This window comes from Clostridium cuniculi, assembly GCF_004353185.1.
Classification (GTDB): Bacteria; Bacillota; Clostridia; order Clostridiales; family Clostridiaceae; genus Clostridium; species Clostridium cuniculi.
Window position 1 is genome coordinate 1 of sequence record NZ_SMUS01000020.1, and the last position, 57,671, is coordinate 57,671.

The following is a 57,671-nucleotide window of genomic DNA, read 5'->3' on the forward strand; positions in this document are numbered from 1 at the left end:
CTAGTGATAGAGAAAAATTAATGATATAACCGGAAGAAAGTATTATATAATAAGCTTTAGAATTTAATTATTATTATAATAAAATTAGCGTTAAGAAGCTGAGGTAAGCGATAGCGAACTTCGAAGCTTTAGCTGATTTTATGGAAATAATAATATAAATTCTTAGCGAAATTATATGACTTAATGGAGGTTATATCATTAATTTTCGGCATCACGGCATTAACGCTTTAGTGCGCAATATTATTCAAGTGTTATTTGGAGTTTAGTATTGATCTTGTTTTTATAATAAATTCTGCTTCGCTTCTAGCTTCAACAAATTCTCCATCAATCATGGCAACTATAGTTCCATCCATTCTTCCACCACATTCACCTATGCAGCCAAAAACTATTTTTTCATCTTTAAATTCCTTTTTCACTATATCACTGTCTATTCCTGAACATCCTGGGCACATTACTATCATATTTATCTCTCCTTTTAATCTCTTATGTACTTATTTATACAATTATTTATTTCATTATACAATATAAGCTACCTCTGAGGTTAATCCATTTATTGGATTAACCTCAGAGGTAGCCCGATTTATGTCTAAATTTCTGCTCCGTTTTTAAATTGACTATTATACAGATTTGCATAGAATCCTTCTTTAGCTAAAAGCTCATCATGTGTTCCACTTTCTATAATTTCTCCATCTTTTAAAGCTAAAATCTTATCTGCATTTCTAATAGTACTTAATCTATGAGCTATTACAAATGTGGTCTTTCCTTCCATAAGCTTAAGCATTGCATTTTGTATTAATACTTCCGTTCTTGTATCTATTGAAGAAGTTGCTTCATCTAATATTAAAATTGATGCATTTGATAAAATAGCTCTTGCAATAGCTAAAAGTTGTCTTTGACCTTGTGATAAATTACCACCATTATCTGATAAAACTGTATCATATCCTTGTGGAAGCTGCTTTATAAAATGATGAGCATCTGCCATTTTTGCTGCTTCTATAACTTCTTCATCACTGGCATTTAATCTTCCATATCTTATATTTTCACTAACAGTTTCCGAGAATAAATAAGTATCTTGAAGTACCATTGCTACTGTTTTTCTTAAGCTTTCTCTAGTTATTTCATCAATATTTTTTCCATCAATTAATATTTCTCCACTATCAATATCATAAAACTTAGTAAGCAAATTAACTATGGTAGTTTTTCCTGCGCCTGTCGGTCCAACTATTGCTATAACTTCACCTTTTTTAGCTTCTAATGAAACATTTTTTAATATTTCTTTTCCATTACTATAGGAGAATGTTACACCTCTTAACTCAACATGACCTTCTATATTATCAATGTTAACAGCATCATCCTTATCCTTTTCTTTCTCTTCATCAATTACTTCAAATACTCTTTCAGCTCCTGCAAGTGCACCTTGAATAGTATTAAAAAGATTCATTATTTCATTTATAGGTCTTGTAAAGTTTCTCATATATAATAAAAATGAAAATACAATACCAACTGTAATTCCTGAACCTTTTAAAATTAAATATCCTCCAACAACAGAAATTATTAAATATGAAATATTATTTATAAAATTATTTATTGGTCCCATAAAGGAAGATACACCTTGAGCAATTATTGCACTTTTAGTAAGTCTTTCATTTATTTCTGAAAATTCCTCTTTAACCTTTTCTTCTTCTGAAAATAATAATACAACTTTTTGTCCAGATACCATTTCTTCAATATATCCATTTAAGTTACCAAGCTCTCTTTGTTGTTTTACAAAAAAACTTTGAGTTTTCTTAGCTAAAGTCTTTGTTGCTATAAATGTTAAAGGTACTGTTATCATTCCAATTAAAGTCAATATAGGACTCAATAAAAGCATAGCAATTAACATTCCAACTACATTAATTATTCCTGAAAATAATTGAGTTACACTTTGAGATAAAGTGGTATTTATATTATCAACATCATTAGTAAGTCTACTCATTAAATCTCCACTTGAATTATTATCAAAATACTTAAGTGGTAATTTTTGAAGGGCAGTAAATAATTCTTTTCTTATTTTAGCCGAAACTCTTTGTGATATTTTAACCATTACAATATTTTGATAGTATGTTGAAAATATATTTACTAAATACATTAAAACTAATATTATACAGATAAAGGCTAGCCCCTTCATATCTCCAGTTTCAATAAATTTATCTATTGTATATCCATTTAATCTTGTCCCCAAAATACTAATTAAGGTTGTTACAAAACATAAAATAAATACTATAAAAATATTAAATTTCTTTTCAATTAAATATCCAAGTAATCTTTTTATAGTCCCTTTAATATCCTTAATTTTCTCTGCTTTTTTTCTATGCAATTGGTGCGGTCCTGCTCCTGGTCTCATTTGCATCGGTGCTTTACTAGACATTTAAAACTACCTCCTCTCCTAATTGTGATATAGCAATACTTCTATATATTTCACAATTTTTAATAAGCTCTTTATGAGTACCTATTGACGCAATTTCTCCGTTATCTAAAACTATTATTTTATCGCAATCCATTACCGCACTTATCCTTTGTGCTATAAGAAATACAGTGGCATCTTTCATTCTATTCTTAATTGAATTTTGTAGCTTTGATTCTGTTGCCATATCTAAAGCACTACTTGAATCATCTAAAATTAATATCTTAGGATTTTTTATTAGAGTTCTAGCAATAGAAATTCTTTGCTTTTGTCCTCCTGATAAATTCTTACCTCTTTGTCCAACTTCTCTATTGTATCCTTCATTACTTGAAGTTATAAATTCAAATGCCTGTGCATCTTTTGTTGCACTTTCCATCATTTCTTCATTAGCATCTTCCATACCAAATCTTAAATTGTCTGCAATACTTCCTGAAAAAAGAGTTGTATCTTGAAGAACAACACCAATAATCTTTCTTAAATCATTTATTTTTAAATTTCTAACATCTTTATTTCCAATCATTACAGAACCAGATGTTGTATCATATAATCTTGGAATAAGTGATATTAATGAACTCTTACCACTACCTGTAGGGCCTATAATACCTATCTTTTCACCTTCTAATGCCTTAAATGATATTCCCTTTAATACATATTCACCATCTCTATTATATTTAAAATAAACATCTTTAAATTCTACATCAAAATTATTTACTTCACCTGTATCTTCTCTATCTTTTATTGATGATTCCACATCTAAAACTTCATTAATTCTATCTGCAGATACCTTTGCTCTAGAAAAGTTAATGATACTCATTATCAACATATTTAAAGAACTCATTATTTGAACTAAGTAATTAATAAATGCCATTATCTTACCTATCTCTAATGAACCATTATTAACATAATTTCCACCAAACCAAAGTATAGCTACAACACTTAAGTTCATTATTAAAGTAACTAATGGCCATAAAAGTATAGTTACACTTTGAGCTTTAACACTGATATCCATTAATTCATCATTTGCATAACTAAATCTTTTTCTCATCTTATCTTCTATTGCAAATGCCTTAATAACTCTAACTCCAAGTAAATTTTCTCTCATAACTAGATTTACATTATCTATTTTTTTCTGCATTTCTGTAAAAAATGGAATAGATTTTGATGTAATTAAGATTACACTTAATACTATTAATGGTATTACTATTAAAAAAATTATTGATAACTTAATACTAATAGTAAGTGACATTATAATTCCACCTAAACAAATAAGAGGTGACCTTACCATTCCTCTAAGGGCCATCATTACCATATTTTGAACCTGTGTAACATCATTTGTTAGTCTTGTAATAAGTGATGATGTCTTAAACTTGTCTATTTCTGAAAATGATAAACTTTGTATTTTATCAAATAATCCTTGCCTCATATTTTTTCCCATAGTCATTGAAGCTAAAGTTGAAAATAATCCACAAAGCATTCCACCTAAAATACCAAGCATAGCTACTACTATCATTTTAAATCCAACGTTTAAAACATAACTAATATCGCCATTTGCAACACCTATATCTATAATATCAGACATAAGTTTAGGTTGATTTAGATCCATTATAACCTCGATAAACATCATTAAAGGTGCTAAAATTACATATATAATTGCACTACCTTTAATATATTTAAGTAATTTAGTCATTTCTATTTTTCATCTCCTTTTTTAATTCTCATATTTTTTACCCTCTCCCTTTTAATATAAATATACCTTATTTATATCATATTATATATTAGTTAGGTACCTAATCATTAATCTTATAAGTATTAGTATAGTTTTTTTCCTGTACATTCGTCAATACTTCTTACTTACTATTTTTTAAGTTCCGCATAAATTCTTTATACGAATAATTTATTTTTCTAAGGATAAAATAAGTTAAGATAAAAAGTAATATTGTTAAGTTAATATACTCTACACTCCTACAATTATATAACTTAACTTATTACTTAATATATAGAGGAGGATTAATTATGAGACATAATGAAAGCATCGGTTGTACTGTTACTGAATGCAAATTTCATTGCCAAGATGATAATTATTGTACATTAAATCACATTCAAATTGTTACTCACAATAGTTGTGCATATAGTAAAGAATGTACCGATTGTGGTAGCTTCGTAAAAAAATAATATTACTGATATAAACTTAAAGTATAATGGGTAGTCATAAGCTACCCTATTTTAATCTTTTTACTTGATAATAAATAAAATTTTAAATTTTTAAACATACTAAATATTATTAATATTTTAAGGAGTGAAACAAATGAAAAAAATTATAAGCTTTCTTCTAGCGATATTAACTTTACTATCTATGCTACTTTGTAATTTATCAGTATCTGCAACTTGCATAGAAAACCCTTACTCACAATTTATAGACGATCCATATTATGAGGTTACACATGATTATATTAATGGAATAGTATCTAAACTATCTAATCTTCCTGCTTCAGGTAGCGTTTGTATAGATTATTTAGCAGAAGAAATATTACTACATAGAGCTATATTATTTGCTACTCATAATATAGAAAGTTATTCAAGTAATCCTGAACTAACTGATATTAGTGATGATATAATTGATAACTATACTGGTGAATTAAAAGAAATGAGAATTGAATTATCTAGATTAATTGATACTTATGGTAAAAGCAAAGAGGAATTTAAAGAAGATACTGAATATATAAAACAATATAAAGTAATTATAGATAAGCTTCAAAAGGACTTAGCAACGGTTAAAGCTTCTGACAGTAATGAAATATCATATATAAACCAAGCAATTGCACTTTTACAAGCATCTCATGATATTTCAGCTCTAGATAATAAATGTGCTAAAAGTGAATTAGTTAAAGAAATCTCTAAGAATGAAACTACAAATACTCAAGCCTATATTTCTAGATTAAAAACACTTCAATCTGCATTGAAATAATTAAAAAGTTAAGAAGTTAAGTAAAAAAACTTAACTTCTTAACTAAAATATATTTAATCTTATTATTTTTATATTATTTCTTAAAATTTAAATTTTTTAAATATCATAGGATACACTCCTATTCCTATTAAACTTATTAATGTGTACCTTATAAATGAGAATATTGTTCCACTTGGTAATATTACTTTTAATCCAAGTTGTAATACTAATAATATTACTATTCCTAATAACACTCTTATTATCTTATTTCCTGTATTTCCTTCCGTTGAAAAATTAACATATCTCTTTTCAATGTATATTCCAATTATAAATCCTAAATAAGTTCCCATTCCTTTAATAAAATCTGCAGAATGTGCAAAAGTTAATGCTGGAATAAATATTGCAAATGTTACTACATATAATAACATTTTGTTTTCAACTCTATTGTATAACTTATAGCATATTAGAGATGTCAACACACCCAGTATTCCCCCTACTATAACGTCTTTTGGATAATGAACTCCTAAGTATAATCTAGAAAAACCAATTAAAATAATCATTACTGTTGCAATAATATACATTACTCTATTCTTTAAATAAATTGCCATAGATCCATAAAATGAAGATGCACTTTGAGTGTGTCCACTAGGAAATGAATATCCTGTTGCTGTTTGCTCTCTTAATGTTCTAATTCCTTCTTCTCCTATAGGTCTTTTCATTTTAAAAATATCCTTTATTGCATTATTTAAAAGTACACTAGTTAAAACAGAATATGCAATATATTCTCCAAATTTTTTGTCTAATGCCCAATAAATAATCGATATTATAGATATTAATACTATTTGCTCACCACATATAGTTATAAGTTGAAATAAAAAATCAAAAAATGGATTTGCTATACTTTGAATATGTCTTAAAATTTCTAACTCCATAATTTCCTCCATATATTACTAATCTAAAAGTTGCTTTCTTGACTCTTTACATATAGCTTCTAAAGCATATGCCACATACAATTGTGTACTTATCAATACAGCTCTCTCATCTATGTTAAATTTATCATTATGATTTGGATAATCTCTACCTATTTCTTCATTACCAGCTCCTACAAAAACGAAAACCCCAGGAATTCTTTTTTGATATATAGAAAAATCTTCTCCTAACATCATTCTTGGTATTTTTATAATATCTTTTTCATCAAATATTTTCTTGGCAGCATCTAACGCTGTTTTTACTGCTCCCGAGTCGTTAATTACAGCTGGATGATGTGTGACACCATACTCAACACTTGCTGTTGCTCCATAGGCTAAGGCTGTGCTATATGCAATTCTTTTGATTGATGTTTGAATATGCTTAGCTGTTGTTGCATTAAAAGTTCTTATTGTACCTTCTATTATAGCATCACCAGAAATAATATTATGTGTTTCTCCTGATTTAATATGACCTACTGTTACTACTGCAGAGTTAACTGGATCTATTTCTCTACTAATTATAGATTGTAGATTCATTACTATAGCTGCACAAACTAAAGTAGCATCAACACATTGATGCGGCTTTCCTGCATGACCTGATTTTCCTGTAATTTTTATTGTAAATTTATTTGATGCAGCCATTCTAGGTCCTTCTTCTATAGATATTTTTCCACATTCTATGTCTCCAAATACATGTAATCCAAAAATTTCATCTACTTCATCTAAATAACCATGTTCAGAAATCAACTTTGCTCCACATGAACTTTCTTCAGCTGGTTGAAATATAAGAAGAATCTTCCCTGGAATACTATCCTCATGTTTTTTTAATATCATAGCAGCTCCAAGTAACGACGCCATATGTGCATCATGTCCACATGCATGCATTATCCCTTTATTGGCCGAAGCATATCTAACATCTGTATTTTCTTGTATTCTTAATGCATCCATATCAGCTCTTAATGCTATTACTCTACCTTCCCCCTTACCAATAGTTGCAACTACCTCTGTTTTTATTCCATTTTCATATTTAACACCTATTTTATCTAATTCCTCTTTAATTCTTCTAGATGTTCTATGCTCTTCCATACTTAATTCAGGATACTTATGAAAATCCTTTCTTAATGAAATTATATAATTACCTATAAGTTTTGTCTCTTTTAAAATATCCATAATTAATCATCCCTCCTCTATAAATTATATAATTTTATGTAAATATTGTATATTATTTTAAATAAATCATTTAACTTTCTGTAAAAATATGGTAATATCTTTATATTAAGTAATTTATTAGAGGTGAGATTATGAAAAGAAAACTATTAACTTTAAGCTGTGCTATTGTTTTATGTTTCTCCTTAACTTCTTGCGGGTTGAAAAGTGCCATTACTGGAGATAAAACAGCTAGTACTGAGGATTCAAAGGCTACAGAAACTAATTCTGAAAATAAGGATAACATAACAAATACTGAGACTACTGAAGAAACTACCACTACTGCTTCTGATGAAGAAAGTTCTGATGATGCAGTTTTAACTAATAATAATTCATTTGTAGAAAGTAATTCTTCTAATGTTACTCCTGATAAATCTGCACTTTCATCAACTACTAATACAGTTAATAGAGATTGTAGAGTTTTTTACTTTAATAAAGTAGATCTTAAAACTTATTGTGTTGATACAAGTGTTAAAGTTACTGATAATGCCTTTGTCACTGCTTTGACAGAAAAATTATATTCAGCTCCTAACAATAATAATAACTTTGTTGTATTATCTAAGGATTATGGAGTAAACTCTGCAACATTAAATTATGATACTAATGTTTTAACTGTTGTATTTAATGAAAACTTCATTAAAGATATGGACCTTTCTACTGAAGTAGCTAATGGAGTTATAGGAGCAATAGTAAATACTTATGGATATAATTATGGTGTAGATAAAGTTGCCGTTTATTTTGGAAATGAATTATATACTGGTCTTGAAGGAACATCCTCTGCTGGATACTCCACAGTAAATTATAGTGATGCATTAAAACTTGATTAATAATAATTAAGCAGTAAATAGGTTACATAACTTTTAATCTATTTACTGCTTAAACTTTTAATGATTCTTCATAGTTGTAAAAAAGTTTCTTTTTATTAATAAAAACTCTTCCATATCATTTAAAAATTGAAGTAATTGAGCTCTACTTTCAAATTCTTCCCTAGTCTTTGGTAATTCCATTTTCTTGAATTCATTTCTTAAAATATCTAAGTCCATCAATAATGATTTACAATCATTCATTTCACGTATATTTTCTGCAACACATAAAGTAAAATCTGACATAACATTCATTTGATCAACAGGTATATTAAATCTCTGAAAATGTAATCTCATTCTTTTTATTGTATCAAATTGATTAATTCTCATATTTATATAATCTGTATAATATGATGAGCTTTTAAAAAAGTGATTATTCACTATCTTATAGGCAGTTTCCTTACTTTCATATAATCGCTTTTCTACTTCATTTATAAGCTTTTGTTCATCAATATCTACTGTATGAGTTATTAATGACTTTGACATTTTACTTATTATAATTCTATAATGCTCTTCAATCCATTCCTTATCATCTTTAAACTTATCTTCAAGGGAAGGCATGAAAATATTAGCAATTGCAGCCACACCAATTCCAATTATCATTAGTAATACTTCATTAAAAATTAATGCAATTGTTATATTATTTGCAACTAAAAAATGTGTTGATAAAACTACAGCTGGCACCATTCCTTCTTGCGCTTTTAATCTTGAAGTAAGTGGTATTAAAATTATTAAAAATAGTCCAAAGATTAATGCTCCATTTCCTAATAAACTATATAGAATTACTGATAATAAAATTCCCATGCTACAAGCAACTATTCTTTTATAACTTATAATTAATGCTTTTTTTCTAGTATCTTGTATACTTAATATAGCAATAACCGCTCCAACTGTTGCATACTGTAAGCCTAATGCATTTCCTATAAGCAAGGCTATAGTCGCTGATATTGCCATTTTAAATGCTAAATTATATACGTACTTCAAAGTCCTTCATCTCCCCTATTTATATACTCCATATTATATAATAAGAATTAAATATATAAAATATAATTTTATTAGTGGATTAAATAAACAAATTAAATTTATAATAGTAAAGGAGGAGCATATCAAAACTATGCTCCTCCTTTACTATTATTACGTATATAAGATAAATATTATTTTATAGTTCTCCTCTTCATCTAATAACTCTCATTAAAAATATATTCAACATATATTTTTAAATAAAGCAACATAAAATTATTAAAATTAAATAACAACTTATTAAAATAACTCTATATTTTTTATATTCAAATTCATAATAGTAATTATGCCTTCCAACATAGCATCTATTTTTCAAAGAAAGATTTATTTCTCTCCATCTAAAAATTAACGATTTAAAAACTAATCCACAAGCCCTTCCAAAATCTCTAGTAGCATTTTTATATCCAGCAAATCCCCCTCTTGATTTTATAGATTTAAAAGTAATAGAAAAATCTTCTTCTATTATTATAATAAACCTTTCCATTGATTTCATAATATCTCCAATATCCCTTGTCCACTTATTTTTACTTAATAGATAAACAATGTGGTTTACCGGCGTTGTCAATGCTAAAAAAGCAATAGTTACAGCTCCATTTATCCCTCTTAAAAGTATAGTAGAAATATAACTAAAGTTATACCCTTGCCACCATAAGGAAAATGATGTAAATAATCCGAAAAATAAAGCTATAAATATAAATTTATATATTATACTTTTAGGATTATTAGAAATAATATTTAAAACAATAAAAAATAATATATTAGTAATTAAAATATAGTTATTATGAATATAACTTGCTCCTATTAATGATATTATAACTAAAATTAATTTTTCTAAAGGATGAATCTCTGTCAACCTACTATTGATGCTGTACAGACTTATCTCTCTTACCATTACTCTTCTTTCCTACAAAATATCCAATAAAACCTGCTCCTATTGCTGCTTGTGCTGCAAAAAGAAAACTTTCTACTTCACCTGATGGTGGTTCCCATAAACTGTTAATCCATGGTTCATAATCACTATTTATTTCATTAATTATTCCTTCAGCTTGCGCATCTGCTCCTTCGTACGCTCCATTTGCATTTACTATAAATGGAATAATAATTAATATTGCTGCAATACAAAGCAAAACTATATTCTTCTTCATTATAATAATCCTCCTTCTAATTGCACTAATTCTTCTTTACAATGTTTTTTAATAAAATCATAAATAATAACTGAAATTATTCCTTCTACTATTGCTAATGGAATTTGAGTTATTGCAAATACACTCATGAACTTTGCCGTTGATGCTAGAACTCCACCTACACTTGAAGGATAAGCTAATGCTAATTGTATTGATGTAATTACATAAGTGGATAAATTCCCCAACGAACATCCTGCAAAAATTGCAACTGATAAATTTCTTTTCTTTAATAATTTATATATAAAATATGCTACAAAAGGACCTACAATTCCCATTGATAAAGTGTTTGCTCCTAAAGTAGTTAATCCCCCATGTGCTAATAATAATGCTTGGAATAATAAAACTATAACTGATATTATAACCATTATAATAGGACCAAAAACTATTGCTCCAAGCCCTGTCCCTGTTGGATGTGATGAACTTCCTGTTACTGATGGCAACTTTAACGCAGACATCATAAATACATATGCTGCCATTAGGGCTAATAGCATTTTTATATCATGATTTCTTTTTATAAGCTTTTTAAGTTCTTTTATACTTAAAAATATAAATGGCGCTGCAAGAACAAAATAAAATACGACCCAACTTAAAGGTAAATACCCTTCAGCTATATGCATGGCATATGCATTGTATGGTATTGAAAATGACAGTGCTAAAACAAATACTAAGTACATAAATTTTTTCATTACTGAACCCCTCCAAATCCTCAACTCTACATTAGTGAGAAATTTTTATTTTTAATAATTTTATAAATTATAATTAGAAATAATAAACTCCAGCATTTCTTTAATATCACTGAACTCTTTACCATAATTAAATTTTGGTCTTTTAATAACAATGACTTTTATATCATTTAATAATGAACTTTCTATTTTTTCTTTCATACCTCCCTCTTCACCACTATCTTTTGTAATCAATGCTTTTATCTTATATTCCTTAATTATTCCATTATTAATATCAATTCCAAATGGCCCTTTAATTGCTATAATATTATCAATTGAAACCCCGTTCTCCAAAAGTTTACCTATTACCTTAGGTGATGGTAATACCCTATGTATAATTCTATTTTTTATATTTAGCGACTCTATCTTTAATGCATTATTACTACCTGTGGTATTTAATACATTTCCTTCTATACTCTCTAATACTTTATCTAACTCTTCATATTTATCTATAAAAATTATATTTTCATTGTTGTTTAATTCTGTAAAATAACTTTTTCTTTCATATCTTATATAATCAATATTCATTTTTCCACAAACATTAATTACTGTTTTACTTACTTCACTAGCATAAGGATGAGATGCATCTACAAAAACTTTAATTCCAAATTCTTTAACTAACTCCTCAAACTGTTCTTCATTAAGAGGTTTATAATTAAAGTATTTTGCTTTAAAGTCCTTATAAATTTCATATCCATATTGCGTAGCTGTAGAAACAACAATTTCATCAGTATACTTATTTATATATGCTAAAATTTCTCTTCCTTCACCAGTTCCAAGAACAAAACCAATCATTAAATCACCACCAATATTATTCAGTGACAAGTGATAAGTTACGGTTGAAACTGCTATTGCAATTTCTTTAAATATATCTTTTTCTTAATTCAGCCTAAACTGAATTTATTCCCTAACTTGACACTTGTCCCTATCCTAACTCTTAACTAAACATCGTATCCTCTAGGTGTGATAAATTTTCCATTTTTAATAAAGCTTTGAGAGTTACCTACAATAACTATAGAAAACATATCAACAACCTCTTCATCAAAATTCTCCAATGTAAACATTCTAACCTCTTGTCCATCTCTTAATGCATGTCTAACAACAGCAACTGGAGTATCTAAGCTTCTATATTCCTTAATTATTTCTATAGCCTCTCTTAAATAGTGAGGTCTCCCCTTACTTCTTGGATTATATAAAGATATAATCATGTCTGCATCAGCGGCATTTCTTACTCTCTTTTTTATTAAATCATAAGGTGTCATTAAATCACTTAAACTTATATTACAATTATCATGCATAAGTGGCGCTCCAATAACTGAACCTGCTGCACTTGAAGCTGTTACACCTGGTATTACTTCAACAACTTCATCATTTTGCATTTGAAGAATAAGTCCAGCCATTCCATAAATTCCAGAATCTCCAGTACTAATTAAAGCTACTGTATTATCTTTAGATAACTCTAAAGCTTTTTTACATCTAGCTTCTTCTCCTCTCATGCCAGTAGAAAACAGCTCTTTATTTTCTACTAAAGGTTTTATCATATCAATATACTTGTTATATCCAACAACAATATTACATTCATCTATTGCTTCTTTTGCCCTTAGTGTCATATGATCTAATCCACCAGGTCCTATTCCTATTACATATAATTTTCCCACTTTATTTTACTCCTTTTTCAGTTCTCCAATACATAATGTCATTCCATCTTTCTTTATCTTACTTACAATAATTTCTCCTCCAGCTAATTCAACAACTGGTTCACTTACAGATGAAACTCCAATTGATTTCTTTACAAAATCACTACCTTGATATTTATGCTCAATTTTTGATATTTCTGCTGCTGAAAAAAATAAAAGATCACAATTTAAAGTTAATGCTAAATCTAAAATTGCTTTTTCATCACTTTTTATATTAATAGATGCAATTCTATCTATAGCTCTTATATCAATATTTTTTTCCCTTAAAGTTTCATTTATAAAATTAAATAATTTTATACTATCAGTATCTCTTTTACATCCAATACCTAAAACAATATCTTTTCTAATTAATTTAAGTACTGTTCTATCTTGATAATCATCTAAATAACTTACTACATTATTTTCTTCATTCTTTAATTTTCTTGAATCTTTATGTGTAATCCACAGAGTATTACCCTGTATCTCCTCTGTCTCTATGTATCCCTTAGGACATTTAATTATTTTTTTATCGTCCTTAAAATAAACACTTTCTCCATTAACAAGTCTTCCTGCAATAATCTTAGCTATTTTTAAATCATCTATAATAAGATCATTATTCATCGCAATTACATCTGGAGCTAAAATATCCATATTGTCTGTTGCTGTAGTTATTACAGGGGTATTACCTAGCACTTGCGAAACCTTTAAAGTTAAGTTATTTGCCCCTCCTAAATGTCCTGAAACTAAGCTTATAGAAAATTTATTACAAACATCTACCACTACAACTGCTGGATCCGTAGCCTTACTTATTAAATATTTAGATATTGCCCTAACTGCAATTCCTGTTGAACTTATAAATATTATAGAATCATATTTTTCAAAGCATATATTCATTATATTGTTTAACTTAAAGTCGTTAATTTCAGATTTTAAATATAAATCTCCACCAAGTTCCTTTTCTATCCTTCGTGCTAAAACATCACCTTTTCCAGTAACACTTATAATGCAAATCATAATTACTTCTTAGCCTCTCTATACATATGAGTAAAAGCCTTATCATATAAAAGACTTTTTTCATAATCACAATCAATAAAATCACCAACTAATATTTGAGCACACTTTGTAATACCAGCTTCTTTAACCTTATCTGCAATATCATCTAATGTCCCAATAATACTTCTTTCATTATCCCAAGTAGCTCTTTCTACTACTGCTATCGGAACATTTCTTCCATACCCCGCTCTAAGCTTTGCTACAACTTTATCAATCATAGAAATCGATAAAAATATAGCCATTGATGCTCCTACTTGTGCAAGTTTTTCTAAATCCTCTGTTTCTGGTACTGGAGTTCTTCCTTCAACTCTTGTTAATATTACTGTTTGTGTTACTGATGGAAGTGTAAATTCCTTTTTTATTGCAGAAGCTGCTGCAACAAAAGAACTAACACCTGGTACTACTTCATATTCAATATTTAATTTATCTAATTCATCCATTTGCTCCTTTATTGCTCCATATATTGATGGATCTCCAGTATGAAGTCTTACTACAAGCTTATCTTTATTCTCATTCATAACTTCAATGACTTCTTCCAAAGTCATTTTCGCTGAATTATATATTAATACACCTTCTTTACAATAACCAATATGTTCCTTAGCAACTAAAGAACCCGCATATATAACTACATCTGCCTTTTCTAGTATGTTTCTTCCCTTCACAGTTATTAAATCAACATCTCCAGGTCCTGCCCCTATAAAATAAACCATAACTCTCTACTCCCTACTTGCTAATATTAATGACATATAATCTCTTGCTTTTTTAATTTCATCTTTATCTGTTAATATAAGTTGTCCTTCTCTTCCAGCTCTGCTTACATAAACATAATCAAATCCCTTTTCTTCTAGAAAATCTACTACTGTTTCTTCATGCTTATAAACTTTCATAATTACAACATACTTTTCATCTTTTATATCTTTAACTCTTGTTGCTGGTAGTATCATTAAAGGATTATCTCCAACAACTAAAGTTCTATCCACTAAACTTGCTGCTGCACAGAAAGACGTAATTCCTGGTACTGTTTCTACATAAAATCCTCTTTCCTCCATATGCTTTAACATATGGATATAAGTACTATACACATATGGGTCGCCAATTGTAAGGAAAGATACATTTTTACCTTCTCTCAATTTTTCCTCTATAAACTCATATGCTTCCTTAGCTTTTTCAACTCTATTTTTCTTTCCCATAGGAAAATGTTTTATAACTACTTCTGTTCCTTCTTTTATATATTCTTTAGCTGTTTCTAATGCAATACTCTCTCCACCTTCTAATGCACTAGGAGCAATTACAACATCACTATTTTCTATAGCTCTTACTGCTTTTACTGTTAATAACTCTTTATCTCCTGGTCCTACACCTATTCCATATAATTTTGATTTCATACTATTTTACACTCCTTACGCATTGCACTATATATATTGGATTATTAGCTATCATCATATAACTTTGTCCTCTATTTTTACTTATATTTACTTGTGAAATATCTACTGCATAATTTAACTTCTTAACTGCTTCAATTGCCTTATATGCATTATCTAAGGTTATAAAGTTCATAACTATAGTACCTTCATTTTGTAGAAGTTCATTAGAAATTGAAATTATCTCCTCTAAGGTTCCACCAGATCCACCAATAAATATTGAATCAAATCTTTTATTTTCATCTTTATACCTTTTTAATATATCTAAAGCTTCACCTTCATCTAATACAACATTATTACACTTAAACTTTTCTAAATTTTTTTTAGTTGTAATTATTGCTTCATTATCTTTTTCAATAGAATATATAATACCTTTTCTTGAAATCTTAGATGCTTGTACTGTTATTGTTCCTGTTCCAGCACCAATATCAAGTACTATAGAGCCTTCCTTTAAATTCATCTTCCATATACTTAAAGCTCTGATATCTTCCTTAGTCATTGGACAATTTCCTCTTATGAATTCACTATCCTTAATTAAAATCATAAACTTCTTCTAACCTTCTTTCTCCACAATTAATATTGCCATATCACTAACTTCTTCATTAATAAACTCTATTGGCTTACCTTGTAGTATCCTTTCATTTTCATATGATAAATGTTCACCAATTATTACTGTACATTCAATATTATTTTCATTTAATAGCTTACATAAAAAAGCTGAATTATTTTTATTGTCTGTAAGCCATATAGATAATTTATTAACTTTAACCTTTTCTATAAAATCTTCATTTCTGGCATGTACACTCCCTGTAAATGCATAATTCCAGCTTTTATTAAGCTTAGTTGTTAAATATTGAAATGAGCTTATTCCAGGTATTACGACAATATTTCCCGGGTAATTCTTTTTTATATATTCACTTATGCCAAAAAAAGTCGGATCTCCAGAAGCAACTAACGAAATAATATTATCTTGTCCATTTTGTTGTATATATTCTAAAGTTTCTCTTAAAGAACTTATTACTATTTTATTAGTGTTTATAAAATCTAAATCATTAATTAATCTCTTAAAACCAATAATAACATTGCTCTTTTTCAATGTATCTATTGCCTTTGGTAATATATAATCCTTGCTCCCAGGGCCTAGCCCAACAATATAAACCATAATTTACTCCTATATATTTTCAAATTAAATTTATTTTTATTATGCTTTGATTATGACTTATTTATATCTAATGAATTATATAAAATACTATAATCAGAAAAACCATAATACATTATTGCATCACATTTCATTTTTCCATAAGTATAAATTTTCATTCTTTCAACAATTTTATTTCCTATATTTTTATAAAGCTCTTCATATCCATTTCCTAAAAACTTAACTGCACCTTCACTAGTCTTTTGAGTTAAAACACTTCTTACAAGCTCTGTATCATAACCTAAAAGTGCAAGCTCTAAAGCTATAACTTCAAGCCTTACATCATTTACTCTACTATGAGTATTAAAACATCCATAGGCAACCTTACTTAACTTTCCTATATGTCCAACAAGAATAACTTCTTTTATATTCATTTCATCACAACACTCTAATGCAAAGCCAACAAAGTTTGAAATAATAACTATTTCATCTTCATTAAATCCTTTATCCTTAGCACATTTTTCTCCTATATTTCCGAAAGCCAGTACTAACTTCTTCTTGTTCTTCCCTTTCTGTTTTATTTCTATTCTTATAGATTCCTTTAGTGCTTCTTCTGACATCGGCTTAACTATACCAGTAGTTCCAAGAATAGAAATTCCCCCCACAATTCCAAGCCTTGGATTAAATGTCTTCTTTGCTATTTCTTCACCCATAGGCGCACTTATAGTTACCTTTATTCCGTTCCCTTCGGTAAACTCCCAATTTTTCCCTTTAACCTTTGGAAGATTATCTTTTACTGCTTGTTCTATAGTTTTTCGTGGTGTTGGATTAATTGCATGAAGTCCTTTTTCTATAGCTAATCCATCTCTTGTAATAACTCCAATTCCTTCTCCTCCAGTTAAAGTAAATCCACTATCTTGCTTTTCAACCCTTGCATATATCTCCATTCCATTAGTCATATCAGGATCATCTCCACCATCTTTAACTACAGAAACTATACAATAATCCTTACCTTTTTCTACAAAATTTATAGGTATTGATATTTCTATTCCTTTAGGTGTCATTATTTCTACCTTTTCTAAAACAATATCATTAAAAAGCATAATTGTTGCTGCTTTTGTTGCTGCAGTTGCACAAGACCCTGTAGTATATCCACATCTTAGCTTCTTACCATCACTCATAACATAAAGATCTAACATGCTTTTGCCTCCCGTTCTCTCATACACTCATTTCTTATTTATTTAGTTTCTTTCAACAACGTTATACATAAGTGCATTTACTATAGCTGCTGCAACAGTACTTCCACCTTTTCTTCCCTTAACTCTTATATATGGTATATTAAGTTCCTCTAAGTTTTCCTTACTTTCAGCTGCTCCAACAAATCCTACTGGCACTGCTATAATTAACTTTGGATTTGCTTTCCTACTTTTTATCAACTCTTTTAATTTAAACAAAGCTGTTGGTGCATTTCCAAATACAAAAATATCCACATTATCATTGCAAGCTTTTTCTACGGCTGCCATAGAACGTGTTATTGATTTTTCTTTTGCTTCTTTATGTACTTCTTCTAAATTTACATAACAGATAGCTTTTCCATTTAGTTTAGATAAAGCCATTTTATTTATTCCTGATAAAGCCATATTAGTATCTGTATAAATTGTAAATGGCTTTTTAAAAATTTCCTTTGATGCCTCTATAGCATCTTTACTTATTTCTACTAGATTCTTATATTCAAAATCTGCTGTAGTATGAATTGTTCTCTTTATTATTGAAAGCTCTTCCTTAGTAAAATTATGATCTCCCATTTCACTTTCTATAATCTTCATACTAGTATTTTCTATTTCCATTGGATTTTTGATATAGTCCATAATTATTTTTCTCCTTATTACTCCAATAATTTATCTAATCCTAAGTTACTTTAATAGTTCCTTAATAAATTCTAGATTTCCAAAGAAATGCACATGTGGATATCCTGCTAATGTATTATTCTTCTTATATCCACATCTCCAATTAATTTTCTCCCCTGTATATGAAGTTTTAATAACATCATACATTGTCTCTTCATTTAAGTTTACCTTGGACTTATGAAACTCATGACAATTAATTTCTATATTTTTAAATAATAATGTTGCATATCCAAATCTATTCAAACTTTTAGTCATTTCACTATTTCCATTTAAGAAGCCTACCATATTAACATTATCTATATTTCCTGTTAAATACATTAATCCTCCACACTCCGCATAACACTTTAATCCATTATCAAGTGCTTCTTTTATGCTATTAAGCATTTCTGTATTCTTACTTAATGTTTCTTTAAATACTTCTGGATAACCCCCACCTAAATATAAAAAATCAATATCCTCTGGTATCTTTTTATCTCTAAGTGGACTAAAATAAATAACCTCTCCAGCCTCTTCTAATAACTCCAAATTCTCTTTATAATAAAATCTAAATGCTTCATCAAATGCAACCGCTATTCTCTTATTACTCTTACTTAAATGATAATTGTCTTCAAAGCACTTTACCTCTTTAAAACTTTCAATAATTCCATCTAAATCTATATACTTTTCAATAATTTCTGATAAATAATCTATCTTTTTATTTAAGTTTCCAACTTCCACACTTTGAACTAATCCTAAATGTCTACTTTCAAGCTTAAGTTCATCATCCTTTGGTATATAACCAAATACTTTTAATCCACAATGTATTTCTATTGCAGGCTTTAATAATTTATAAAAACCTGCACTTATACAATTTAAAACAACACCAACTATATTTGCATTTTTAAAGTTCTTAATCCCATTAATCTCTGCACATAAAGTTACACTTTGTGCCTTAGGTGTTATAACTAATAATATAGGTGAATTATCTAAAACCTTTGAAACACTATATGTTGAGCATGATTCATCTAATCCCTTTCCATCGTATAATCCCATAACACCTTCAATTACAGCTAAATCACCTTTTCCTCTAGAAAAGCTAGCCTTAACGCCCTCTTCCCCCATTAGGTGTAAATCTAAATTTCTGGATACTTTACCTGTTATTTCAGTATGAAATCCAGTATCAATATAATCAGGTCCTACTTTATATCCTTGTACATCATAACTTCTATTTTTTAATGCCTTCATCAATCCAAGAGTAAATGTAGTCTTTCCACCACCACTGCAGTTAGATGAAATTATTAATGTCTTCATAACACTATCTCCTTAACTTCTTACCTTAACCCTATGACCTTTTTTAGTTTGTCCAGCTCCAACATATCTATCATTGATAAGATCATCAATTCTATTTATATATAATTTATTAAACTTTTCATTTTCTCCAAGGCCTTTCATATATACATTTACTTTAATGCCTTCTGCTTCTAACATTGATTTTAAAGACCCTTCGTCATCTGAAGCCATGTCATTTCTAGCATGATCACCGGCTACTACCATTAATGGTGCAAGAGTAACCTCACTAATATTCTTCTTTTTTACTCTACTTATTACATTTTCAAAATTAGGATATCCCTCTACAGTTGTAACAAATACATTCTCATAGCCTTCATCTTCAAATACAGCTTGTAAACACCCATATACTGAATTTGCAGGATGAGCAGTTCCATGTCCCATTAATACTACAGCATTATTTTCTTCATATAACTCTTTTGTTGCTTCAATAAATAATGAATAATCTTGTGGTAATTCTTCAATTCCCTGATAATAAAAAATTGGTCTTCCTACCTTTAGTACTTCAAATTTTTCCTTAAAAATTTCTGCTATTTTATTTATATATATAAATTCTTCACCTGGTATCATATGCAATGGTTGCATAATTATCTCTTCATAACCACTATCATATAGCTTCTCTAACATTGCTTCTGGAGTATCAATAAAAATTTCATACTTCTCTTGTAACTTCTTTATTATCTTATGAGATGTAAATGCTCTATATATATCATATTCGCTAAAAGTATCTCTTATTTGTTTTTCTGCCTTTTCAATTGTTTTCTCTAATGTGTCTAAGTAACTTGTCCCAAAACTAACTACTAATATTGCCTTTTTCATAGCACAAATCTCCTATCAAATTATTTATATAATAAAAAAAGCACCCTTCATGGGGTGCTCCAGACAACAAAAATAAAAACTATATATCTAAATTGCTCGTTATGGCTTGAATGCCGTGATGACGAAAATTAATGATATTCTCTCCAGGAATTAGTGTAATTTTCGTTAAGAATTTATATTGTTTTTTCCAGAAAAAGTCCTAAAGCTTCGAAGTTCACTATCGTTTACCTCAGCTTCTTAACGGACTTTTTCTTCCAAAAACAATTAAATTCTAAAACTTATTTACAATATTCATTCCGATAATATCATTAATTTTTCTCTATCACTAGCTTTTAAGCTAAAAGATGCAATTTTCTGCGTAACCACATTAAAAGTTAACGACATCTGCTATATTTCATATTATAAATTATTAATTTTTTAATATATATTTTTAATAAACTAAGAGTATTAATATAAAAATTAACTATTTTATAATAAAAATTTATAACATAAAACATTAACTATAAAAGTGCCTCATTATAAGCAGATACATGGAAAAAGAAAAAATAAGTAGTTTATTTTCCCATCCATATGTTCAATAATCTCTATTATATCATCCTTACCTTCCCACCGAAGTATAGATTAAAATCTAGGCAGGTCTCCTGGCTTAAACTTCATCCTCATCTCATTCCTTCCCAGCTTTATGAAAACCAGTGGATTAATTTGAGATTTGTCTGTTATTACAGTAGCGGGGGCTGCAGTGGCATCTAACCACTTTCCCTTTTAATTCAAAGTTATAGTAATAAAAAACTATAATTTCAAAACCTAAATTTACCAATATTCAAATATATTCTATTTCATTAAATAATAAAATAGAATATATTTCAAGTTATTTTTAATTTATTTATTTCTCATTAAACAGTATACCAATAAATTACCATCTAAATTCCTTCCATTCCTTTGCATATTCATCAAAAAGTTCATTTATACCTTTTCCTATTGTTATATATTGATCATCTGTTAAATTGGCTAAGGATACTCTAATTGACCAGGTAGGCCCTTTGAATCCATCTCCATTTAACAAAACTATTCCATATTTTTCTGCTAATTCAAATAAAAACTCAATTGCGCTACGCTCTCTCTTTAAATATTCAACAAATTCTTCTCCATATTTAAATTTTGCCCAAACTAATAAATCATATTTATTATAATAATTTGTGCTATATATATCATTCTTCATTGGTAATCCAATTAAATTTTCATCTAATAATTCTTTTCGTCTTTTACAGATATTTTTAGTTTGTTCTTTATATTTATCTTCTTTATCTAACAATGAAAATATTGAGAAAATAGCCATTTGTACTTGTTGTGGAGTTGATAAACCTGCTGTATGGTTTAATGCTACTTGCCTACTATCAGCAACCATTCTATCAATAAAAGGAATTTTTTCTGGTTCTGTACTCATAGTTGAATATCTTTCATCAACTATATCCTTATCTTCTTCATTTAATTCAGCTATTAACTTATCAAAAACATTATCTTCTGCTAAAGCTATAACTCCTAATCTCCAGCCTGTTACTCCAAAATATTTAGAATAAGAATATACACCAATTGTGTTGTATGGCATGGTAACCATTAATGATTTAAATTTATCACAAAATGTTCCATAAACATCATCTGTAACAATCATTAGGTTGGGGTTATTCTTCTCTACGATTTTTTTTATATACTCCATAGATTCTTCATTTATTGCTACTGAAGGTGGATTACTTGGATTAACAATACAGGCTAATTTTATATCCTTATCCCCTAGCTTATCTAACTCTTCCTTAGGATATTGCCATGTATGTCTACCTTCTTCATTAAATTCTGATGCATATATATTTACAACTTCAAAGTTATATCTTGGCAATTCAGGAATATCTAAATATGGTGTAAATATAGGTACTAATAATGCTATCTTATCTCCTGGGCAAAGTAACCTATTAGCCTCTAGTGAATCAAATATATAGCACATTGCAGCAGTTCCACCTTCTACTGCAAAAATCTGATGCTTATCACTATTAGGGCTTCCTCCCATTTCGTTAATTAAATAATCTCTTACTACAATTTCAATATGTGTAAGCATTCTATCTGGCAATGGATAATTATCTCCTATGATTCCATCTACAAGCTCAAAGACCCAATTATCCTTATCAAAATTATGTATATCTATTCCATACTCTATTATGTTATTAAGCAATTCTATTCCAGGTGCATCTTTATGCTTGTCATAATAAAGCTTAAATCTATTATAAATTCCAGTATTATGAGGCATTCCTGCTAAGTCCCCATCACACCATGTTCTTTGAGTCTCCTCTACTGCAAATTGACCTAATGTAAAAAATGCTTGCCTTGGAGTTGCAGCTGTCCAATTAGGATTTCCTCTTCCTGCATTTAACAATACATTAGTACCTTTTCTTTCAGATTTTAATGCAAGCTCAATCAATTTATCTTTTAATTCAAAAGGACTTAAACTCTTAACTTCTTCAATTAGTTTTTTTCTTTTTATTTCTCTAATAGTACTCATGTTAAATCCCCCTTTAACTAAAATTTTATTCGCAATATTCTTCTATTATTGCTATTTTGCTCTTTATATATTTAAAATATTCTCATAACTGAAAAGAGAGATTTGCACCTAAGCACAAATCTCTCATTAAATTATTTTATTTATTTTTATTTGTTATAACTATTGAAACTAATGAAGCTACTATAAGTATTATTAATAATACTCCTACTATTTTAGCAAAAAGTTCATAATTAATTATATTTCTCTCCCCCAGACTATAACTTTTTATTTTACTTAATTTCCCTTTTATTATATTATCTTACTTTTAATAAATAGCGTCAAGTTCCATCCATCTCATAATTTAGTTAATATGAGAATTTCACACAATAAGGTTAAAGCTATGTTATAATCTACTTATTCATAGCTAAAAATAATATAAAGTTATTATTAAAATTTTAGAAATTCAGAGAGGTATATATGAAAAACTTAAAAATTTATTTTACATCTGATATGCATGGATACTTATATCCAACAAACTACATAGATAAAGAACCTAAAAATATTGGTTTAATAAATATGATTAATGATTTCAAAAAAGACGGTAATACATTAATTATCGATGCTGGTGATACTATTCAAGGTTCACCTCTTACTTATTATTTAAGTGGCAAGAAATTTAATATACATCCTATTGCAGATATTATGAATGCTGCTGGATATGACTTTGTAACTCTAGGAAATCATGATTTTAATTATGGCCTATTATATTTAAGAAAATATCTTCGTACATTAAATGCTAAGTGCTTATGTGCAAATGTTGTTGATAAAACTGGAGAATTACCTATTTTACCTTATTCTATAAAGACTTTAGAAAATGGTTTGAAAGTTGGAATTATAGGAATAACAACAGATTTTATAAACCACTGGGAAAGAACTGAAAATATAGCTAACATAAGCATTACTGATACTTTTGAAGCTGTAAAATATTATTTTGATGAAGTAAAAGCAGCATCAGATATCGTCATTGGACTTTATCATGGCGGGTTTGAGTATGACTTAAACTCACATAAGCAACTTATGTTTACAAGTGAAAATATAGCTTATAAATTATGTTTAGAATTTGATTTTGACCTCTTACTTACTGGTCATCAACATATGCCATTAGCAGATACTATAATTAATGGTACTCATGTTGTTCAAACACCTCAAAGAGCTACAAGCTATGTACAAATAGAATTGAATTTAAATGATGATGGTAGTAAAACTATTACCTCATCTCTTCAAAAGGTTAAATTAAATTTTGAAAATGAAATATATAATAAATATTTACCTTTAGAAAATGATGTTCAACAATGGTTAGATACTCCTATAGGATTTTTAGATGAAAATTTATATCCATCTTCTCATTTAGATATGGCTCTAAATGGTTCAGCTTTAGCTAACTTTATAAATGCAGTTCAACTTGATGAAAGTGGTGCTGATATCTCATGTACTTGTTTCTCTAATGAAATAAAAGGATTTGATAAAAATGTTACTGTAAGAGATGTAGTATCTACTTATATGTTTCCAAATACACTAGTAATAGTCGAAATTAATAGGACTCAATTAAAAACAGTATTAGAAAGATGTGCTAGCTATTTTAACAATAATAATGGAAATATATCAATTTCTGATGCATTTTTAAAACCTAAAATACAACATTATAATTATGACTATTTCGCAAATATAGATTATACTTTTGACTTAAACAGACCTGTTGGTGATAGAGTTGTATCTATAAAGTTTAAAGGTAAAGAATTAGATGATACTTCTAAACTTTCTCTTGTTATGAATAATTATAGATCAACAGGAGTTGGTGGATATGATGTGTATAAAGAATGTCCACGTTTAAGAGAAATATTAGTAGAAATGCCTGAAGTTATTATTGACTATTTTATAAAGCATAAAAATGTTAAAGTAGATAAAACTAAGTATATTAATATTATTTATTAAATGTTTTAAGGTCAACCTATATAATAGATTGACCTTAATCTTTGTAATTATCTTTTTAATACTCTTACTTCATATTTATTTAATGTTAATTCTTTATTTACTTCTTTATTAGTAAGCATATCTACATAATTATTATCATCTAAAATAACATTCTTACTTTCCTCACTAAAATTCATAACAAATACATAATCATTTTCTCCATCAGTTCTCATTTGAGCTGTAACTCCTAAAGGTAATTCTGTATTTATTACAGATTTAATTTCTAAATCATTAATTATTTTTGTAAAGAACTCAGTATCAAAATCATTGTTAGTTCTTGCTGCTACATAATACGCCTTACCTTTTCCATAATTATTAACTGTTAATGCAGGCATTCCAGCATAAAAGTCATTTTTATAAGTTGCTAATACTTCTGCAGTTTCAGCATGAATTACATCACAATAATCTCTTAACTTATAAGTTCCTTTAAAACCTAATTTATTATCATCTTTAAATTCTAAATAATTTACGTCTGAATCATATAATGTGTCAATTTCTTCAGCCCAAATCCCAGTAACTTCTCTTAATGGACCTGGGAAACCACCTAAGAAGCATAAATCATTTTCATCTACTAATCCACTGAAATAAGTTGTAACTAAAGTACCTCCATTTTTAACAAACTCAGTTATTCTTTCTGCTACTCCTGGTCTAACCATATATAGCATTGGAGCTACTAATAATTTATACTTAGAAAAATCACAATCCATATTTACTACATCTACAGAAATACCTTTTCTCCAAAACACCTTATAATAGTCTTCAACAGTTTCAAAATATTCTTTATTATCATTTTTAAGAGCTTGACAATCATCTATTGCCCATCTATTTTCCCAATCATATATAATTGCCACTTCTGGTTCTACGCTAGTTCCAATTAAATCACTTAATTTCTCTAATGTTTCTCCAACCTGCGTAACTTCTCTAAATACTCTAGTGTTTTCATGACCACAATGATCTACTACTGCTCCATGGAATTTTTCAGATGCTCCTCTTCCCTTTCTCCATTGGAAATATTGCACTGAATCTGCTCCATGAGCTACTCCTTGAAGTGAAGATAATAAGTGCATTCCTGGTCTCTTCGTTTTATTAACTTTATGCCAATTAACTAAACTTGGAGTACTCTCCATTATTAAAAACGGTTGTCCTCCTTTTAATGTTCTATATACATCATGAACAAAGCTTACATTTGCTGCTGTATCATATGTTTTTTCAAAATCATTATGCCATGCTGGATAGTCATCCCATGATACAACATCAACTTCCTTAGCAAACTTCCAATAATCTAGTCCATTAAATAAAGTCATTCTTGGATAATCCCCCATAAAATTGGTTGTAACTGGTATATTAGGAGTTATTTCTCTAATTGGTGCTATTTCATTTTTATAGAAATCTATAGTTTGATGTGTAACAAATCTTTTCCAATCAAGGTTATGACCATGAACAAATTCTTCTCCATGATGTGCAGGACTCTCTATTTGTGACCAACTAGTAAATTTATGACTCCAAAATCCAGTCCACCATGCTTTATTTAACTTTTCCAAATCATTTTCATACTTAACTTTTAACCATTCTCTAAATGCTTCTTGACAAAGCTCGCAATGACAATCTCCACCATACTCATTAGATACATGCCACATTATAAGAGCTGGATGATCTTTATATCTTTCTGCTAGTATTCTATTAATCTCTGAAGTCTTTTGCCTATATATTGGCGAAGTAAAGCAATGATTATGCCTTTGTCCATGAAGTATTCTCTTTCTATCTGACCAAACACGTAAAACTTCTGGATACTTTTCTGACATCCAAGCTGGCCTTGCCCCACTTGGTGTAGATAATATTACATGAACTCCAGCTTCAGCCATATCATCCATAACCTTATCAAGCCATTCAAATGTATAAACCCCTTCTTCTGGTTCTATAGCACTCCATCCAAAAATATTTATAGAAACACAATTACAATGTGCTAATTTTAATAATCTTACATCTTCTTTCAATACTTCAGGATAATCTAACCATTGATCTGGATTGTAATCTCCCCCATGTAGAAATCCTTTAACTTTTTCATTAACTGGTTTAAACTTTTTCATGCTCTTTTCCTCCATATACCAAATAATCTACTTATATTTATTACTTAAAAATACTTTTCTATATATATGCTGTACTATTTAAAATAGCAGGTGACTCTAATTTTATTAAATTCAAATCACCCGCTTAATACACTATTTATAGTGATAGAGAAAACTTATTATATTTTTTATTAACTAAATCAAAGATTTAGAATCTCAAATGAAACATACTACTCACTTTCATTCGTAGATGTAAGTTCGATTAACTAAATCAAAGATTTAGAATCTTACTTATATGATTCAACAAATTCCTTTGCTTGTTTTTGGCACTCTTCTAAAATCTTATCAAAACCTGCTTGTGTTAATTTTTCCCTGTATTCTTTAACACCAGCCTCCACATCATCAACCATTCCTAAGTCTAGTGGTACCCCATATTGAGTTATTACATTACCAACAGCTGCCATTTCATTTTTTACATTAGAATCATCAAATGAAAATGCTGCTAAAGGATTTGAAACTGTATACTCTTCGCTCCACTTGTTAATAGTTTCTTGAACTATTTCTGGCTCTGTAGAAGAAATACGAGCAAATTTAGTACTATACCATCCCCAAGGACAAACTTCACCTGCTGGGAACGCTTCACTAGCAGCTAAAGATGTATATTCACCTTCTCCAGAATTTTCCCAGTGAGTTCCTTCGATACCATACCAAGTTAAGTTATTAATTTCTTCATCATATCTTAATAATTCAATTGCCATTAAAGCTCTTTCAGGATTCTTAGAATTAGCATTTATTGCAATACCATTGTTTGTATAAGGTTGAACAACTCTATTAATTCCTTCGCTTAAATCAAGTAATGTTGCTTTCCATTCCGGATTAGATTCATTCATTTCAACAATTCTGTTAGCTACAGTGCTAAGATTCCAAGTCATTATTGCAGTTTTTCCTGCTACGAAATCTTCATCTCTAGTAGCTTGACTTGAAATTGAATCAGCTGCCCAATATCCCTTATCAGCAAATTCCTTCATCTTAGTTACATATTCCATATATTCAGGAGTATCAACAAAAGCAAATACTTCACCTGATGTATCATTTACATCATATCCAATTGATGGTGTTGGAGCTCCACTAATAGTTGAAAATCCATATCTTTCAATCATATATGGCCATTGTAAGTTTTGACCTCCACCATTTGCAATAACCTTTATACCACTATCTTTTTCGCCTTCTGCAACTGCAGCCATAAATGCTTCAAGCTCATCATAACTACTAATTGTTTCAAAACCATATTTACTAGCTAAATCTCCTCTATAAGCAAATATATTTGTTCCATATTCATTTCTATCATTTGGTACCATATAAATTTTGCCATCTACTTTTGCTTGATCCCAAGCATCGGCAGGCTCATTTGCATAGATTTCTGGAGCATATTCTTGTAATAATTCATCTGTTAACTCTAAAAATCCATTTTTAGTTGCAACTTGGCTATAGTAACCCCAACCTGAAGCTGTGAATATTAAATCAAAATCTTCTCCTGATTGGAATAAAAGTTGATACTTTGTAGTCATATCTGACCATGGAATAAAGTTAACTTCTAATGTAGCATTTATTTTTTCCTTCATCTTTTCATTAACTTTTTCATAAACTGCATCAAAATCTTTTGGTTTATCTCCAATTAAGTACATTTTTAACTTTACTTCTTTTAACTCTGAACTGCTTGATACAACATTTTCGCTACTTTCTTTTGAACCACAGCCTACCATAAATGTACTTAGCATAAGTAAGCTTAATCCTATAGTAGCTAATTTTTTTATTGATCTTCTTATCATCTTAAAATCCCCCTCATAACCTATATATAAATTCTTTTGTTGTTTATCTTTATTGTGTTTTTATTAATGCTTATCCTTTAACTGCTCCTATAGTTACACCACTTACAAAGTATTTTTGAATAAATGGATAAACTAATATAATTGGCCCAGTTACTATAATTGTTAATGCCATCTTTAAAGATTCGCTTGGCATACTTATTGCAGAACCTAATGAAGTTCCACCACCAGCCTGTGCCAGTATTGTTTTATATGCCTCGATATTGTTTACAATTTTATATAAATAATATTGCAAAGAATATAAGTTTTCATTATTTATAAATAACATTGAGTTGTACCAATCATTCCAATATCCTAATGCAATGAACATTCCAATTGTTGCTAATGCTGGTTTTACTAGTGGTAATATTATCTTGATAAATATTGTAAAATCTCCAGCTCCATCTATCTTAGCTGATTCTGTTAAAGCCTGTGGAATTCCACTCATATAGCTTTTCATAATAATTATGTTAAAAACACTTAATAATGGAGGTAATAGTAAAGATAAATAACTATCTTTTAAACCTAGGTATTTTACCATTAGAATATACCATGGAACTAATCCACCACTAAATAATGTTGTAAAGTAAAAGAAAAACGATACTTTATTTCTCCACTTAAAATCTTTTCTCTGTAACACATATGCTGTCATTGCAACTATGAATAAACCTATTGCTGTACCAATTACAGTTAAACTTGCAGTAACTCCATAAGCTCTAAGTATTGCCATTGGTTCTTTTAAAGCAGTTTTATAAGCTTCTAATGACAATTCCTTAGGGAAGAAAGAGAAACCATTTGCTATGATTTCTTTTTCATCAGTGAAGGATCCTATTATAACCATTAAAAATGGTATTAAACATATTAATGCTACTAGTCCAATTAATGTATAACTCAAAATATTAAATGCTTTTATATCTTTTGACTTCTTCATATTTTACCTCCTAGAATAATGAGTAATCTGGATCATATTTTTTAACTAAGAAATTAGTAAATACTATTGTTATTAAGCAGAATACTGATTGATATAGTCCAGCAGCTGCAGACATTCCAACTTCCCCTGATTGAAGAAGTGATCTAACTGTAAATGTATCTATAACATCTGTCACATTAAATAATGGTCCATTATTACCTACAAGTTGATAGAACATTTGGAAATCTCCTCTGAAAATATTTCCTATAGCCAATAATGTAAGTATTATTAAAGTTGGTATTAAACTTGGAATTGTTACTTTAAAAATTCTTTGAAATATATTTGCACCATCTATTTGAGCTGCTTCATATATTTCTGTATCAATTCCCATTATGGCTGCTAAGTATAATACTGTACCATATCCAACATTTTTCCATGCTGAAAAGAATATTAATATAAAAGGCCATACCCAGCTTGTTCCATAGAAGTTAATTTTCTCTCCCCCTAATTTTGCTATTAAAGTATTAATTGTACCATGCTCAACATTCAAAAAATTATAAGCAATCATACCAACAACAACCCATGAAATAAAGTAAGGTAAAAACATTGCTGTTTGTGTGACTTTTTTAAAGAACTTTCCTCCAATTTCTGAAATTAATATTGCTAATCCCATTTGAAGAATTGTATTTATAACTATAAATGCTACGTTATAAAGTATGGTATTTCTTGTTACAGTCCACGCTTGTCCAGAAAGAAAGAAATATTCAAAATTATCAAATCCTACCCATGGACTTCCAAAGATACCATCTCTAAAATTATAATTCTTAAATGCAACAATGGAACCTGTCATAGGTAAATAACTAAATAGTAAGAAATAAGCCACCGCTGGCATAAGCATTAGTAATAATATCCTATTTCTTTTAAATTGCCTTATAAAAGAAGATTCTTTATAAAAAGTTTCTGTATCCTTTTTGTTTTTAGAAAAAAATCCATTTTTAAATTTTTTACTTTCTAACCCTTTTTCCATTTATATCACCTCTCGTTATCGTTTTCACTCTCTGATTAAATAATAACATCTGGTAATATTTAATTTACTGGTAAAATAATTAGATACTAGTAAAATATTATTATTTTTATGATTTTTAAAATTATAATTATTTTTATAATAATTTTAAAAATTGTTATTTTATATTTTTATTGGAATTTTTAACATAATAGTGTTATAATCTTAACATATTTGGGGTATGGAGGGAAAGTTGAATGGTTAAAATCTTAATTGTAGATGATGAAAGCTATACACGTGAAGGTATATTAGACACAATATCTTGGGAAGATTTATCTATTACTGAGGTAAAAGAAGCCTTCGATGGTATAAATGCATTAGAAATATTAGAGAATTATGAGCCTGATATCATATTAACAGATGTTAGAATGCCTCGTTTAAATGGTATAGAGCTATCTTTTAAAGCTAGAGAACTTTATCCAAGTTGTTCTATTATATTTATGAGTGGTTATTCAGATAAAGAATATTTAAAGTCTGCAATACACCTAAAAGCTATTAGTTATGTAGAGAAACCTATAGATTTATATGAATTAGAAGATTCTCTTAAAACTGCAGTTGCAGAAGTTCAAAAATCTAAAATATTATATAAAAATATAAAAAATAATATAGTTTTAGATTTAATTAATTCAAAAACTACTGATGAAATAGATGTACTTTTATCTTCTCACTATAATTTAGATACTTATGTAGTGTTAAAAGATAGGTTTTCTGTAATCGTTTTTTTAAATCTAATAAACACCTTTGATTTAGATGAAAATTTATTTATATCTGAACTTGAAAAAATAATTAACATTTATAATATAAAACCTCTAATTTCATTTATTAATAAAAAACAAATTATATTAAATCTTTTTTTACCTAAAAACGATAATTCATTTACTAATAGTAATGAGTTTAGTTCACTACTATATTCTATTAATGATTATATAAATAAGTTTACTCCTTTATATATTTGCATAGGAAATGTTTTTAATAATATTTATAATATAAAATCATCTTACAAAAACCTATGCAAAGTTGTTAATTCAACATTTTTTTATAACTATAATTCCATAATTTATTTTGATAAATTTATTGAGTCAACTTATATACTTGATGATACTATTTACGATAAGTTTGAAAATTCCTTATCAACTGAAGATAAAGATGGCCTAATTTCTTTAATAAATAATTTAACATGTGAAATTAAAGGATTTCCTAATACTTCAATAAGCTATGTTAAAGATATTTATTATAAGCTTTTATTAAAGTTAATTAACTTTTCTAAGGATAGAAAAATAGATTTGTCTAACTCTTTAGATAGTAATAGTTTCTTTGAAGATATACTTCAATTTAATAATATTTTTGATATAAATTATTATTTATTAGATAAAATTAATGACCTTTTTAAGATATTAGATGAACGTAATAAAAATGATAAACCCATTTTAAACATATTAAAATTTATTCATGAAAATTATTCTAATGTTAATCTTTCCTTAGAGGAAATTAGTAAAAATATATTTTTAACTCCTGCACATATATGTGTTATTTTTAAAGACCATACTAATACAACTGTAAATAAATATATTACTGAATATAGATTAGATAAGGCAAAAAAACTATTAAAAGATCCATCTATAAAAATGAATGAAATAGCTTCTAGAGTTGGTTACAGAGATGGAAACTATTTTGCTAAAACATTTAAAAAGGAAACTGGCTATAGCCCTTCCGAATATAGGCGTAAATTCGTATAATGAAAAAATTTTTGAGCAAAATTACTTTCTTTAAAAATTTAAATTTAATACAGAAATTCCTATTGACATATTGTATATTGATATTAGTTCCACTTACTACTTTATTTGGCTATACATATACTAAAATGTCTCAAATTATAGAAAGTAATATACTTGATTCAACAAAACAAGCCTTTGATCAATCTATTGATTTTTTAACATATAAAATTTACAGAATATTTGATATATCTAATAGCTTGGCTATTGATGAAAACATAACTAATATACTAAGAAATGATCCAGATTCTTATTTACTATCAAAGCAAATAGGAGATCTTGCTTATTTAAGATTATTCCTTTCTGCATATGAAAATGATAGTGATGTATCTAATATAAGCTTATATGTAAATAATAATTTTATTTATTCAAATGAGAATAAACATATTTTTAGTATGGATTCTCTAAATAATTCAAAAGCAATTAATATAATTAACGCAACTAATTCTAGATTTGTATGGGGAACATCTAACTACTTTAATAATTATAATAAATCTTTAGATTATATATCTTTATTTAAAACAGTGAAAAATCCTGATAATTTTGCAGAAGATATTGGATATTTAAAACTTAATTTTAATAAAACTTTAATTGAAGATATAATAACTAAAATTAACTCTCTTCCTAATACTATTAGCTATATTATTAATTCTGAAGGTATTATAATCTGTTCATCTGAAAATACAGATGATATTAAATTTATTACTGATTTAGATAAAATACAAAGTTATTCTACTACTAATAACTTTATTACCACATCACATAACTCAAAAAAACTTTATATCAAAAGTTCTTCAATAAATAAAACTGATTGGTATCTAGTTACAATATTACCTGAGTCAAGCGTTATTGCTAAAATAAATTCACAGCGAATTTACTTATTTTTAATTCTTATAGTTTGTGGTGGTACTTCTATTGCCCTAGCTTTTTACTTTGTTAATTCAATTAATAAGAGATTGTCTAAAGTTATATCTGGAATGCGCTGTGTACAATCTGGTAATTTAAACCACTATATAGAAAATGATAGCAATGATGAACTTGGAGAGTTAATCGATAGTTATAATTATATGATTGGTAAGATGTCTATTTTAATAGAAGAGCAATATAAACTTGGTAAAAGTGTAAAAAATGCTGAACTTAAGGCATTGCAATCTCAAATAAATCCACACTTTTTATATAATACATTAGATATGATAAATTGGATGTCATATAAAAAAATGAACAAAGAAATAAGTGTTGCTGTTAATACATTAGCTAAATTTTATAAGCTTTCTTTAAATAAGGGAAAAGACTTAGTTTCTATTAAAGATGAATTACAACACTCTAATTTATATGTAAATATTCAAAATATGCGCTATAATAATAGGATTTCTTTGAGAATTAATGTAGATGAACAAATATATAATTATTTAATTCCAAAAATAACACTACAACCAATCTTAGAAAATGCTATTAATCATGGAATCCTTGGCAAAGGTGAAGGAAATGGTCTTATTTCTATATTAGGTTACTCTACTAATTCTAATATAGTTTTAATAATAGCTGATGATGGAATAGGTATAAAAGAGGACAAGCTCAATTTACTACTTTCAAATAATTTATCATCTGCAAAAGGAAGTGGTTATGGTTTAAAAAATATAAATAAAAGAATTAAACTTTTATATGGAGAAAATTATGGCCTTTCCTTTGAAAGTAATTATGGTTATGGTACAAAAGTTAAAATAACAATTCCAAAAATAGAAAAAACAGATAAAACTTTTTAAAATGTGAGGTATTAACTATGGGAAAACAACGAGAATTTTATGATAAACCACTATTTTCATTATTAAATCATATTAGCTGGCTTTTATTAGGGGGACTTTATTTTATACTTCTTAATATTCCACTTATTTTCTTTTACACAGTAACATCAGTAGATATAAATCAATTTAGTATAATTTTACTCTTTATTTGTCTAGTTCCATTTGGACTAGCACTTGGAGCTCTATACTCTACTATGGGTGAAATAATTAGAGAGAAGGATATTTCATTCTCTTCATACTTTTTTAAAGCATATAAAAATAATTTTAAATCAAACCTAAAATTATGGTTTTTAGAGTTAATACTATTAACTATTTTCTTTGTTGATTATCAATATTTTTATTTAAATATGCCCACTAAAGGTCTTCATATTATCTTTTTAATATTAGGTATTTTTGTGCTTATATTAGGGTTATATGCATTTCCTATTAACTGTAGATTTAATGTTAAATTAAAAGATCTAATAATATTATCTTTTTATTACTCCATAAAAAGATTCCATATAACATTATTAAAAATAGTTATAACTCTATTAGCATTTTTCATAGTTTCTAAGATTCATGCAATATTAGTTTTATTTATACCAAGCATATTATGTTACGTACTAACTATATATGATATGCCAATTTTTTCTGAACTAGAGCAAAGATTTTTATCTCAAAATAAAGCAACAGCTAATTAACAAAAATAATGCTATGACAGAATATAACTTCTTTCATAGCATTACTTTTTTATATCTATTTTTCATTTATAATTTCATTTAATAAATCTGGATAGTCAGTAAACATTCCATTAACATCTGCTGCAATTAATTTTCTCATATAAATTGGACTATTGACTGTATAAATATTTACTTTAATATTGTTTTTATTAGCCTCTTCTATAAGCTCTTCTGAAACTAATCTTAAGTCAGGATGTATTGCATTTGCTCCAAACTCTTTAGCATATTGTACTACATTTTCTATAGGTTTAGAATATAACAAGCCTGTCTCAAATTCACCATCTATTTCTCTACAAATTCTTATAGATTCATGATTAAAACTTGATAATATTATTTGCTTCTTTAATCCATATCTATTAACTAACTCAATTACATCCCTTTCTATTCCTTCATAATGTATCTTATCTGTCTTTAACTCTATATTTAATATAACATTAGTCTCTTTTACAAGCTCTAATACTTCTGCCAAAGTAGGTATTCTACACTCTATGTTATTTTCAAAATTTTTATTTCTACATTTAAAGCTTCTAAGCTCTTCTAATGTCATATCTTTAACTAAGCCTCTTCCTTTAAAAGTACGCTGAATATCCTCATCGTGTATAACTACTAGTTTATTATCTTTAGTTTTATGAACATCAATTTCAAGTCCATTTGCTCCTGTTTCTATTCCTTCTTTTAAAGATAATATGGTATTTTCCGGATAATAATTACTAGCTCCTCTATGAGCAAAATTTATCATAATATTCTCTCCTCTTTATATTTGCTATATTATTTTTAATGCCTTTAAAGCATTATATCCCCCTCTTTGATTAATATCATCAGTTACTAAACTAGCCTTCTCTTTTAATTCCTTACAAGCATTCCCCATTGCTACACCCAAATCAACCTCTTCAAACATTTCTAAATCGTTAAACCCATCTCCAAAAGCAAAATACTTAATATTTTCCTCCTTACTTATACTTCTAATATATCTAATTGCACTACCTTTACTACATTCACCATTAAATATATCATACCCATCATTAATATCTATTAATTTTACTTTATCATTTTCTTTGCACTATTATATGTTGCGATAAAATATCCACCATAAACAACTATAAGTATTAATAAGGTGATCAATATATATTTCATCATGCTTCCATTACCTACTATAGACACTACTCCTTGTGAAAACTTTAATCCCACCATAGAGTGAATCATTGCAAGTGCTAAAGGAATCATAAAATATATTCCTATTTGAGTAAATAATGATTTATTTATTACCTTCTCATCTACTCCAACCTTCTTAAGTAATTCATATCTATAAACATTATCTGCAGACTCACATAACTGTTGAAGTGCTAAAACTGCTGCTGATGTTATTAAAAAAATAACCCCCATATAAATTGCTAAATATGAAACCATTGCTCCAAGTCCAGCAGTAGTAGATTCTACTTCCATTTTACTAATATAATAAAGTGAACTATTCTCTCTAATGCTATTTGCTTCTACCATTTCTGTAACTTTTTCTTCTGATAATTCCTTATCACCTTTATAATTTACATTTAAATAAGTGCTAATAGAAGTTAATCCATTAACTAAATTATCATTCACTACAAATGTACAAATATTATTTTTCATAGTTGAATCATAAGAAATTATATTAAAAACTTGCTTATCTGCTGGAATTAACCTTTTGCCATTAATATTAATCTCCATTTTATTATCTATAGCTTCTTGTATTGATTTTTGTACATCACTTATATCTCCAAAAACTAAATATTCATTTTCTCCTAAAGATACCTCTTCTTTTCCTAATAAATTTAATAAACTATTGAAATCCGATAAGCTAATTAAAGTAATGTTTGCATCTGTGAATATCGGATAATAACTACTTCCTTTTTCCATACCTTCTTTAGTTAAAAACTTACTATAAGGTACTTCACTATCATAATTTGTATATTCTGCATAATTAGATATACTCTCTAAATTATCTCTTCCTAATAAATTCTCAATATTATCACCATTTAAATTCCATATAGTTCCGTCAAATTGAGTTAAATCTTCAATATCCTTATTAATACCTCTACTAATTCCTAATCCACTAGATAACGTACATATTGCGACAAATAACATTAGACAAATAAATGTCATTGATATAAATGTAGTATTAATCTTGCTGTTAATTTGTCTTAAAACAAACATATTTAAATCTTTCAAATAGAATTTTTTATTGCTTTGAATAGTCTTCAATAAAAATCCTGACAATGAAAAGAAAAATAAAAATGTTCCTATAGCTCCTAATAATACAGGTATTCCTATAGTTCCTGGACTTATTACTGCCACTCCATTTTTTAATACTATATAATAAGCTGAACCTATCATTGTAACACTAATTATAAATACTACTACAGATACCCAAATATTTTTAACTCTTAATTTTTCATTTTTCCTTGCTGAAGTTAATAAATCTATTAACTTCACTCTTCTTATAATAGAAGAATTAAAAATTAAAACTACTATATAAATTAATCCGAAACATACTATTGTCTTTATAAATGCTATTTTAGAAAATACAAAAGTAAAATTAACTAAATTAACTCTAAATAATTGAGCTGTAAATATTGATAATCCTTGAGAAAGTAAAACTCCTAATCCTATTCCTATAGCTAATGAAATAAAACCAATTAATATGGTTTCTACAAATATTAACCTAGAAAGTTGTTTATTTTCCATACCTAAAGTCATATAAATTCCAAATTCTTTTTTTCTTCTTTTAATTAAGTAATTATTTGCATATACTATTAAAAATCCTAGAACAAATGAAATAAATACTGAATCAACTGCCATAACTATATCTGTCAACTGAAAAGCTGCAGCCTGCATATCATTTAAATCCATAATTACTCGTTGTGACTCAATTGAATTAAAAGTATAAAATATACAAATCCCAAATACTAATGTTAAAAAATAAATTGTATAATCTTTTAAACTCTTTTTTAGATTTCTTGTAGCTAGTTTAAAATACATCTCTTTGGTCACCTCCAAGAAGGGTAACAACTTCAATTATCTTATTAAAGAACTCTTTTCTACTATCATTGCCTCTAATTAATTCATTGAAAATCTTACCATCTTTAATAAATAAAATTCTACTAGCATAACTTGCTGTAAATGCATCGTGAGTTACCATCATAATAGTTGCCTTTAACTCTGTATTTAAATGATCTAAGCTTTCAAGAAGCATTTTTGCTGATTTTGAATCTAAAGCTCCAGTTGGTTCATCTGCTAGAATTAATGATGGCTTAGTTATTATTGCTCTTGCACAAGCCACTCTTTGTTTTTGCCCCCCTGATACCTCATAAGGATATTTATTTAATATTTCTATAATACCTAGTTTACTGGATATCTCTTTAACTCGCATTTCAATCTCTTTATGATTAACTCTTGAAATAGTTAAAGCTAATGCTATATTTTCATAACATGTTAATGTATCTAAAAGATTAAAATCCTGAAATATAAATCCAAGCTCTTCTCTTCTGAATTTTGCTATTTTTTTAGAGTTTAACTTTGTAATATCATTATTATTTATAAGAATATGTCCACTACTAACCTTATCTATTGTTGATATACAATTTAGTAACGTAGTTTTACCACTACCTGAAGCTCCCATTACTCCAACAAACTCTCCCTCTTCTACAGTAAAACTAATATTATTAATTGCTTTTGTTATATTGCTTTTGTTACCATAGTATTTTTCTATATTATCTACTTTTAAAACTTCATTTCTCATATTAACCTCCAAAATAGTTTTATAACTTATATTTTTAAGCTCTCTCTTGCCATATTTCAATTTTACAATCACTATTCTCTACTATCCATAGAACTATATAACATAAACCTTACATTTTTGTTATATATATAATATAATAGTTATTAATAAATAATTATTATCTATAATGAGGTGACTTATATGAAAAGACTATTTAATTTATCATTCTTTTATTTAATTCTAGGACTAGCATTAGGTGTATTTTTTAGGGAATTTACTAAACTTAATGATTTTAGTGGTGCTACAACATTAAATGTTGCACATACACATACTTTAGTGTTAGGATTTATATTCTTCTTAGTTATAGTTATTTTAGAGAAAGTATTTACTATTTCAAATATTAAATACTTTAATATTTGGCTTATAACTTATAATATTGGCTTATTATCTTTAATTTCTACTTTAGTAGCTCGTGGAATATTAGAGATATTAAATAAAGACTTTGCAGGACTTCCTCATATTGCAGGAACTTCTCATGCCATTTTAGGTTTATCACTTATTTGGTTGATGATAATATTAAAAAAATCAATATTTACTAATAAATAGTTGAAAAAAATAACCCATAACAAAGATAAAATGTTATGGGTTATTTTTTATATAAAATTACTTATTAAAACTTCAACATATCATTTATAGGAAATAATATAGAAACTTCCGTTCCTTCATTTTCTCTTGATCTAATGCTTATTCCTAATCCTAATTTATCACAAAGCTTTTTACATAAATATAACCCCATGCCAGTAGATTTTCCAAACCTTCTACCATTTTCACCTGTATACCCTTTTGCAAAAGCTTTAATTACACACTTTTCATCCATTCCAATTCCATTATCACATATTTTCAAAAGTACATCTTTTCCTATATTTTCTCCGTATATACTTAAAACACTTTCTTTTTTATTCATATATTTAATACTATTACTTACAATTTGACCTAAAATAAATTCAATCCATTTACTATCACAATAAACTAACTTATCTACATCCTTAATATCAATCTTAATTTTCTTTTCTATTAAAATATTAGCATTTCTTCTAATTACAGAATTAATAGAATCTTTTAAATTAATTTCTTTAATTAAATAATCTTTTTCTACTGCATTACTTCTTGCATAAAATAGAACCTGTTCTATATAATTCTCTACTTTTGATACTTCATCACCAATACTTTCAGTAATTTCATTTTCATTATTTTCTATAATTAATTTACAAGTTGCTATAGGAGTTTTTATTTCATGAACCCATAGTTCTAAATATTCTTTATAATCAGTACTATTTCTTACAGCTTCACTTATATCATCCTTCATTGATTTTGTTGCTTGCTCTATAACTTCAAATAAAATTTTACCTTCAAAAAAATCACCTTCACTAGCAACATCACCAATAAAATACTTCTTATCTAATTCATCTAATTTTTTTAATAAACTATTGTAATATTTCCTTTTTCTTAAATAATCATAAATAAAAAAAGATATACTAGCTAAAAAATTTAAAATGCATATTAAAATAATTGCATAGGAAGATACATTTAATCCAAACAATAAATAAGATGTAATAATTAAAACAATTATATTAATTATTATAAATATAACTTTTTCCTTAAAATAATCTAAAAAGCTCATATTAAAATATACCCTTGACCCCTCTTGGTTTGAAGATAATCTGACGCACCTATTTCCTCTAATTTTTTTCTTAATCTATTTATATTAACGGTTAACGTATTATCATCTACAAACTCATCATTTTGCCATAAAGATTTCATTAGCTCATTTCTAGATACAATTTTTTCTTTATTTCTAATTAATGTGTAAAGAATCCTACTTTCATTCTTAGTTAATTCTATTTTGTTATTATTAAATTCCATTTCACTAGTAGACATATTATATTTAAGTCCATTAAATTCAAAAACCTTTAAATCTATATTTTGATATGTTCTTCTAAGTAATGATGAAATTCTTGCTAATAAAATCTGAGTATTATAAGGCTTAGTAACAAAATCATCTGCCCCTAAGTTCATACTCATAAGCTCATCTATCTCACTATTTCTACTTGTAACTACTATTATTGGAACATTAGATTTCTTTCTTATTTCTCTACATATATAATAACCATCATAATAAGGTAAATTAATATCTAACAAAATAATATGTGGATCTGATTTTAATGCAATTTCAACTATATTTTCAAAATCATTTGAATAGCTAGTTTCATATCCATATCTATTTAAAAATTCACTTAATTCTATTCTTATTTTTTCTTCATCTTCTATAATAAAAACTTTATTATTCATTTTAATTAACCTCTCTATCACTACGAATTATCGGAATGATGATGGCGATACTCCATAATATTTTTTAAAAAGTTTACTAAAGTGATATGCATCATTATACCCAACTCTTTTAGCTATAACTTTAATTGGCAATGAATTATCTTTTAATAGTTCTTCAGCTTTTGCCAATCTTATTTTTATTAAATAATTTATTGGTGAATCACCTATTTCTTCTTTAAATATCTTTGAAATATAAACAGGACTTAAATACATATTCTTAGATATCTTGTCCAAAGAAATATCATTCATATAATTATCATTCATATAATTTATTATTGACTTAACTATATTTTGTTTCTCATTTGACTCTAAAGAACAACTATATATATTCTCTTCTACTTTCTCATCATCATCTTCAAGTTCCCTACAAATTATTATTAACAATTTCATTACTAAAGATTTAAGTACTAATGGATAACCCATTCTTTTCATCTTTTCTTCTTTAATAATTTCATCACAGCATTTTAAAAATTCATTTCCATGTTTTTTAAATTTTAATACAGGACCTACTCCCTTGTTGTCTATATAATTTTCTCTTATTTCACTTAATTTAAAATTATTAATTCCTATATGTAATTGAGTATACTTCGATCTTTCATTTGGTGTTTCCATATGATACAATCCTGGATTAGATAATAATAAATCTCCCTTATTAAGTATATACTCATTTCCATCAATATAATATTCAACCTTTCCAGATGTCACAATAGATAACTCTAAAAAATCATGACAGTGATATTTAAAATCATAACTTTTTTTAGTTGCATCAACTACTCCTTGAAATGCAAATAATAAATCTGGATTATAATTTTCTGTACATAAACCATATTCAAACATAATTTTCTCCTTATACCATATAACTCCACTTTATTATAACTTTATATAATAATATACATCAATAGTTTAAGATATCACATTTCATTTTTGTTCAACAAATAATAATCTATATAAGGAAATTATATTAATTATTTATTCGGAGGTAGCTGAAATGGAAAGCTTAAAATGGATAATTGGATATTTAAAAAAACATATTATAAAATACAGTATTTCTTTAATACTAGTATTAGTAACTTCATTACTAAGTATGATAAATCCATTCCTTGCTGGCGATATCGTAGACAAGGTATTGAATGGAAATCAAAAAAACATATTAATTCCAATTCTTATTGCTATGCTTGTTGTAGTTATAATAAAAGGGTTAATAACCTATTTATATCAACTTATTTTCGAACAGGTTTCTCAAGATATTCTTCTTAAAATTAGAGAAGATTTATATGCAAAGTTATTAAAATTAGATTTCGATTATTATAATAATACAAAAACTGGTGATATCATGGCTAGAATGACAGGTGATACTGATTCCCTTCGTCACTTTATAGCTTGGGTAGTTTATAATATTCTATCAAATGTCAGTGTATTTATATTTGCAATTATATCAATGGCATATGTTAATTTACCATTAACACTATTTATGATATCAATCTGCCCTATAATTGCTATACTTACTGTAAAAATGGGAATAAAAATTTCTCCAACTTTTTATAACATAAGAGAAGCTTATTCTAGATTAAATTCTGTTACTCAAGAAAATATTAGTGGTAATAGAGTTGTTAAGGCATTTAGCCGTGAAGATTTTGAAATAAAGAAATTTGATAATGAAAATTTAAATTATAAAAACAGAAACTTAGATACTACAAATATTATAGGAAAATACATGCCTATACTTGAATTTTTATCAAGCTTTTTATCTATAATAATGATACTTGTTGGCGGAATATTAGTAATTAATAAATCTATGACTTTAGGTGATTTAGTAGTATTCAATGGATTAATTTGGGCATTAAATAATCCTATGAGAATGGCTGGATATTTAATAAATGATACTGAAAGATTTATTGCTTCTTCTATTAAAATAAGGGAACTTTTAAATACAGAATCATCTATTAAAGATCCTGAAGCTCCAATAAAACCCGAAAGAATCCGTGGTGATATATTATTTGATAATGTTTCTTTCAGTTATGGTGATACTACTGCATTAAAGAATATTTCCTTTGAAGCTAAAAGAGGACAAACTATTGGAATTATAGGACCTACTGGTTCTGGAAAATCTAGCTTAGTTAACTTAATCTGCAGATTCTACGATGCTACTGAAGGAGAAATTTATATAGATAATATTCCAATTAAAGATTTAAACATAAAACATCTTAGATCTTCTATTGGTATGGCAATGCAAGATATATTCTTATTTTCAGACACAATCGAAGGAAACATTGCTTACGGTTGCCCTTCTGTATCATTAAAGCAAATTAAAGATATAGCTAAACTTTCAGAAGCCCATAACTTTATATCTGAAATGCCTGAAGGCTATGACACTATTGTTGGTGAACGAGGTGTAGGTTTATCTGGTGGACAAAGACAAAGAATTTCTTTAGCTAGAGCACTTATTACTAATCCTTCAATATTAATTTTAGATGATACAACATCTGCAGTTGATATGGAAACTGAATTTAAAATTCAACAAGAAGTAAATTTAAATAATCCAAATAGAACTAACTTTATAATAGCTCATAGAATATCTTCTGTTAAATCAGCTGATTTAATTTTAGTTCTTGAAAATGGACGAATCATTGAAAGTGGTACTCATGATTCATTAGTTAAAAATAAAGGTTATTATTATGAAGTTTATAAAACTCAATTTGGAGACTTTAATGTATCTAAGGAGGCGATTTAAATGGCTAGAAATAAATATGATGTAGATGAAGAATTACAAGAAGGGTTTAACATTTCTCACCTTAAAAGACTTATAAGATATATGAAACCCTACAAAAATAAAGTTATACTTTCTGTAACTTTAATGATAATCTCAAGCTTTGTTTCTTTGCTTGGACCATATTTAATAAAAATTGCATTAGATGATATTATTCCATCAGGAAACTTAGTAAATTTAACAATATTGTCAGTTATTTATGCTCTATCTCTTATATTGGTTAGTGCTTTTATGAAACAACGTATAATAACAATGGGGAAAGTTGGACAAGATATTTTAGTTGATATGAGAAAAGATTTGTTTGTTAATCTTCAAACGTTACCCTTTAGTTACTACGATAGTAGACCTCATGGAAAAATATTAGTTAGAGTTGTGAACTATATAAACTCACTAAGTGATTTGTTATCTAATGGTTTTGTTAATTTGATAGCTGATACTGTTACTTTAATAATTACCGTAATATTTATGTTTGTTTTAGATTATAGATTAGCCCTTGTTAGCTTATTGGGTTTACCTTTGCTTATGACAGTTATAATGTCTATAAAAAAAGCTCAAAGAAGAGCCCATCAAAAGCTTAGTTCAAAACAATCAAATATGAATGCATATGTTCATGAAAGTATAAATGGAATAAAAGTAACTCAATCCTTTTCTAGAGAAGAAGAAAATATGCGTATCTATAAAGATGTTTGTAAACAATATAGTGATGCATGGATGGATTCTGTTAAATTAAACTTTTTAGTATGGCCATCTATTGATATTATTTCCGTTGCATCTGTTGCTCTAATTTACCTTTTTGGCATTTTAATATTTGACTCTTCTATTAAAGTAGGAGTATTGGTTGCTTTTATAGGATATGTTTGGAGATTCTGGGCTCCTATAACTAACATCGGTAACTTCTATAATACTATAATTAATGCTATGGCCTATCTTGAAAGAATATTTGAAACAATGGATGAAAAACCTTTAATTCATGATAAGGTAGGTGCTACTATACTTCCCCCTATAGAAGGTCACGTAGAGTTTAAAGATGTAACATTTATGTATGAAGAAGATAATCCTATATTAAAAAATATAAATATTAATATACAAAGTGGAGAATCCATCGCTTTAGTTGGTCCTACTGGCGCTGGTAAAAGTACTATCGTAAGCTTAATAAGTAGATTCTATGACATAAATGAAGGACAAATTTTAATTGATGGTATTGATATACGTGACGTAACTCTAAAATCACTTAGAGAACAAATGGGAATAATGCTTCAGGATTCATTTATATTCTCTGGAACAATAATGGATAACATACGTTATGGTAATCTTGAAGCTACTGATGAGGAAGTAATTGCTGCTGCTAAAGTTGTTAGAGCTCATGATTTTATAATGGAGTTTGAAAATGGCTATTATACAGAAGTAAATGAAAGAGGCAGTCGTCTATCTGTTGGACAAAGACAACTTATATCCTTTGCTAGAGCCTTACTTGCAGATCCTAAAATACTAATTTTAGATGAAGCTACTTCTAGTATAGATACCCAAACTGAACTTCTTCTTCAAAAAGGTCTAGATGAACTTCTTAAGGGAAGAACTTCATTTATAATTGCACATAGATTATCAACTATTAAGAACTCTTCTAGAATTATGTATATAGATAATGGTAGTATTGTTGAATGCGGAACTCACGATGAATTAATGTCACTAAAAGGTCACTACTATAACCTTTACCAATCACAATACGCCCTACTAAATGCAGTATAACTAAATTGTTCGTTATAGCTTAAGTGCCGTGATGACGAAAATTAATGATATTACCTCCAGGAATTAGTGTAATTTGCGTTAAGAATTTATATTGTTTTTTACAGAAAAAGAGCTAAAGCTTCGAAAGTCACTTTGTTCCCTCAGCTTCTTAACGCTCTTTTTCTTCCAAAAACAATTAAATTCTAAAACTTAATTACAATATTCCTTCCGGTAATATCATTAATTTTTCTCTATCACTAGCTTTTAAGCTAAAGGATACTATTTCCTGCGTAACCACCTTAAGAGTTAACGACTTCTGCTATATTTTATATAATAAATTGTTAACTTCTAAGATATATATTTTTAAATAAACTAAGAATATTAATATACAAATTAACTATCTTATCAAAATAATATGTAGCACAAAACATTAACTATAAAGTGGCGTATTATAAGCAAACACATGTAAAAAGAAAAAAAATGAAATATTTATTTGGAGGTATCATTGAAATTAAACCGTAGAATTTAATAATTGATGGAGTAAAGTTGCGTAAAGAAGTTTTTACTGTTTGAGCGAATAGCGAGTTTAAAAACTTTAGCAAACTTTACGGAATCAATTATATAAATTCTAGGTGAAAATTTCACCTTTACCGTAAGATAAATATTCCATTTTTTCGCTTCCATGTGGTGCGCAATATTATTCAACGGAGTATTGTTTTTAGGCTGAAGTAGCCGAAGGAGATTAATGCAGTATTCCATATACTGATTCCTAAAGTTGAATATAATAAAAAACCACCAAATTCAATCCTTAAGACTCCTGAAACTAAAGATATTAAAGTTCTTACTACTGGAATAAGTCTGCATATAAAAACTGTTTTATTTCCATATTTATTGGAGTATTCAAATATTTTTTCTGTATACTTTTTAGTTTTTGCTGATTTCTTATTAAACCAATCTAAAATTGGGTTTCCGAAAGAATATCCTATTATGTAGAATACACAACTTCCAAATACAGCTGCTGCTATTGATATTAATATTACTAAAAAGAGATTTCCTTTTGTTTCTGCAACACAGGCTCCAATGGTAGGCATTACTACTGTTGCTGGAACACCTGGGCAATTTAAATGTTCTAAAAAAACTACTACAAATAAAAAAATTAAACCATATCTCACAAAATACTCTAACATTAATTGAATTCCCATAAATAATTACCCTCTTTTTCGTAATCTTTACTGAATAGATATTATTTTATAATATGTTAATAAATGTGTATATATACTACATTATCGTTAATTAACCATAGTATATTTATGTTCAATAATTCTTAATTTTTTGTTACATTTATTATTTTTTTCTTAATTATTTAGTGTTATCGTTTTCTTTTTCTTGGAATATTAATCTAATAGTTGTATAATAATCTATGATTTAATGGAATTTAACTTTTTTTAACAAATACTTAACAGAGAAATAAACATTAACAGGGGGATTTTTTATGAAACTTTCTTTTAAGGAGCAGTCAACTCGCTCACTTTTGAAATTTTTATTGGCTCCATTAATTATTAACTTTATAATTGAACTTTGTAGCAGAAGAAGTCTAGGTGATACTTTTGGGTATATATTCGGATCTCCACTAGTATTTTTATATAATTCGTTAATTATATTAGCTACACTATCTATTGTATTGTTATTTAAAAGAAGAACTTTTTTCTTTACTTTAATAACTACTATATGGATAGGATTTGGTATAACTAATGGTATCATACTAAGTAATAGAGTAACTCCTTTTACAGCTACTGATTTAACACTTGCAGACTTAGGTTTAGGAATAATATCTAAATATTTATCTCCAACTGTTACTAATCTTATAGCTGGCTTTTTAATTGTTGTAGTTATTGGAATTGTATTCTTATTCTTTAAGGGTCCTAAATATAAAGGAAAACTTAATTATAAGAAAAATATATTAATTGTTGCATCTGTATGGGCTTTTCTTTTCCTTTCAACAAAAGTTGCTTTAGGATTTAACGTAATTGCCTCTTACTTTGGAAATATTGCATTTGCTTACGAAGATTATGGTTTTCCTTATTGTTTCTCTAATACCTTATTAAATACTGGTATTGATAAGCCAAAAGATTATTCCGAAGAAAAAATTGCTTCTATTTCTGATTTAATTGCATCAAATAATACAAGCAATGAGCTTAGCAGTGATGCTATTTTACTAGCTAGTACAGAAGGTGGCTTAAATCATGAAACTGATTCAGATAAACCAAATATAGTAATGGTTCAATTAGAATCATTCTTTGATCCAACACTAGTTAAATATTTACAATTTTCTGAAGATCCAGTACCTAATTTCAGAAAGCTTATGGAGAATTATTCATCTGGTTATTTAACAGTTCCATCTGTCGGTGCTGGTACTGCAAACACAGAATTTGAAGTACTAACTGGTATGAGTTTACAATTCTTCGGTCCTGGAGAGTACCCTTATAAGACTATTCTTCAAGAAAGTACTGCTGAAAGTGTAAGTTATGATTTAAAAGAATTAGGCTATTCAACTCATGCTATTCATAATAACAAAGGAACTTTCTATGGTAGAAACTTTGTATTTTCACAATTAGGATTTGATACATTCACTTCTTTAGAATATATGAACGTTGAAGAATATACTCCAAAAGATTGGGCAAAAGATTTTTACCTTACAGATGAAATACTTAAATCTTTAAATTCTACTGAAGGATCAGATTTTGTATATACTATTTCTGTACAAGCCCATGGTGATTATCCAAAGGAACAAATATTAGAAAATCCTAAAATTGAAGTTAGTGGATTACCAGATGAAGAAACTACTAATGCTTTCACATACTATATAAATCAACTTTATGAAGTTGACCAATTTGTTGGAGAATTAGTAGATGCACTTTCTAATATTGATGAAGATACTGTTTTAGTTTTATTCGGAGATCACTTACCAACATTAGGTTTTAAAGATGAAGATTTAGTTAATAACTCTATCTTCCAAACTGAATATGTTGTTTGGAGTAATTTTGATATGCCTAAAAATGATCAAGATTTAGCTGCATATCAATTAACATCATCTGTATTAAATAGCTTAAATATAGATAATGGTGTTTTAACAAAATTCCATAATCAATTTAAAAATACAAATGACTATTTAAATGATTTAAAATTATTGCAATACGATATGTTATATGGTGAGCACTATATATATGGTGGTACTAATCCATTTATAGCAACTGATTTAAAAATGGGAACTTATGATATTTCTATCACAGACGTTTATGAAGAAACTACTACTACTGAAGAAGTTGAAGATTTAGAAACTGTTGCTAGTTCAGAAGATCCTGAAACTATTGAAGAAATAGATGAACTAGAAGGAAAGAAAAACCTTGTTGTAAAAGGTGAAAACTTTAACGAATTCAGTAAAATATATATAAATGGTAAATACACTAAAACTGTATTTATAGACTCTAATACACTTATGGTTAATAATATTACTTTAGAGCCTAACTCTTCAATAGTAGTTACTCAACGTACTACTGGTGGTGGAAAATTAGGTTCTACAAATGAATTTATTTATCCAATTGTAGCTGAACAATAATTTAATACTATAAGTTTATAATTAAACTCATATCTATAAAAAATAGATAGGATATAAAATTCCTATCTATTTTTTAATTATATAATGTCAATTCTTTCAATTTTTCTAACTCTTCAAAGGTAAGTTTTCTCCACTTCCCATAAGGTATATCATCTATTTTTATATTCATTATTCTAATTCGTTCTAATTTTATTACAGTATATCCAAAAGCTTTAGTCATTCTTCTTATTTGTTTATTAAGACCTTGAGTTAAAACTATATTAAAAGTATTATCGTTTATTTTATTAACCTTGCATTTTCTTGTTATAACATCACCTATGTCTACTCCATTTGCCATTTTATTAATAAAATCATCATTTATTATTTTATCTACTGTTACTATATATTCCTTTTCATGAAGATTATCAGCTTCTAATATTTTATTTGATAGCACTCCATCATTGGTCATTATTATTAATCCTTGCGATTCTTTATCTAATCTTCCAACTGGAAATATATATTGACCATAATTCATATATGTTATTATATTATCCTTAACATTTTCAGCTGCTGTGCAAGTTATTCCAACTGGCTTATTTAAAGCTATGTATATTTTTTCCCTTGGTTGTACTCTTTCTCCATCCAATAATATATCATCATATTCTTCCACCCATTGTCCTGGCTCACATAAAACACCATTTACAACAACTCTCTTTTCTTCAATTAATCTATTAGTTTCTCTTCTAGAACAAATTCCTAAATTACTAAAATATTTGTTTATTCTCATATAAAAACTTTGTCCTTCCGTTATTAAAATTATTATTATAACCACACTCTAAAATAATAACTATTATACTTCTAACACCGTGCAAATTACAATAAAAAAGCTGCACATTTTGTACAGCTTTTTCTTTGTTATTGTGTTCCGTTTTCTTCCCATCCAGAATTATTTTCTTGTGTTATCTTTGCTTCTATATCACTACTAAAGATTAAATTAAAATCATTACTAAATTTATCAATATCCTCACCATTAAATAATTTTAGTTCATAATCTAAAATATAATAATGCCCAGGCTCTATTTTTAACTCTGTGAATACTTCATTTTTCTCATCTTTAGTCCCAGCTTCTCCTAAGTTAAACTGATATTCTTTATAATCTTCTCCATCAATCTTAACTAATATATACTTTTCATTACAATTATCATTACATAAACTTGTATGTTCATGTTTTTTATATTTGCTAATAGTTAATTTACCTTCAAACTTTAATTTAGGAACTATAGTTATATCACTATCTTTCGGAGTCATATATATTTCTATAGTTGTATTACCCCCATTTTCTATATTGTAAATAGTATAATCTCTATCTATATAGCTTGAATGTGAAAAATTTAATACTACTTGTCCTGGTATAACAGATATTGTAAATCTCCCTTCAGAATCTGTTGCTATATTTTCATTATTTCCATTATTTATTTTAACACCTTCAATTACTTCCTTAGTAACTACATCTTTAACAACACCCTCTATTGTTGCCTTATCTGATATAGTATCATTAACTAATAATCTTGCAAAATCTATACAATAACTATCCCCTCCTGCAACATCTGGCTTTCCTGTTAAAGAATTAATTGTAGAACCGTCTCTTGGATCATCAATCAATAGTTCTAATCCACTTTCTTCTCCCTCTTCAATCAAGTATAATAGTCTTTGTGGAACTTCAAGAGTAACTAGATTTGCTCTAGGTCCATGCTGATCTAAATTATTAATTATTTTTTCCCATTCTTCTACTCTTATAGGAGTCATATCTTTATCTTTAACCTTTAAAGTAACTTGATAATTAACATTAGATTTTGCAGAGTAAGATGTCTGCCACTCTATATTTTTAATACTATTACTCCCAATACTAAATCTAGTATTCCACTCTCCACCATTCCATCTTTCGGTCCATTTTGACTCTGATGGTTCAGGCTGAATATCATTTAACATTATTTGAACAGTAGCACTAGTTACTTTTTTTTGAGATCCATTACTTGTTCCTATCTTATCTTGATACATAAATGTTATTGGTTCTACGGGTTGTAATTCAGCCCAATTAACACCATTTTGAATATATTCACTATTATTGTCAGTATTATCTGCATATTTTTTTCTTAAAGCACGATCTGTATATCCATCATAAAATATTTCCCCATTATCATTAGTAGTTGGTCCTATTATTGCATGTTTATTATTATGATAAAACTCATTATTATCAGTAGAATAACTTGTACCATTTAATATATAATTAGAATAAGTTAAACTATAAAAAGATGCATCTTTATGAGAATAATCATATCTATTTAAGGGGTAATCCTTATTTTCATAACTAGCAGTCCTTAAAAAACTATACCATTTAATTTGTGGTAGTTCATCTGGATTTTCTTTGTACCATTCTCCATCCTTATACCACCACTCTCCTTCCGTAATAGTTAAATCACCAGTCTTATCATTTCCACGATTATTAAATATTAAATTAGTTGATATACAATTTTCTATTGTATATGAATACCACCCATCTCCTTCTGACTTCATTTCAGGTGAGCTATACCAGTCAACAATTGGTTTTGCATTTAGATTTCCTTGTGAATCTATAGTATTCCAATAATAAATGTATTTTTGAGTATTTGTTTTATGATGTACAACTATTTTATCCTTCAACTCATTATCATAATTATTTCCTATTAACTTTTGATAAAAATTATAAAAACCACTAGTAACCATTCTTCTATCAGTGCCAGTAGCATCATTAGTTAAATTTCCATTAGAATCTGTACCATCATACTTATCAGGATCATTTCTATCTTCTCTTCCTTCTACTGATTCTGGAAAAATATCTAATCCATTGGTATCTGGAAGCTTTCCAGATAAAACATACTCTTTATCTTTTTCTACAGAACCTTGTCCATATCCACCATTAACTCCTAAATTATCTATATCTCCAACCCAAACTTCAAAGCTTTCTGCTGGCTCTCTTGTATCCTCTTTATCATTATCTTCTGGTGGAACTGCATCCTCATCTTCAGTACTCCCACCTTCCTTAAGTGAGTTAAATGTAAATTTTAGTTCAACGTTTGATGTAAGATTAGATTCATTTGAAACTTTAACCCCCTTATAAGCGGCTATATCACCAGTAGTTGGATTTGTTATTCCATTTTCATTAACTTCTTGTCCTTTATATTCCCACTTACTCTTGCTAGTATCTATATTGATTTTTTCATTTCCATTTTGTATATTCAATACATCTAGATTATCCCCATTTGAACCCTTTATACTTACCTTACCATTAAAATAAGCATAACTTGAAGATGCTGTAATTACTATAATAAATATAGAAAGTAATGTTAAGTAAATCTTTTTTCTCATTTTATCACCTCATTATTTCATCTTAAAAGTAGTTAATTGTTATTATAATTAATTTTTAAACTATTAATTGATTTGCTTTCTTTATTATTAAAATAAGCTAAAGAGGCTGAAGAACATACTCCAATAAACATGGATATTAGTAAAATTGAAATTATTAAAATTATTTTTTTATTCTTCATCTATTTTCCCCCTCTTTTCAATGGCTTTAATATTATTAATCCAAATACTATTAATAATCCACTTATTACAATTATTAAATTACTACTTATAATTGAACCTGTTTGAGGTAAATTAATTTCTGGTTTAAATTCTTCTTCAATCTTAAATGCCTTAGGATATAATACATATTCATACTTTTTATTTTGATACTCATTTCCTGCCAATGCATCAAAATATATTTGCATTGAAAACTTTATTTTTGTATCTAACTCTAAAAATATAGGTTCATCTAAAGTTATATATTCTTGATTCATTAACTCTGCCATTTTACCTGAATATAATAACTTTTCTCCTTGATTAATTGTTACATAATATTTATCATCAATTATTCCAGAAGAAATAGCATCATCTTCATTATATGTTTTATCAGTAGATATATCTTTTATAGATATCCTTTGAAATCCTATTCCTTCTAAATAGCACTGTTCTCCCCATATATTTTCAATATAAAAGTCATGTGCTATATCATCAGTAGGTCTCCAATATCCATCTTTCTCTAAACTATATATTTCATTATATTTTTTATCTGCCTTTACATCATAGCTATTAACTGTAAAAAACAGCAAAAAAACTATGAAAAAGCAAGTAATAAACTTGGCTGTTTTTTTACACATAAGCTCTTCTTTCCTTATACAAATACAGAACCATAAGAAAACTTATAGTTCTATATTATAAATTTATATTTTAAATTCTTATTAGCAAATTTCTACTTTTATATAATTAATTATTTTCAGGTAATGAAATTGCTGGAACATAATTCGGTTGACCTACTTGTTCCCAATCTCTATTATTTTCTTGAGTTGCTTGTATTTCTATTAATTTAGATAAATCAAATCCAGTTCCTCCAACATCAGTTAATGTTTGTTTATCTTGATATTCATTTGTTGTATCTAATGGTAGCTCAAATCTAATTTGTAATAATTGATCTACTGGTTCTAAGTATAATCCTTTCTTAAGCTCCTCAAAACTCTTTTCAACATTATTTACATATAACTTCCATCCAGCTTCTTCTAAAGAATCTAAACAAGGATTATTAAGTCCATTTTTATTATCACCATCAACATCAGTTGCAATAACTCTCATTTTTATAGTTAAGTTACTATCGACATCTATATTTAAGCCTGCACTCGTTGTCCCATCTTCATTGTTAACTTCTGAACCTAAAACTATAGCATCTCCAGGTCTTGTAAAATTAATTACATCTGGAAGAGAAGCACCTATAACTGCTCTTTCTATACCATCAGCTGTTGCTTCTTTATCTACTTTATCTATATCTGGATTTCTATGAGTATTTTCAAAATATTCGTTTATTTCAATACCTGCATTCGCTGATGATAATCTAGCAACATCATATGTCCAATCTGATAACTCTGTACCTTCTCCTGTAATATCAGCTGTTACCACAACTCTACCATTAGTTATTTGGATTGCTTGTAATTCTCCATTTGCTCCATTTCCTTGCAAATCAGCATTAGCTGTAAAATAAGCAAATGATCCTAATGCTCCTACTAATAATGTTGCTCCAATTAATAAAGCCCCTATTCTTTTTTTGTTCATTAATAATCTCTCCCTTTTCTGTGTGTATTTTAAATTTTTTATTTAATAGCTTGTCCTGTTGAACAAACTGGTTTAACTAACTTTTTTATGCTTCTCTTTTTATTTCTTCTTATTATCTACAAAACAAAATTCATAAATTATAATAATTGCAATAATTGTAGATAATACTATGATTCCAATTGGTGAACCTACGAAAGAATAAAAATAACCAACCTTAGGTATTCTAAACATATACTGTCCAATAATACTACTCTTATCTAAAGGATCATCCTTTAAATTATTATTATCACCTTGAGTTATTATTTTATCTTCTTGAATTTCAATAATTCTATGAGTTGCTATAAATCCTTCTTTTTGAAAAGTTACTACATCTCCAACCTCTAAATCATTAACATTAACCTTTTTAATAAAAATTACATCACCTGGATCTATTGTTGGTTGCATACTATTAGATACAATTACATAACTTTTAAATTTTATTAAATTATAAATGCTATCAAATTTGCTAGACACATTACCAAGTAGTCCTATAGCTAATATTGCAAAAAACAATAAACATAAAAAACTACATACTTTTTTAAAAATCTTTTTAAATTTCATCATTTGTCTCCTAAACTTTCTTTATTGTTTTAATACTCATATACAAAAATTATTTATTTATAATTTAACTTTTAAATTTATAAAAATCGTTTCCGGTTACGATACCAGTTTTTAATAAAATAAAAATTAAATAAATATTATTTTATAAAATATTTAAAATATATTGCCATTAAATCATAATTTATAAATATTTCTTGCCTTTCTATGTGTTTATTATATTTTCTCTATATTTCATAGTCAAACTAATTCATTCGTATTATTTCTTCACGATACAACGAATTATTTGCAGTAAAATAATCTTTTTTATGAATTTATTTTCCATTTATATTAATTTATTATATAAATTTAGTTTGTTTTATAATTTTTTTAAATAATTATAAGAAAAAAAATTTTTTATACAATTTTAAATAGACCTATTTTTGTAATATTTTATGTTGTAAAATTTTAATATTTTTAAATAAAATTAAAAAAGTCAGATAAAATCCGACTTTAAAATCATATTAATTTTACTTATAATTATCTTTAACCTTTATATGGTTCCGTATGAATATTTATTTCTTTAACATAGCTTAAACCTGAGATTATAGTATGCTCTAAATTATCTGCAATATCATGTGCCTCTTCTAATGTTTTGCTTTTATCAATAAAAATACTCATATCTATATATGCAACAGAGCCATACTTTCTAGATTTAAAATCTTTTATTCCATATATCTTTTCATTACTATCCACTAATGATTTAATTTTACTAATATCTTGTTTACTTATAGAACTATCCATTAATTCATCACAAGCTGATTTTAATATATCAATTCCAACCTTTACAACAACTATAGCTACTATAATCGATGCTATTGGATCTAATATTTTTAATCCAAGCATTGCACCTCCAATTCCAATAAATGCTGCTATAGATGAAAGTGCATCTGACCTATGGTGCCAAGCATCAGCCTTTAATGATGATGAGTTAATTCTTTTAGCTACTCTAATGGTAATTTGATATTGATACTCTTTAACTACTATTGATATTAAAGCTACAACTAATGGCAACGCATTAGGTACTAATATATTATTTACATTAATTAACTCCCTTAATCCATCATATCCTATTTTTAAAGAAATACCTATAAGTACAGTAGCTAGAGTAAAAGAAACTAAACTCTCTGCTTTTTCATGTCCGTATTGATGCTCATCATCTCTTGGTTTTCTAGAAATACTATTTCCTATAAGGATTCCAACAGAAGTAATTATATCTGATGCTGAATGTAATCCATCAGCTATTATAGCTGTAGAGTTACCTAAAATACCTGATAATATTTTTAGTATAGTTAATACTATATTAAGTAAAATAGATATTATTGTTATCTTATTAGATTCGTCATATCTATTCATTATAATACACCTCCAATTATCATTTGATAATGCTATTATATGCAAATACCTTATATATGTACTTAATTATATTTATTATCAGCAATATCATTTGATAATGATTTTAATTAATAAAAAGAAAAAAATAAGCAGATTATTGTTAAATTTCGCCTATTTATTTTATATAAGCTACTTCATATCAACATCTACTTATTTCTTTAAATTTATAATATCCTTTTTAATATACAAACTCTAAATTTTCTTTTTCATTAAAGAAATCAGAATAGTCTACATCAAAGAGTGGTTTTTTAACTTTTCTTATATCAATATTCTCTTTTATAAGCTGTGTTAATACTCCAACATAAGATAAATCACCTTGAACTATAGCTCCATATATTATTCCATCTTTATGAATTATCTTTCTATAATCTTTTCCTTTTACTTGTGTTTCCTCTTTATAACTATCATCCGGCTTATTTACTATACCTAGCGACATTGTAGCTACTCCACAGAAATTCATAGTATTTTTACTTCCAAAAAAGTCATTCATATATATTTCTTTGCCTAGCATATTATTTGCGGCAATAATTCCTTCCTTAACAGCAGTTGGCCATATTGGGTTTCTTCCCGTTATATCTCCAGCTCCGTAAACATCCTTTACATTAGTTTCACCTTTTGAGTTAATTATAAGCCCAAATTTATCGCACTCTATACCACTATCATTTAAAAATCCTACATTAGCTCTAACACCTGTACATGCAATTATTAATTCACAAGGTACTTCTTCTTCAGTATTTAATTTTATTGAAATTGGATTATTATTATCATCTACTATAACCTTTTCAGCT

52 protein-coding genes and 1 riboswitch (1 of these 53 running past the window's edge) are annotated in these 57,671 nt (G+C 27.4%); of the genes, 11 read left to right on the top strand and 41 right to left on the bottom strand.

Annotation, left to right across the window (positions count from 1 at the left end):
* Window positions 1-251: 251 nt before the first annotated feature.
* From EJJ37_RS11115 to EJJ37_RS11125, 3 genes are all read right to left on the bottom strand, one after another.
* On the bottom strand, window positions 252-461 hold the full coding sequence (locus EJJ37_RS11115; RefSeq protein ID WP_133015655.1) for a DUF1450 domain-containing protein: 210 nt from the start codon (window positions 459-461) through the stop codon (window positions 252-254).
* Between the two features lie 125 nt (window positions 462-586).
* Window positions 587-2,407 carry an ABC transporter ATP-binding protein gene (locus tag EJJ37_RS11120; RefSeq protein ID WP_133015656.1) on the bottom strand — a complete coding sequence of 607 codons (1,821 nt, stop codon included), beginning with the start codon at window positions 2,405-2,407 and terminating at the stop codon, window positions 587-589.
* Window positions 2,400-4,130 (bottom strand): ABC transporter ATP-binding protein, encoded by a 1,731-nt coding sequence (locus tag EJJ37_RS11125; protein ID WP_133015657.1) that lies wholly within the window; start codon window positions 4,128-4,130, stop codon window positions 2,400-2,402. The genes EJJ37_RS11120 and EJJ37_RS11125 overlap by 8 nt, the downstream gene beginning before the upstream one ends.
* A 326-nt stretch (window positions 4,131-4,456) precedes the next feature.
* On the opposite strand from EJJ37_RS11125, the gene EJJ37_RS11130 reads away from it, so the two are divergent.
* Both EJJ37_RS11130 and EJJ37_RS11135 read left to right on the top strand, forming a co-directional pair.
* The gene (locus EJJ37_RS11130) at window positions 4,457-4,615 is read left to right on the top strand and encodes a DUF1540 domain-containing protein (protein WP_133015658.1); all 159 of its coding nucleotides are present in this window, start codon (window positions 4,457-4,459) and stop codon (window positions 4,613-4,615) included.
* A gap of 133 nt (window positions 4,616-4,748) precedes the next feature.
* Window positions 4,749-5,408, top strand: coding sequence for a hypothetical protein (locus EJJ37_RS11135; RefSeq protein WP_133015659.1), 660 nt, complete (start codon window positions 4,749-4,751; stop codon window positions 5,406-5,408).
* A gap of 80 nt (window positions 5,409-5,488) precedes the next feature.
* Here the strand turns inward: EJJ37_RS11135 and EJJ37_RS11140 are convergent, their stop codons facing one another.
* The gene (locus tag EJJ37_RS11140; RefSeq protein WP_193553924.1) at window positions 5,489-6,319 is read right to left on the bottom strand and encodes a phosphatase PAP2 family protein; all 831 of its coding nucleotides are present in this window, start codon (window positions 6,317-6,319) and stop codon (window positions 5,489-5,491) included.
* An 18-nt stretch (window positions 6,320-6,337) separates the two neighbouring features.
* The gene (locus EJJ37_RS11145; protein WP_133015660.1) at window positions 6,338-7,525 is read right to left on the bottom strand and encodes a M20 metallopeptidase family protein; all 1,188 of its coding nucleotides are present in this window, start codon (window positions 7,523-7,525) and stop codon (window positions 6,338-6,340) included.
* Between the two features lie 131 nt (window positions 7,526-7,656).
* Here EJJ37_RS11145 and EJJ37_RS11150 point away from each other — a divergent pair, with 131 nt between their 5' ends.
* Window positions 7,657-8,388 (top strand): GerMN domain-containing protein, encoded by a 732-nt coding sequence (locus tag EJJ37_RS11150; RefSeq protein ID WP_133015661.1) that lies wholly within the window; start codon window positions 7,657-7,659, stop codon window positions 8,386-8,388.
* 57 nt (window positions 8,389-8,445) lie between these two features.
* On the opposite strand, the gene EJJ37_RS11155 is transcribed toward EJJ37_RS11150, so the two are convergent.
* The 16 genes from EJJ37_RS11155 to aspD form a co-directional block, all read right to left on the bottom strand.
* Complete coding sequence (locus EJJ37_RS11155; RefSeq protein ID WP_243124881.1) at window positions 8,446-9,408, bottom strand: aromatic acid exporter family protein; 963 nt, start codon at window positions 9,406-9,408, stop codon at window positions 8,446-8,448.
* A 232-nt stretch (window positions 9,409-9,640) separates the two neighbouring features.
* On the bottom strand, window positions 9,641-10,336 hold the full coding sequence (locus EJJ37_RS11160) for a CbiQ family ECF transporter T component (RefSeq protein ID WP_133015662.1): 696 nt from the start codon (window positions 10,334-10,336) through the stop codon (window positions 9,641-9,643).
* Window positions 10,302-10,589 carry an energy-coupling factor ABC transporter substrate-binding protein gene (locus EJJ37_RS11165; RefSeq protein WP_133015663.1) on the bottom strand — a complete coding sequence of 96 codons (288 nt, stop codon included), beginning with the start codon at window positions 10,587-10,589 and terminating at the stop codon, window positions 10,302-10,304. Before EJJ37_RS11165 ends, EJJ37_RS11160 begins: the two co-directional genes overlap by 35 nt.
* The gene (locus EJJ37_RS11170; RefSeq protein ID WP_133015664.1) at window positions 10,589-11,314 is read right to left on the bottom strand and encodes an energy-coupling factor ABC transporter permease; all 726 of its coding nucleotides are present in this window, start codon (window positions 11,312-11,314) and stop codon (window positions 10,589-10,591) included. The genes EJJ37_RS11165 and EJJ37_RS11170 overlap by 1 nt, the downstream gene beginning before the upstream one ends.
* Before the next feature lie 60 nt (window positions 11,315-11,374).
* Window positions 11,375-12,145, bottom strand: coding sequence for a cobalt-precorrin-6A reductase (locus tag EJJ37_RS11175; RefSeq protein ID WP_133015665.1), 771 nt, complete (start codon window positions 12,143-12,145; stop codon window positions 11,375-11,377).
* Between the two features lie 146 nt (window positions 12,146-12,291).
* Complete coding sequence (cobJ, locus tag EJJ37_RS11180; protein ID WP_133015666.1) at window positions 12,292-13,008, bottom strand: precorrin-3B C(17)-methyltransferase; 717 nt, start codon at window positions 13,006-13,008, stop codon at window positions 12,292-12,294.
* A 6-nt stretch (window positions 13,009-13,014) separates the two neighbouring features.
* Window positions 13,015-14,040: a cobalt-precorrin 5A hydrolase gene (gene cbiG / locus EJJ37_RS11185; protein ID WP_133015667.1), complete on the bottom strand. Its 1,026-nt coding sequence runs from the start codon at window positions 14,038-14,040 to the stop codon at window positions 13,015-13,017.
* 2 nt (window positions 14,041-14,042) lie between these two features.
* Window positions 14,043-14,789, bottom strand: coding sequence for a precorrin-4 C(11)-methyltransferase (gene cobM, locus EJJ37_RS11190; protein ID WP_133015668.1), 747 nt, complete (start codon window positions 14,787-14,789; stop codon window positions 14,043-14,045).
* Between the two features lie 6 nt (window positions 14,790-14,795).
* On the bottom strand, window positions 14,796-15,464 hold the full coding sequence (locus tag EJJ37_RS11195; protein WP_133015669.1) for a cobalt-factor II C(20)-methyltransferase: 669 nt from the start codon (window positions 15,462-15,464) through the stop codon (window positions 14,796-14,798).
* A gap of 1 nt (window position 15,465) precedes the next feature.
* A complete protein-coding gene (cbiT, locus tag EJJ37_RS11200; RefSeq protein WP_133015670.1) occupies window positions 15,466-16,044 on the bottom strand; it encodes a precorrin-6Y C5,15-methyltransferase (decarboxylating) subunit CbiT in 579 nt (192 codons plus the stop codon).
* 9 nt (window positions 16,045-16,053) lie between these two features.
* Window positions 16,054-16,662, bottom strand: coding sequence for a precorrin-6y C5,15-methyltransferase (decarboxylating) subunit CbiE (gene cbiE, locus EJJ37_RS11205; RefSeq protein ID WP_133015671.1), 609 nt, complete (start codon window positions 16,660-16,662; stop codon window positions 16,054-16,056).
* Between the two features lie 50 nt (window positions 16,663-16,712).
* The gene (gene cbiD / locus EJJ37_RS11210) at window positions 16,713-17,837 is read right to left on the bottom strand and encodes a cobalt-precorrin-5B (C(1))-methyltransferase CbiD (RefSeq protein ID WP_133015672.1); all 1,125 of its coding nucleotides are present in this window, start codon (window positions 17,835-17,837) and stop codon (window positions 16,713-16,715) included.
* Window positions 17,838-17,879: 42 nt separating this feature from the next.
* Window positions 17,880-18,506 (bottom strand): precorrin-8X methylmutase, encoded by a 627-nt coding sequence (locus EJJ37_RS11215; RefSeq protein ID WP_133015673.1) that lies wholly within the window; start codon window positions 18,504-18,506, stop codon window positions 17,880-17,882.
* A gap of 45 nt (window positions 18,507-18,551) precedes the next feature.
* Window positions 18,552-19,835 (bottom strand): cobyrinic acid a,c-diamide synthase CobB, encoded by a 1,284-nt coding sequence (locus EJJ37_RS11220; RefSeq protein ID WP_133015674.1) that lies wholly within the window; start codon window positions 19,833-19,835, stop codon window positions 18,552-18,554.
* Between the two features lie 12 nt (window positions 19,836-19,847).
* Window positions 19,848-20,690 carry a sirohydrochlorin cobaltochelatase gene (locus EJJ37_RS11225; protein ID WP_133015675.1) on the bottom strand — a complete coding sequence of 281 codons (843 nt, stop codon included), beginning with the start codon at window positions 20,688-20,690 and terminating at the stop codon, window positions 19,848-19,850.
* Window positions 20,691-21,304: 614 nt separating this feature from the next.
* Window positions 21,305-21,513: riboswitch (cobalamin riboswitch) on the bottom strand.
* 90 nt (window positions 21,514-21,603) lie between these two features.
* On the bottom strand, window positions 21,604-23,238 hold the full coding sequence (gene aspD / locus EJJ37_RS11230; protein ID WP_133015676.1) for an aspartate 4-decarboxylase: 1,635 nt from the start codon (window positions 23,236-23,238) through the stop codon (window positions 21,604-21,606).
* Between the two features lie 456 nt (window positions 23,239-23,694).
* Here aspD and EJJ37_RS11235 point away from each other — a divergent pair, with 456 nt between their 5' ends.
* The gene (locus EJJ37_RS11235; protein WP_133015677.1) at window positions 23,695-25,209 is read left to right on the top strand and encodes a bifunctional metallophosphatase/5'-nucleotidase; all 1,515 of its coding nucleotides are present in this window, start codon (window positions 23,695-23,697) and stop codon (window positions 25,207-25,209) included.
* Between the two features lie 47 nt (window positions 25,210-25,256).
* Here the strand turns inward: EJJ37_RS11235 and EJJ37_RS11240 are convergent, their stop codons facing one another.
* The 4 genes from EJJ37_RS11240 to EJJ37_RS11255 all read right to left on the bottom strand — a co-directional run bounded on the left by EJJ37_RS11240 (window position 25,257) and on the right by EJJ37_RS11255 (window position 31,116).
* A complete protein-coding gene (locus EJJ37_RS11240; RefSeq protein WP_133015678.1) occupies window positions 25,257-27,335 on the bottom strand; it encodes a beta-galactosidase in 2,079 nt (692 codons plus the stop codon).
* Between the two features lie 266 nt (window positions 27,336-27,601).
* On the bottom strand, window positions 27,602-29,143 hold the full coding sequence (locus EJJ37_RS11245; RefSeq protein ID WP_133015679.1) for an ABC transporter substrate-binding protein: 1,542 nt from the start codon (window positions 29,141-29,143) through the stop codon (window positions 27,602-27,604).
* 70 nt (window positions 29,144-29,213) lie between these two features.
* Window positions 29,214-30,110, bottom strand: coding sequence for a carbohydrate ABC transporter permease (locus EJJ37_RS11250; RefSeq protein WP_133015680.1), 897 nt, complete (start codon window positions 30,108-30,110; stop codon window positions 29,214-29,216).
* Between the two features lie 10 nt (window positions 30,111-30,120).
* Complete coding sequence (locus EJJ37_RS11255; RefSeq protein ID WP_133015681.1) at window positions 30,121-31,116, bottom strand: ABC transporter permease subunit; 996 nt, start codon at window positions 31,114-31,116, stop codon at window positions 30,121-30,123.
* Between the two features lie 233 nt (window positions 31,117-31,349).
* Here EJJ37_RS11255 and EJJ37_RS11260 point away from each other — a divergent pair, with 233 nt between their 5' ends.
* From EJJ37_RS11260 to EJJ37_RS11270, 3 genes are all read left to right on the top strand, one after another.
* Entirely contained in the window at window positions 31,350-32,888 is a 1,539-nt protein-coding gene (locus EJJ37_RS11260) for a response regulator transcription factor (RefSeq protein ID WP_133015682.1), read from the top strand.
* Between the two features lie 62 nt (window positions 32,889-32,950).
* Complete coding sequence (locus EJJ37_RS11265; protein ID WP_166484745.1) at window positions 32,951-34,687, top strand: sensor histidine kinase; 1,737 nt, start codon at window positions 32,951-32,953, stop codon at window positions 34,685-34,687.
* A gap of 17 nt (window positions 34,688-34,704) precedes the next feature.
* Window positions 34,705-35,406 carry a DUF624 domain-containing protein gene (locus tag EJJ37_RS11270; protein WP_133015684.1) on the top strand — a complete coding sequence of 234 codons (702 nt, stop codon included), beginning with the start codon at window positions 34,705-34,707 and terminating at the stop codon, window positions 35,404-35,406.
* Window positions 35,407-35,461: 55 nt separating this feature from the next.
* On the opposite strand, the gene EJJ37_RS11275 is transcribed toward EJJ37_RS11270, so the two are convergent.
* From EJJ37_RS11275 to EJJ37_RS11290, 4 genes are read right to left on the bottom strand one after another with little or no spacing between them, the layout of a single operon-like run.
* Complete coding sequence (locus EJJ37_RS11275; protein WP_133015685.1) at window positions 35,462-36,184, bottom strand: glycerophosphodiester phosphodiesterase; 723 nt, start codon at window positions 36,182-36,184, stop codon at window positions 35,462-35,464.
* A 24-nt stretch (window positions 36,185-36,208) separates the two neighbouring features.
* Window positions 36,209-36,478 (bottom strand): HAD hydrolase family protein, encoded by a 270-nt coding sequence (locus tag EJJ37_RS11280; RefSeq protein ID WP_133015686.1) that lies wholly within the window; start codon window positions 36,476-36,478, stop codon window positions 36,209-36,211.
* Window positions 36,479-36,483: 5 nt separating this feature from the next.
* Complete coding sequence (locus EJJ37_RS11285; RefSeq protein WP_133015687.1) at window positions 36,484-38,457, bottom strand: ABC transporter permease; 1,974 nt, start codon at window positions 38,455-38,457, stop codon at window positions 36,484-36,486.
* Complete coding sequence (locus EJJ37_RS11290; protein ID WP_133015688.1) at window positions 38,447-39,217, bottom strand: ABC transporter ATP-binding protein; 771 nt, start codon at window positions 39,215-39,217, stop codon at window positions 38,447-38,449. The genes EJJ37_RS11285 and EJJ37_RS11290 overlap by 11 nt, the downstream gene beginning before the upstream one ends.
* A gap of 180 nt (window positions 39,218-39,397) precedes the next feature.
* Here EJJ37_RS11290 and EJJ37_RS11295 point away from each other — a divergent pair, with 180 nt between their 5' ends.
* Window positions 39,398-39,802, top strand: coding sequence for a DUF2871 domain-containing protein (locus EJJ37_RS11295; RefSeq protein ID WP_133015689.1), 405 nt, complete (start codon window positions 39,398-39,400; stop codon window positions 39,800-39,802).
* Between the two features lie 64 nt (window positions 39,803-39,866).
* Here the strand turns inward: EJJ37_RS11295 and EJJ37_RS11300 are convergent, their stop codons facing one another.
* From EJJ37_RS11300 to EJJ37_RS11310, 3 genes are read right to left on the bottom strand one after another with little or no spacing between them, the layout of a single operon-like run.
* Window positions 39,867-40,877 carry a sensor histidine kinase gene (locus tag EJJ37_RS11300; RefSeq protein ID WP_133015690.1) on the bottom strand — a complete coding sequence of 337 codons (1,011 nt, stop codon included), beginning with the start codon at window positions 40,875-40,877 and terminating at the stop codon, window positions 39,867-39,869.
* The gene (locus EJJ37_RS11305; RefSeq protein ID WP_133015691.1) at window positions 40,874-41,545 is read right to left on the bottom strand and encodes a response regulator transcription factor; all 672 of its coding nucleotides are present in this window, start codon (window positions 41,543-41,545) and stop codon (window positions 40,874-40,876) included. The genes EJJ37_RS11300 and EJJ37_RS11305 overlap by 4 nt, the downstream gene beginning before the upstream one ends.
* Before the next feature lie 27 nt (window positions 41,546-41,572).
* Entirely contained in the window at window positions 41,573-42,421 is an 849-nt protein-coding gene (locus tag EJJ37_RS11310) for an AraC family transcriptional regulator (protein WP_133015692.1), read from the bottom strand.
* 151 nt (window positions 42,422-42,572) lie between these two features.
* Here EJJ37_RS11310 and EJJ37_RS11315 point away from each other — a divergent pair, with 151 nt between their 5' ends.
* Window positions 42,573-44,315 carry an ABC transporter ATP-binding protein gene (locus EJJ37_RS11315; protein ID WP_133015693.1) on the top strand — a complete coding sequence of 581 codons (1,743 nt, stop codon included), beginning with the start codon at window positions 42,573-42,575 and terminating at the stop codon, window positions 44,313-44,315.
* Window positions 44,316-46,097: an ABC transporter ATP-binding protein gene (locus tag EJJ37_RS11320; protein WP_133015694.1), complete on the top strand. Its 1,782-nt coding sequence runs from the start codon at window positions 44,316-44,318 to the stop codon at window positions 46,095-46,097.
* Window positions 46,098-46,777: 680 nt separating this feature from the next.
* On the opposite strand, the gene EJJ37_RS11325 is transcribed toward EJJ37_RS11320, so the two are convergent.
* Window positions 46,778-47,278 (bottom strand): DedA family protein, encoded by a 501-nt coding sequence (locus EJJ37_RS11325; protein ID WP_133015695.1) that lies wholly within the window; start codon window positions 47,276-47,278, stop codon window positions 46,778-46,780.
* Window positions 47,279-47,568: 290 nt separating this feature from the next.
* Between EJJ37_RS11325 and EJJ37_RS11330 the strand changes: the two genes are divergently transcribed.
* The gene (locus EJJ37_RS11330) at window positions 47,569-49,692 is read left to right on the top strand and encodes an LTA synthase family protein (RefSeq protein ID WP_133015696.1); all 2,124 of its coding nucleotides are present in this window, start codon (window positions 47,569-47,571) and stop codon (window positions 49,690-49,692) included.
* A 73-nt stretch (window positions 49,693-49,765) separates the two neighbouring features.
* Here EJJ37_RS11330 and EJJ37_RS11335 read toward each other — a convergent pair whose 3' ends face one another.
* The 8 genes from EJJ37_RS11335 to EJJ37_RS11365 form a co-directional block, all read right to left on the bottom strand.
* On the bottom strand, window positions 49,766-50,458 hold the full coding sequence (locus tag EJJ37_RS11335; protein ID WP_133015697.1) for a pseudouridine synthase: 693 nt from the start codon (window positions 50,456-50,458) through the stop codon (window positions 49,766-49,768).
* Between the two features lie 128 nt (window positions 50,459-50,586).
* Window positions 50,587-53,076, bottom strand: a complete 2,490-nt coding sequence (locus tag EJJ37_RS11340; protein WP_133015698.1) for a starch-binding protein — start codon at window positions 53,074-53,076, stop codon at window positions 50,587-50,589.
* Window positions 53,077-53,108: 32 nt separating this feature from the next.
* Entirely contained in the window at window positions 53,109-53,255 is a 147-nt protein-coding gene (locus EJJ37_RS20240; protein ID WP_166484746.1) for a hypothetical protein, read from the bottom strand.
* Window positions 53,256-53,909, bottom strand: a complete 654-nt coding sequence (locus tag EJJ37_RS11345) for a hypothetical protein (protein WP_133015699.1) — start codon at window positions 53,907-53,909, stop codon at window positions 53,256-53,258. It abuts the gene before it with no gap.
* A gap of 106 nt (window positions 53,910-54,015) precedes the next feature.
* Entirely contained in the window at window positions 54,016-54,852 is an 837-nt protein-coding gene (locus tag EJJ37_RS11350; protein ID WP_133015700.1) for a hypothetical protein, read from the bottom strand.
* Window positions 54,853-54,951: 99 nt separating this feature from the next.
* Window positions 54,952-55,452, bottom strand: coding sequence for a signal peptidase I (locus EJJ37_RS11355; RefSeq protein ID WP_166484747.1), 501 nt, complete (start codon window positions 55,450-55,452; stop codon window positions 54,952-54,954).
* Between the two features lie 522 nt (window positions 55,453-55,974).
* Window positions 55,975-56,844 carry a cation diffusion facilitator family transporter gene (locus EJJ37_RS11360; RefSeq protein ID WP_133015702.1) on the bottom strand — a complete coding sequence of 290 codons (870 nt, stop codon included), beginning with the start codon at window positions 56,842-56,844 and terminating at the stop codon, window positions 55,975-55,977.
* A 217-nt stretch (window positions 56,845-57,061) separates the two neighbouring features.
* On the bottom strand, window positions 57,062-57,671 hold the 3' end of the coding sequence (locus tag EJJ37_RS11365) for an NAD(P)/FAD-dependent oxidoreductase (protein ID WP_133015703.1). The gene runs 614 nt beyond the window's last position; 610 of the gene's 1,224 nt are visible here — the last part of the coding sequence; the start codon falls outside the window, past its right edge; it ends in the stop codon at window positions 57,062-57,064.

Bases quoted from the DNA above. Each gene is read 5' to 3' on its own strand.
- EJJ37_RS11115 (WP_133015655.1), bottom strand. From the start codon at position 461: ATGATAGTAATGTGCCCAGGATGTTCAGGAATAGACAGTGATATAGTG.
- EJJ37_RS11120 (WP_133015656.1), bottom strand. From the start codon at position 2,407: ATGTCTAGTAAAGCACCGATGCAAATGAGACCAGGAGCAGGACCGCAC.
- EJJ37_RS11125 (WP_133015657.1), bottom strand. From the start codon at position 4,130: ATGACTAAATTACTTAAATATATTAAAGGTAGTGCAATTATATATGTA.
- EJJ37_RS11130 (WP_133015658.1), top strand. From the start codon at position 4,457: ATGAGACATAATGAAAGCATCGGTTGTACTGTTACTGAATGCAAATTT.
- EJJ37_RS11135 (WP_133015659.1), top strand. From the start codon at position 4,749: ATGAAAAAAATTATAAGCTTTCTTCTAGCGATATTAACTTTACTATCT.
- EJJ37_RS11140 (WP_193553924.1), bottom strand. From the start codon at position 6,319: ATGGAGTTAGAAATTTTAAGACATATTCAAAGTATAGCAAATCCATTT.
- EJJ37_RS11145 (WP_133015660.1), bottom strand. From the start codon at position 7,525: ATGGATATTTTAAAAGAGACAAAACTTATAGGTAATTATATAATTTCA.
- EJJ37_RS11150 (WP_133015661.1), top strand. From the start codon at position 7,657: ATGAAAAGAAAACTATTAACTTTAAGCTGTGCTATTGTTTTATGTTTC.
- EJJ37_RS11160 (WP_133015662.1), bottom strand. From the start codon at position 10,336: ATGGTAAGAGAGATAAGTCTGTACAGCATCAATAGTAGGTTGACAGAG.
- EJJ37_RS11165 (WP_133015663.1), bottom strand. From the start codon at position 10,589: ATGAAGAAGAATATAGTTTTGCTTTGTATTGCAGCAATATTAATTATT.
- EJJ37_RS11170 (WP_133015664.1), bottom strand. From the start codon at position 11,314: ATGAAAAAATTTATGTACTTAGTATTTGTTTTAGCACTGTCATTTTCA.
- EJJ37_RS11175 (WP_133015665.1), bottom strand. From the start codon at position 12,145: ATGATTGGTTTTGTTCTTGGAACTGGTGAAGGAAGAGAAATTTTAGCA.
- cbiG (WP_133015667.1), bottom strand. From the start codon at position 14,040: ATGATTTGCATTATAAGTGTTACTGGAAAAGGTGATGTTTTAGCACGA.
- cobM (WP_133015668.1), bottom strand. From the start codon at position 14,789: ATGGTTTATTTTATAGGGGCAGGACCTGGAGATGTTGATTTAATAACT.
- EJJ37_RS11195 (WP_133015669.1), bottom strand. From the start codon at position 15,464: ATGAAATCAAAATTATATGGAATAGGTGTAGGACCAGGAGATAAAGAG.
- cbiT (WP_133015670.1), bottom strand. From the start codon at position 16,044: ATGATTTTAATTAAGGATAGTGAATTCATAAGAGGAAATTGTCCAATG.
- cbiE (WP_133015671.1), bottom strand. From the start codon at position 16,662: ATGGTTTATATTGTTGGGCTAGGCCCTGGGAGCAAGGATTATATATTA.
- cbiD (WP_133015672.1), bottom strand. From the start codon at position 17,837: ATGTTAGATCTTTATGTTATGAGTGATGGTAAGAAGCTAAGATGTGGA.
- EJJ37_RS11215 (WP_133015673.1), bottom strand. From the start codon at position 18,506: ATGGACTATATCAAAAATCCAATGGAAATAGAAAATACTAGTATGAAG.
- EJJ37_RS11220 (WP_133015674.1), bottom strand. From the start codon at position 19,835: ATGAAGACATTAATAATTTCATCTAACTGCAGTGGTGGTGGAAAGACT.
- EJJ37_RS11225 (WP_133015675.1), bottom strand. From the start codon at position 20,690: ATGAAAAAGGCAATATTAGTAGTTAGTTTTGGGACAAGTTACTTAGAC.
- aspD (WP_133015676.1), bottom strand. From the start codon at position 23,238: ATGAGTACTATTAGAGAAATAAAAAGAAAAAAACTAATTGAAGAAGTT.
- EJJ37_RS11235 (WP_133015677.1), top strand. From the start codon at position 23,695: ATGAAAAACTTAAAAATTTATTTTACATCTGATATGCATGGATACTTA.
- EJJ37_RS11240 (WP_133015678.1), bottom strand. From the start codon at position 27,335: ATGAAAAAGTTTAAACCAGTTAATGAAAAAGTTAAAGGATTTCTACAT.
- EJJ37_RS11245 (WP_133015679.1), bottom strand. From the start codon at position 29,143: ATGATAAGAAGATCAATAAAAAAATTAGCTACTATAGGATTAAGCTTA.
- EJJ37_RS11250 (WP_133015680.1), bottom strand. From the start codon at position 30,110: ATGAAGAAGTCAAAAGATATAAAAGCATTTAATATTTTGAGTTATACA.
- EJJ37_RS11255 (WP_133015681.1), bottom strand. From the start codon at position 31,116: ATGGAAAAAGGGTTAGAAAGTAAAAAATTTAAAAATGGATTTTTTTCT.
- EJJ37_RS11260 (WP_133015682.1), top strand. From the start codon at position 31,350: ATGGTTAAAATCTTAATTGTAGATGATGAAAGCTATACACGTGAAGGT.
- EJJ37_RS11270 (WP_133015684.1), top strand. From the start codon at position 34,705: ATGGGAAAACAACGAGAATTTTATGATAAACCACTATTTTCATTATTA.
- EJJ37_RS11275 (WP_133015685.1), bottom strand. From the start codon at position 36,184: ATGATAAATTTTGCTCATAGAGGAGCTAGTAATTATTATCCGGAAAAT.
- EJJ37_RS11285 (WP_133015687.1), bottom strand. From the start codon at position 38,457: ATGTATTTTAAACTAGCTACAAGAAATCTAAAAAAGAGTTTAAAAGAT.
- EJJ37_RS11290 (WP_133015688.1), bottom strand. From the start codon at position 39,217: ATGAGAAATGAAGTTTTAAAAGTAGATAATATAGAAAAATACTATGGT.
- EJJ37_RS11295 (WP_133015689.1), top strand. From the start codon at position 39,398: ATGAAAAGACTATTTAATTTATCATTCTTTTATTTAATTCTAGGACTA.
- EJJ37_RS11300 (WP_133015690.1), bottom strand. From the start codon at position 40,877: ATGAGCTTTTTAGATTATTTTAAGGAAAAAGTTATATTTATAATAATT.
- EJJ37_RS11305 (WP_133015691.1), bottom strand. From the start codon at position 41,545: ATGAATAATAAAGTTTTTATTATAGAAGATGAAGAAAAAATAAGAATA.
- EJJ37_RS11310 (WP_133015692.1), bottom strand. From the start codon at position 42,421: ATGTTTGAATATGGTTTATGTACAGAAAATTATAATCCAGATTTATTA.
- EJJ37_RS11315 (WP_133015693.1), top strand. From the start codon at position 42,573: ATGGAAAGCTTAAAATGGATAATTGGATATTTAAAAAAACATATTATA.
- EJJ37_RS11320 (WP_133015694.1), top strand. From the start codon at position 44,316: ATGGCTAGAAATAAATATGATGTAGATGAAGAATTACAAGAAGGGTTT.
- EJJ37_RS11325 (WP_133015695.1), bottom strand. From the start codon at position 47,278: ATGGGAATTCAATTAATGTTAGAGTATTTTGTGAGATATGGTTTAATT.
- EJJ37_RS11330 (WP_133015696.1), top strand. From the start codon at position 47,569: ATGAAACTTTCTTTTAAGGAGCAGTCAACTCGCTCACTTTTGAAATTT.
- EJJ37_RS11335 (WP_133015697.1), bottom strand. From the start codon at position 50,458: ATGAGAATAAACAAATATTTTAGTAATTTAGGAATTTGTTCTAGAAGA.
- EJJ37_RS11340 (WP_133015698.1), bottom strand. From the start codon at position 53,076: ATGAGAAAAAAGATTTACTTAACATTACTTTCTATATTTATTATAGTA.
- EJJ37_RS20240 (WP_166484746.1), bottom strand. From the start codon at position 53,255: ATGAAGAATAAAAAAATAATTTTAATAATTTCAATTTTACTAATATCC.
- EJJ37_RS11345 (WP_133015699.1), bottom strand. From the start codon at position 53,909: ATGTGTAAAAAAACAGCCAAGTTTATTACTTGCTTTTTCATAGTTTTT.
- EJJ37_RS11350 (WP_133015700.1), bottom strand. From the start codon at position 54,852: ATGAACAAAAAAAGAATAGGGGCTTTATTAATTGGAGCAACATTATTA.
- EJJ37_RS11355 (WP_166484747.1), bottom strand. From the start codon at position 55,452: ATGAAATTTAAAAAGATTTTTAAAAAAGTATGTAGTTTTTTATGTTTA.
- EJJ37_RS11360 (WP_133015702.1), bottom strand. From the start codon at position 56,844: ATGAATAGATATGACGAATCTAATAAGATAACAATAATATCTATTTTA.